The organism is Janthinobacterium sp., from assembly GCF_031995485.1.
Lineage (GTDB): Bacteria > Pseudomonadota > Gammaproteobacteria > Burkholderiales > Burkholderiaceae_D > Janthinobacterium.
The window spans coordinates 238,546-295,236 of record NZ_DAMAGB010000001.1 but is presented as its reverse complement, the minus strand read 5'-3'; the positions used below and the strand labels follow the sequence as shown (position 1 = coordinate 295,236).

Below are 56,691 nucleotides of genomic sequence, written 5' to 3'. Positions count from 1 at the left end.
GGAGGACACGCCCTTGTGTATATTATAAGTTGCTACGCGGATTTTCATGCATCGATTCTACTCCCAGACGGGCGCTTTTCGCTGCTTTCAATGGTGCGCGTGCGCACCCATCCGCGAAGTTGAATTAAGCCAGCATGCGTCCCACGCCGGCGGTGACGCTGACCAGCAGCGCCGTGATGGCGGCCGCCCAGACGATCTTGACCAGCAGCGGCGCACCACGCCAGGCCACCGTGCGCTTGCCCGGCGCGAACGCGCCCGGATGCAGCAGCCAGCCGAGTATCACCAGCGGCATGCCGATCGGCGGCGTGCGGCCAGGCGGCGTGAAGCGGAACAGCGCCAGGATCACCAGCACGCACAATGCCACGCCCAGCGCGCCCAGCAGCTTTTGCTGCAGCGTCAAATGATTCCAGTTCAACATCAGTTACTTTCTCGTGGCGCCAGGCCGGGATTGAGCCCCGTGATGGCCGGCAATTGCAGAATCGCTTCCGCATTGGAAGAAGAAAAACACTGGTCGGCGGCGGCCAGGTACGGCAGCCAGACATAGCGCAGGTGTTCGCGCGGATTGACGGTGACGACGCAGTTGCGCGGCACGCGCACGCTGAACACGTGTTCCGTATTGTGCAGTACGCCCGGTGCATAGCGGTGGCGCCAGACCGGATAGATCTCGTACACATTCGACAGTTGCCAGTCCTGCAGCGCAATCAGCTGGCCATCGGCGACGATGCCGGTTTCCTCGAACAGCTCGCGCGTGGCCGCCTGCAGCAGCGGCTCGTCAAGCGCATCGATCGAGCCGGTCACCGACTGCCAGAAACCGGGCTGCCCCGCCCGCTCGATCAGCAACACATCGAGGTCGGCCGTATGAATGACGACCAGCACGGAAACGGGAATTTTATAAGTCATGGCAATTATGAAAAAAAGGGGTCAGACCCTTTTGGGTCTGACCCCAGCATTTCTCGGGTTTGACTTTTACCTTTGAATTGAGTTGGTCGTTGCATTCTGCATTTTTAACCCAAAGCAACAACTGGGGTCAGACCCGAAGGGTCCGACCCCATCAAATCAACCAGCGACTTTAGGATCGGCGCTGCGCAGACGGATATGCAGTTCACGCAGTTGCTTCTCGTCCACTTCCGATGGCGCGTGGGTCAGCAGGTCTTGCGCGCGCTGGGTTTTCGGGAAGGCGATCACGTCGCGGATCGATTCGGAACCGGTCATCATGGTCACGATACGGTCCAGGCCGAATGCCAGGCCGCCATGCGGTGGCGCGCCGTATTGCAGCGCGTCGAGCAGGAAGCCGAATTTCAGCTGCGCTTCTTCGGCATCGATCTTCAGTGCGCGGAACACTTTCGACTGCACTTCTTCGCGGTGGATACGGATCGAACCGCCGCCCAGTTCCCAGCCGTTCAGGACCATGTCGTAGGCCTTGGCGATGCAGGCGCCCGGATCGCTTTCCAGCATGTCTTCATGGCCGTCTTTCGGCGCCGTGAACGGATGGTGGGTAGCGGTCCAGCGGTCCGCTTCTTCGTCGTGTTCGAACATCGGGAAGTCGACCACCCACAATGGCTTCCACACGTCGTCGAACAGGCCGGCTTTCTTGCCGAATTCGCTGTGGCCGATTTTCACGCGCAGCGCGCCGATGGCGTCGTTGACAACCTTGGCCTTGTCGGCGCCGAAGAAGATCAGGTCGCCGTCTTGTGCGCCGGTCTGCTCGATGATCGTGGCCAGCACGTCGGCCGGCAGGAACTTGACGATCGGCGACTGCAGGCCTTCAGGACCCTTGGCTTTCTCGTTGACCTTGATGTAGGCCAGGCCCTTGGCGCCGTAGATGGCGACGAACTGGGTGTAGGCATCGATTTCCGAACGCGGCATGCTGCCGCCGCCCGGAATGCGCAGGCCGACCACGCGGCCGCCCTTCATGTTGGCGGCGCCGTTGAAGACCTTGAACTCGACCGTTTTCATCACTTCGGTCAGGTCGGTAAAGGCCAGCTTGACGCGCATGTCCGGCTTGTCGGAACCGTACAGGCCCATCGCTTCGGCAAAGTCCATCACCGGGAACGGGTTCGGCAGGTCGATGTCCAGCGTGTTCTTGAACACCACGCGGATCATGTCTTCGAACAGGTCGCGGATTTCCTGTTCCGTCAGGAACGAGGTTTCGCAGTCGATCTGGGTAAATTCAGGCTGGCGGTCGGCGCGCAGGTCTTCGTCGCGGAAGCACTTGGTGATCTGGTAGTAGCGGTCGAAGTTGGCGACCATCAGCAGCTGCTTGAACAGCTGCGGCGACTGCGGCAGCGCGAAGAAGCTGCCGGCGTTCACGCGCGACGGCACCAGGTAGTCGCGTGCGCCTTCCGGGGTCGACTTGGTCAGCATCGGCGTTTCGATATCGATGAAGCCCAGGTTGTCGAGGTACTTGCGCACTTCCATCGTCACCTTGTAGCGCAGGCGCAGGTTGTTTTGCATCTGCGGGCGGCGCAGGTCCAGCACGCGGTGCGTCAAACGCGTCGTTTCCGACAGGTTGTCGTCGTCCAGCTGGAACGGTACCGGCACGGATGGGTTCAGCACTTCCAGCGCCGAGCACACCACTTCGATCTTGCCCGATTTCAGGTTGTTGTTGACGGTGCCTTCGATACGGTTGGTCACCACGCCGGTCACGCGCAGGCAGAATTCATTGCGCACGGCTTCGGCGGCCTTGAACATGTCGGCCTGTTCCGGGTTGCAGACGATCTGCACCAGGCCTTCGCGGTCGCGCAGGTCGATGAAGATCAGGCTGCCGTGGTCGCGGCGGCGGTGTACCCAGCCACACAGGCTGACGGTTTGGCCCAGCATGGCTTCGGTAACGAGGCCGCAATATTCAGTACGCATAGACATAAAAATTCTCAGTTCAGGTTAGTGAGTGTTCGATCCGGCCACGCCCCACGTGGAGCGCCTGCCTTTATTCTTTGGCTGCAGTTAACGGGGCAGCTGCGGCAACAACGTCGGCCGGTGCCACCACGCCCATCGAGACGATGTACTTGAGCGCCGCGTCGACGCTCATGTCGAGCTCGACCACATCGCTGCGTTTCATCATCAGGAAAAAACCCGATGTCGGGTTCGGCGTTGTCGGTACATACACGCTGACATAGTCGCCCACCAGGTGGTTGGCCGCATCGCCGCCCGGCACGCCCGTCAGGAAAGCGATGGTCCACGAGTTCTGGTGCGGATACGGCACCAGCACGGCCTTGCGAAACGCATTGCCCGACGAAGAAAACAGCGTGTCCGACACCTGCTTGACGCTCGAATACAGGGAGTTGACGATGGGAATGCGCTGCAGCAGCCGTTCCCACAGCTTCACCACGTAATTGCCGACCAGGTTATTGGTCAGCAAGCCGGTGAGGAACACGATCAGTATCGTCAGTATCGTGCCCAGGCCGGGAATGTCAAAGCCGAACAGCGATTGCGGGCGGAAACGCGCCGGCACCAGCAGCAGCGACTGGTCCAGCGTGCCGATCACCAGATTGAGTACCCAGACCGTAATGGCCAGCGGCACTAGAATCAGTAATCCGGTAATAAAGTATTTACGCATCGGTTTCTCGGTAAGGGCCACAGGCTGCGGCTCGCGCCGCAGTGTTTCAGTCCGCCTTGGGCGCGGCCGGCACCGGCGTGGCCGCTGGCGTGGCGGCAGCCGGTGCGCTGTCGGCCGCAGGCTTGGCGCTCTCGGCCGGCCCGGTCGGAATGGCGGTGGTCGGCGCCGTGCCGCCGCGGAAATCGGTGGCATACCAGCCGGTGCCCTTCAGCTGGAAGCCGGCGGCGGTCAATTGTTTCTTGAAGCTGGGCTTGCCGCAGGACAGGCAAACCGTCAACACGGGATCGGACATCTTTTGCAAGACATCCTTGGCAAAGCCACACTCTTCACAGCGGTAAGCGTAAATCGGCATCAGAACTCCGCAAAAATCATCAAAAACCCTGAATTATAAAGCTTTTCCACGGCCCTTAGCAGAAATAGCCCGGCCGGCCTCAGTCAGCCTTGCGGCGCCATGCCATCCAGCGTTCCTTGCCGGCAAAGACCGGAATCGAATCGTCGACGCTTTCATCGGCCAGGCAGTCGAAATGCGGCGCCAGCAGGGCAAACAGCTGGTCGCGCGCGATGCCGAACGGCGGGCCCTTGGCATTGTCGTCAAAGAAAAAGTAACCGGCCAGCATGGCGCCCGGCGCCAGCAGCTGGGCCCAGCGCGCGGCCACCTGCGGCCACATGGCGCGCGGCATCGCGCACAGGAATGCCCGCTCGTAGATCAGGTCCAGGGCAGCGGCTGGCTGCCAGACAAAGAAATCGGCCTGCTCCACTTTTTCTCCCCGCTGGCCCAGCACGGCCCGGGCGGCGGCCACGGCGCCCGGCGCAAAGTCGATCGCGGTGGCATCCCAGCCATGGTCGAGCATGAAGGCGAGCTCATAGGCCGAGCCGCAGCCCGGAATCAGGCAGCGCAGCGGCGCCGGGCTGCCAGTGACAAAACTGGCCAGGCGCGCCGGCACGCCGCCCTGGTCCCACGGCGTGAATTGCCGGTCGAACCGCTCGTCCCAGAACGCGGGCGAGAGCGGATCGCGGTGTTGAAAGTCAGCCATTACTTCGCTCCCAGGCCACTCAAAACGGCAGTTGATGCCAGCGCATGAAGAGCTGGAAGCCCAAGGCGCCCAGCGCAAAGGCGCCGACGAAGTAGACGATAAAGCTGAGCAAACGATTGGTCTGGCGTTGTTCGGCCAGCAAGGTTTTCAGCAATTCCGTGTCGTTGTCGCGCGGCTGGCCGGCCACGCTCAGCGCCTGGTGCACCAGGCGCGGCAGTTGCGGGAAGATATGCGCATAGCGCGGCGCTTCGGCGCGCAGCCGCTCCATGAAGCCCTGCGGCCCCACCTGGTTGCTCATCCATTTTTCCAGGTAGGGCTTGGCCGTCTGCCACAGGTCCAGTTCCGGGTCCAGCTGGCGGCCCAGGCCTTCGATATTAAGCAATGTCTTTTGCAGCAGCACCAGTTGCGGCTGCACTTCCACGTTGAAGCGGCGCGAGGTCTGGAACAGGCGCAGCAGCACCTGGCCGAACGAGATGTCTTTCAATGGCCGGTCGAAGATCGGCTCGCAGCAGGCGCGCACGGCCGCTTCGAGCTCGTCGACACGGGTTTCCTTGGGCGCCCAGCCGGACTCGATATGGGCCTCGGCCACGCGCTTGTAGTCGCGGCGGAAAAAAGCCAGGAAGTTCTGCGACAGGTAATCCTTGTCGTAGTCGTTCAAAGTACCCACGATGCCGAAGTCCAGCGCGATATAGCGGCCGAACGATTCGGGCGCGATCGACACCAGGATATTACCCGGGTGCATATCGGCATGGAAAAAGCCGTCGCGGAACACCTGCGTGAAGAAAATCTCGACGCCATCGGTGGACAGCTTGCGCAAATCCACGCCGGCCGCCACCAGGCGGTCGATCTGCGAGACGGGAATGCCGTTCATGCGTTCCATCACGATCACGCTGCTGGAGCAGTAATCCCAGTACATTTCCGGCACCAGCAGCAGGTTCGAATCGGCAAAGTTGCGGCGCAGCTGGCTGGCGTTGGCGGCCTCGCGCATCAGGTCAAGCTCGTCGTGCAGGTATTTGTCGAACTCGCCTACCACTTCGCGCGGCTTCAAGCGCTTGCTGTCGGCCCACAGGCGGCTGGTCCAGTCGGCGGCGATATGCATCAGCGCCACGTCTTCGTCGATCAGCTTTTTCATGCCAGGACGCAAGACCTTGACGGCCACTTCCTTGCCGTTTTTTAAGGTTGCAAAGTGCACCTGGGCAATCGAGGCCGACGCCACCGGGTCGCGCTCGAAGTGCGCAAACAGCTGGTCCGGGTGCGCCCCCAGCGACCTGGTGATCTGCGCGATCGCCAGGTCCGAGTCGAACGGCGGCACGCGGTCCTGCAGGTGGGCCAGCTCTTCGGCGATATCGGGCGGCATCAGGTCGCGCCGGGTCGACAGCACCTGGCCGAATTTGACAAAGATCGGCCCCAGCTCTTCCAGCGCCAGGCGCAGGCGCAGGCCGCGCGGCGAGGACAGGTCGCGCCAGAAGATGACCGTGTCGATCAGCTTGGCGGTGCGCGGCACTTTTAGCCCCGAAATGGCAATTTCATCAAGACCGTATTTGATCGATACCCGGATGATTTTCAACAGGCGCAAAAATTTCAAGATCATGTAGCAACATCCGGTAAGGGTGGCAAAGGCTGGACGGCGGCATGCGCCTTTTCCAGCTTGGCAAGGCGCTTGGCCAGGCGTTCGACGTCGTCGCGCATGCGCGTGACGCCAGCGGAATAGTCAACCAAGCTGGCGGGACGGATCAGCAGTGGCTGTTCTTCAAGGAAATACTCGGCCACGTTTTCGGCCAGCTTCTGCTGTCCCGTGCGGACAAAATCCACCGCCTCGCGCGCGCCGGCCACCATGCGCGTGGCCAGAATCGGGCCGACGACTTTTTCCAGGTCGTGCTCGGCATCCCAGCGCAAACCCTTGCTCAGCTGGGAAATCGCATTGGCGAACTCGGCGTCGCCTTCGATTTTCACATAGGAAAATGCGCGTTCGCGGTTCTGCAGGATCAAAGGCAAGTCCGACAGCTTGACGCGGATGGTGACGCTGGCCGGTACATCGCCTGGCGCCGTTTCCACCATGCCGATGCCATCGACGCGCAGGCGGATGACCACCGCGCCCGTATCGATGGCGGCGAGCTTGCCGGCGTGCAAGGCCAATTGCTTGCGCGCCCACGGCTCCTGGGCCAGCAAATGGTTGATCGTGGCCACCGCCGCGGCACTGGCGGGGGAAGTCAGGGAAAAATCTGGAATAGGTGCAATCATGTGCTTGCGCGCAAACGCGCCCTTAAAAAGAAAAGACCGCCCGGAAACCATCCGGGCGGTCTTGATCTTAACATTTCAGCAGGCAAACTCCGTCAAGCATCACGCTTAAGGAACCCGCTTAAGGCCTTATTCAGCAAGTATTTACAATTGCTGGATGCCGGCCAGTACCCAGCCGCTGTTGCCAGCCACCGGTTTCGACATGTTCCACACTTCCGAGAACGGCTCGGCGGCGGCGCCCGGCGCCGAACGGATCTGGCCGATGAACTTCACGCTGGCCAGGTAATCGTTGACGCTGGTCTCGATGCCCAGCAGCTCGGCGTCGATGGCGACCACATCGGTAAAGTCCGCTTGCGCGCCCCGTTCCTGGATCTGCATGCGCAGCTCGGCATACACTTCCGGCGTGGTGAATTCACGGATATCGTTGACATCGGCCTTGTCCCAGGCTGCCTGCAGGCGGATGAAGTTGCTTTTCGCATGGCGCAGGAACGCTGCCTGGTCGAAATCGGCCGGCACGCCCCATTGCGCGGGAGCCGGCACCGGTTTGTCCAGGCCGACGCCCGACGACACGGGCTGCAGCGGCGGCAATGGCGGCATGCGCGAACCGATATCGGGCGTATTGCCGGCCGGCGCAGGCGTATTGCCGCCAAAACCGGAAAACGGCGCCGGATTGCCGGTGTTCTCGCGCTTGCCGCGCACCATGCGGTAGATGAAATAGGCTGCGCCGGCCAGCAGGGCCACCATCAATAAGGTGCTGATCATGCTGGCCAGGGCGCCGCCCAGGCCGAAATGCGACAGCAGCGCGCCCAGGCCCAGGCCCAGCAAGGCGCCGCCCAGCAGTCCTTTCCAGCGGCTTGGCGGTTTGGCCGCCGCCGCCGGGGCTGGCGCGGCAGGTGCCGGCTGAGCCTGGCGCTGTTGCGCCGCGCCTGGCGCAGGGGCCGGCGCCGGTGCGGGCGCCTGGCGGCTCACGCTTTGCGACTGGCGGCCGATCGAGCGGCCACCGCCCATGGGACGGGCCAGCGCCTCGCCCAGCATCGATACCGTGGTGGCAGCCAGCATCATGCCGACCATAAATTTTTTCAATTTCATTTCATCTCCAAATTTTACCGACAACAACATTACATCTTGATGCCGGTATGCAAAGCGGCGATGCCTGCCGTCAAATTGTAGTACTGCACGCGCTCCAGGCCCGCCGTTTCCATCATGGTCTTCAGGGTTTCCTGGTCCGGGTGCATGCGGATCGATTCGGCCAGGTAGCGATAGCTTTCCGCGTCGCCGGCGATCTTCTGGCCGAACCACGGCAGCACCGAGAACGAATACAGGTCGTACGGTTTCTGCAGCGGCGCCGCCACTTTCGAAAATTCCAGCACCAAGAGCTTGCCGCCCGGCTTCAGCACGCGGCGCATTTCCGCCAGCGCCACGTCCTTGTGCGTCATGTTGCGCAGGCCAAAGGCCACGCTGACGCGGTCGAAATAGTTATCGGGGAACGGCAGTTTTTCCGCGTCACACAGCATGGTGGGGGTCAGCAGGCCACGATTCAAGAGGCGGTCGCGGCCCACGCGCAGCATCGACTCGTTGATATCGGTCAGCCACACTTCGCCCGTTGGGCCCGCCTGTTTGGCGAAGGCCTTCGACAGGTCGCCCGTGCCGCCGGCGATATCGAGCACCTTGAAGCCGGGGCGCACGCCCGCGTTAGCAATCGTAAACGTCTTCCACAAGCGATGCAGGCCGCCCGACATCAGGTCGTTCATCACGTCATATTTGGCAGCGACGGAATGAAACACCTTGGCGACTTCGCGCACTTTATCTTCTTCTGCGACGGTTTTGTATCCGAAATGAGTGGTATTGGTCATGGTAGGCAGCCCTGTTGATCTGACTGCATTATACAAGCGGCCAGCCCTTTGCCGTACACGCGAGCCGCTCCAGCATCAAGACCGGCGCATTTGCATTACTTCGCGGCCGGCCAGTGGCGCCAGGCGAGGCCGGGGGTGCCGCTCGCCGGTGAAGAAGGCGACTGCGGCGCCAGGTACGCCTCCATGTCGCGTCCGCGCAGCGCCTGCTCCAGGAACGCCGTCACCACATGCTGGTTGATATTGTTGATGCGCGCGCTGTCCCATGCGGCTTCCGCATAGGCCGAAAAATCCTCGCGGTTGGCATACGCGGCCGGCGGCGCCGGATTGGGCGCGATATTGTGGCGCGCGTTCTGGTAGGCCAGCAGGTAGCGCGGCGCATTGACGGTGTCCTGCGCCAGGCGCAGCACGCCGTCCTGATAGCCGGCGATCGTGTCCTGCTCGCCGGCGACAAACAGCAGCGGCACATGCACGCCAGCCAGGGCAGCGCTGGACCACAGCCCGCGCGCGCCGCCCCATGGCGCGAACGCCACCACGGCGCGCAGGCGCGGATCGACCGCATGCGGCACAAACGGCGTGGCGTCGGTCACGCCCAGCGGCTTGAGGGCCAATGGATCGGGCGCCGCACCAGCGGCCACCAGCGCGCCATAGCCGCCCATCGAATAGCCGACCAGTGCCGTGCGATCCGCATCGGCCACGCCGGCCAGATAGTGGCCGCTGCCAGGGCGGCTCCAGGCGGCGACCGTGTCGAGCACGAACTGGTCGTCGAGCGGCCGGTTCAACAAGGTGCTGGCAAAGCCGGCCCGGTCGGCGCGCGTCGACTCCGGGTGATCGATGGCCACCACCACATAGCCTTTCGAGGCCAGGTTCTCGGTCAGGTAGCTCATCTGCAGGCGCGAGCCGGGATAGCCATGCGAGACGATCACCAGCGGATAGGTTTTGCCCTGCAGCGGCGCCGCATCGCGCGCGGCCCTGCCCGCAAACGTGAACGGCGTATTGGGCCGCGCCGGATTATTGGCGCCCGCGCCCAGCACGTCGGTGTAGAGCGTCAGCTCCGGTTGCCCTTCTTTCAGCTGCGCCGGATACCACACTTCCAGCGTCAGCGAACGGTCCAGGCGCGGCGCCGGATTGCTGGCGGTGGCGCGCAGGATATCGAACTGGTCGCGGTGCACGATGCGCTCGGTGCGCACGCCGACCTGGTACGCGCCGCGCGCCGCCAGCACAGGCGCATCGGGACGCGCATCGCCGATGACCCATGCGGCGGCGGCCGGTAACGCCGTCGTCAGCAGCGCCAGCACAAACACCAGCTTACGCATGCGCCCTCCCCGGCTTCGCCAGCCCCAGATGTTCGCGCAGGGTGGTGCCCGCATACTTGGTGCGGAACAGGCCGCGCCGCTGCAGTTCCGGCACCACGCCCTGCAGGAAATCGTCGAGGCCTCCGGGCAGGTGCGGCGCCATGAAATTGAAGCCGTCTGCGCCGCCCTCCTCGAACCATTGCTGCATCTGGTCGGCCACCGTCTGCGCGGTGCCGATCACGGTGAAGTGGCCGCGCCCGCCGGCGATCCGCTGGTACAGCTGGCGGATGGTCAGGTTTTCGCCCTGCGCCAGGTTGGTCAGCAACTGCTGGCGGCTGCGCTGGCCGTCGTCGGTCAGCGGCAGCTCGGGCAGCGGGCCATCGACGTCATGGCCGGACAGGTCGAAATTGCCGATCATGCGGCCCAGCAGCGCCAGCCCCACTTCGGGCTGCACCAGCTCCTGCAGCACGCCGAACTTGTCCTGCGCTTCGGCTTCGCTTCTGCCCACCACGGCAAACAGGCCCGGCATGATTTTCAGCGAGTCGGGATGGCGGCCGGCCGCTGCCACGCGCTGCTTCAGGTCGCGATAGAACGCCTGCGCGGACGGCAGCGCCGGATGGGCCGTGAAGACCACCTCGGCGGTGGCGGCGGCCAGCGCGCGGCCCGCCTCGGAACTGCCGGCCTGCACCACCACCGGGTGGCCCTGCGCGCTGCGCGCCACATTCAATGGTCCCGCCACCGAAAAATGCTCGCCATCGTGATCGAGCCGGCGCATGCTGCCGGGCCGGTACAGCTGCGCGCCCGCCTTGTCGTTGACGGCCGCGTCGTCGTCCCAGCCATTCCACAGTCTTGTTACCACGTCGTGGAATTCGCGTGCCCGCGCATAGCGCTCGGCGTGGCCCACATGCGCGTCGCGGCCGAAGTTCTGCGCCTCGATCGCGTTGTCCGAGGTGACCAGGTTCCAGCCTGCCCGCCCGTGCGAAATCGCATCGAGCGAGGCGAACTTGCGCGCCACATGATACGGCTCGTTATAGGTGGTGGTGGCCGTGCCGATCAGCCCGATGCGCTCGGTGACGGCGGCCAGCGCCGACAGTAAAGTGAGGGGTTCGAGCGCCGGCACGCCATTGGTCAGCGCCACGCTGTCGGCAAAGAAGACGGTATCGAGACAGGCCTGCTCGGCGGCCAGCACCTGGCGCTTGAAGACCTGGAACACATTGCCATCGAGGTCCGTGTCGGGATGGCGCCAGGCCGCCACATGGTGGCCGTGGCGCATCAGGAAGGCGCCGATGCTGAGCTGGCGTTTGGGGGTAGCAGCCATCTTAAAACTCCTTGCGCGCGGTGATGCCGACATAGCGGCTGTCGTCGCGCGGCACGCCGCGCGTCACGTAACCGGTGGAGGCCACCAGGTTGGTCGCATACGATTTGTTGGCCAGGTTTTTCGCCACCAGCGCCACGCGCCAGCCGCCGTCCGTCGACGACAAAGTGACGCCCGCATTGAGCAGCCCATACGCGCCCTGGATCGCATCGGGCGACTGGAACAGATCGTACTGCGTGCGGCTCTGGTAGCTGTAGTCGGCCGACAGGTCCAGCAGCAAGCCGTTGTTCAAGGGGATGCCGTAACTGGCGCGCACGAAGCTTTTCCATTTCGGCGAAAACGGCAGCGTCTTGCCATTGAGGTTGCACGACGCGGCCGCCGCTGCCGGGCAATTGAACTGGTCGATCTGCGCATCGGTATAGGCCAGCGCCGCGTTCAGGCTCAGTTGCGGGGTCGGTCGCGCCGTCACGTCCAGTTCCAGCCCGCGCGTGGACACCTCGCCGGCGTTGATCAGGCGCGTGACGACGGCGCCCGCCACCGTGTCATAGAAGTTGGCCTGGTAATCCTTGTAGGCGGTGTGAAAGGCAGCCACATTGACCGTCAGCCGGCGCTGCAGCCAGCTGGACTTCAACCCCAGCTCGAACGCATCCGAGGTTTCCGGTTTCAGGGCCAGCGTATCGCGCGCCAGCATATTGAAAAACACATTGTAGGCCGGGCCCTTGTAGCCGCGCGAATAGGTGGCGTAGGTGTTGATGCCGGGCGCCAGGTCGTACTGCAGGCCGACGCGGCCCGAGTAGCCGTCCTTGCTGACGGACCCATCGCTTTGCACGGCCGGCTGCACGCCTGCAAAGGCCGTGGATTGCGTCGAGGTGCGCGCATGGTCGTAGGACAGCTCATCGCGGTTCCAGCGCGCGCCGACGATGCCGCGCAGCTCGGGCGTGAAATTGAGCGTCGCTTCGCCGAACACCGCATAGCTGTCGTTCTTGACGCCATAGTCGGCGCGGCCGCTGTTGACCGCACTGGTGGTAACGATGCGCTGGTAGATTTCGCGGTCCTTGCCGTGCAGGTAGAAGGCGCCGGCCACATAGTCGACAAAGCCGTCTTTCGGCGAGGCCACGCGCAGCTCCTGCGAGAGCTGCGAAAACGCCACCGTGCCGATATCGCGCGTGGCCGGATACGCGGCCGTGATGCGCGCCGTTTCCGCGCTGTTGCCGATCGCCGAAGTGCTGGTGTACTGCGCGTTGTCCCATTCGCGTGCGGCGCTGATCGAAGTCAATGTATGGCCATTGACACGCCAGTCCACCTGGGCCGACACGCCGCGGTTGGTGTCGCGGATATCGCTGGGCAGGTCGGCGTTGACGCTGCGGTTGTCGGGCCGCGCAATGACCGGCGCTATCGCCTGCGAAAACGCGGCGCTGGTCGATTTGTAGGCCGTGAAACTGGGCGAGCCGGTGCCGCGCAGGTAATCCGCAATCAGGGTGATGTCGAGATCCTCGCGCGGCGTGATATCGACGCGCGCGCGCAGGCCCTTGCGCTCGTAGCCATTCACTTTGCCGCCGCCGGCATGCACATTATTGACGTTGCCGTCGTAGTCCGCATACAGGGCGTTGAGCGACGCCGCAATCACGTTCGGCACCAGCGCGCCGGACACGCCCGCGCGCACCCGTTTCTCATTGCCTTCGTAATAGCCGCCGTCGACAAAACCGGCCAGCTGCTGGCCCGGCTTGCGGCTGACCACATTCAATACGCCCGACGACGCGTTCTTGCCAAACAGCGTGCCTTGCGGGCCGCGCAACACTTCCACGCGGTCGATGTCGAGCAGGTCCAGCGTGGCCTGGCCGGGGCGCGCCAGCACCACGCCGTCGATCACGGTGGAGACCGTCGGCTCGACACCGGGCGAGGTGGAAATGGTGCCGATGCCGCGCACGAAAATGGTCGAGTCCTTGTTGCCGCCCTGCTGGCGAAACGTGGCGCTGGGAATCTCCTGCACGATGGATTCAATGCTGTTGCGATTCGCCTGTTCCAGCCGCTCGCCGTCGATCACGGTAATGGCCAGCGGCACCGACTGCAGGCTGGCGTTGCGGCGCGTGGCGCTGACCGTCACGCTCGGCACTTCATTGCCCGCTTGCGCGCCACCGATGGTGGAGGCCTCGGCAACGGCGGCGTCCTCACCCTGGCCATGCAGGTCGGAGGCATGCACGCCGCCGGCCAGCAACACGCTGCTGAGCAGCAGTCCCTGTTTCAATGCCGCCTGGCTGGCGGTGCGCTTGCTCGATCTCTGTTGCATGGAAAATACCCCTGTAGTGTGCGGCAGTTCTGCCTGGCGCTGCTGCGAACAACGCTTATGCGAAAAACGCAGCTGTGCGGTCATGAAATCAACTTTGTCCTGCCCGGCAACTCTGCTAGACTTTTTATGGTACCGGTACCGTTTGAAGTGTCTTTGATGGCCAGAACGAAGTCAAAGAATTAAAAAAACCTTGGTTATGTCTTTTAGGAATAAGCGCATGGCAGAAGAAAATGCAGCAGCGGGCACGCGCAAGCGGCGCGGATCGGGCCGCGCCACCATCCACGACGTGGCGCGCCTGGCACAGGTGGGCTCGATCACCGTGTCGCGCTACCTGAAGCAGCCGTCGCAGGTGTCAACGGAACTGGGGGCGCGCATCGCCGCCGCCGTGGCGCAGCTGCACTATGTGCCGAACCTGGTGGCCGGCGGCCTGGCCTCGACGCACAGCCGCATCGTCGGCATGGTGATTCCGAATATCTCGGGCCCGATCTTTGCCAATACCATCCAGAGCTTCAGCGATGTCCTGAGCGCGCACGGCTACCAGCTGCTGCTGGCGTCGAGCTACTTTTCGCAGGAACAGGAAGAAAGCGCCGTGCGCGCGTTCCTCGGCTGGTCGCCGGCCGCGCTGGTGGTCACCGGGCCATTCCACAGCAAGGGCACGGAAAAGATGCTGGCCGAGGCGCAGATCCCGGTAGTGGAAACCTGGGATTACCGTCCCCGCCGCAAGGCGATCCAGGTGGGCTTTTCGAATCTCGATGTGGGGGTGCAGCAGGCGCGCCATCTGATCGACAAGGGCTACCGCCGCATCGCCTTTGTGCAGAACAGCGTGGCCGGCGACTTGAGCGCGCTGGACCGGCGCGACGGCTATGCTGCAGCAATGACCGAGGCAGGTCTCAAGCCCTGGACTTTTATCCCGACCGAGGCGGCGCCGTTCGACGCGGGCCGCCAGGCCTTCGAGGCGCTGGCGCTGCGCAAGAAGCCGGCGGAAGCCATCATCTTTGCCAACGATAACCTGGCCGCCGGCGCACTGCTGGCCGGCCAGCGCGCCGGCATTGCCATGCCGCAGCAATGCGCGCTGATGGGCTTTGGCGACTATGCGATTTCGCCGCTGCTGCTGCCCAGCCTGACCACGATACGCCCTCCCGCGCGCGAGATCGGCGAGATCGCCGCGCTGCGCATCCTTGAAGCGCTGGGCGCCGTCCCCCTTGAGGGCAAGAGCGCCAACGCGCGCCTGAACCGCCTGGCGTGCGAAGTCATCGCGCGCGAAAGCGCCTGAATCAACTGAGAAGGAACACCATGAATATCATCAAGACTGTGGGATTGACGCTGGCCTTCACGGCCGGCGCGCTGGCACAGGCGGCCGAGCCGATCAGCATCGGCTTTCAAAAAGGCAGCGGCCTGCTGGCCGTATTGAAAGCCCAGGGCACGCTGGAAAAAACCCTGGGCGCGCAGCAAAGGCAAGTGCGCTGGATCGAGTTTCCGGCCGGGCCGCAAATGCTCGAAGCGCTCAATACGGGCAGCATCGACTTTGGCAGCACGGGCGCGCCGCCGCCGGTGTTCGGCCAGGCGGCCGGTGTCGACCTGCTGTACGTGGGCGCGGAACCGGCGCCCGTGTCCAGCGAAGCGATCTTTGTGGCGAAGGACTCGCCGCTGAAAAACGTGAAGGAACTCAAGGGCAAACGGGTGGCGTTCCAGAAGGGGTCCGGCTCACACTTTTTGCTTGTCGTGGCGCTGCAGAAAGTCGGGCTGAGCATGCGCGATATCGTGCCGATCTACCTGGGTCCGGCCGAAGCGCGCGCCGCCTTTGTCAGCGGCAAGATCGATGCATGGGTGGTGTGGGACCCGTACTTTGCCTCGGCCCAGCAGGCTTACCAGGTGCGCGTGCTGGCCGACTACCAGGGCCTGCCGCAAGCCAATGGTTTCTACCTGGCCTCGCGCAAGTTCGCGCAGCAGTCGCCGCAGATTTTATCAACCATGCTGGACCAGATCCGCGCCACCGGCAACTGGGCCGCAGCCCACCCGAAAGACATCGCCGCGCTGATCGGCCCGCTGACGGGACTGCCTCCGGAAATCGTCGCCACCTGGCAGGCCCGCACGCGCTATGGCGCCGTGCCCGTGACGGCCGATATCGTCGCCAGCCAGCAGCGCGTGGCCGATCTGTTTTACCAGCAGAAGCTGATACCGAAGCCGGTGACGGTGGCTGGCAGCGTGTGGCGTTGGCAGCCCAAAAATCCGTAGGTCGGAGTAGCGCGGCGAAGCCACGCGTAATCCGACAACATTGTTGGCGTTACCGGTGTTGTCGGATTACGCCCTGCGGGCTAATCCGACCTACGGTTGATGCTGGCATCAATGTTTATGGCCGCAACTGGGGCCATGCACATGGCCCGACGACTGTTTGACGGTCATGTCGGCCTTGGCATCGCGCCCGCTGTCGCCGGGAAAACCGGCCGCCGTCAGGTTGTCCAGATACTGCTGCCAAAGGACAGCCTGCTCGGCGCCCAGCTTGTACAGATAGGTCCACGTATACAGGCCGGAATTGTGGCCGTCGCTGAAGGTGGGCTGCACGGCGTAGTTGCCGACCGGGTCCAGGCTGGTCAGGCCCACCAGGCGTTTGCCCAGCTGCAGCGTTTCCTGGCCCTTGCCGTGGCCCTGCACTTCGGCCGATGGCGAATACACGCGCAGGTATTCGAACGGCAGCGAAAAGGCCGCGCCGTCGTCAAACGTAATTTCCAGCACGCGCGACTGGTTGCGCACGGTAATGCCGGTGGGTTGTGGGGTCGTTGTGCTCATGATAAATTCTTTATGCGGTCAAACGTTGGATGATGGCGGCATGCAGCGCCGGCAATAGCGCGCGGCGCGCCGCCAGCACCTCGGGCGGCGTGGCGCGCTGCACCACGGCCCAGCTCGGATTCGGGAAATGCGCGTCGTCCAGGTAGCGCGGAATCACATGCCAGTGCACGTGCGGCGTCATGTTGCCGAAGCTGGCCAGGTTGACCTTTTCCGGCTGCATCACTTCACGCACAGCCAGCTCGACCTGCCATACCACTTCCATGACATAGTTGCGCTCGCCTGGCGTCAGGTCTGTCATTTCCTTGACATGCCGGTTCCAGATCACGCGGCAAAAGCCGGGGTAGGCAGGATCGTCGACGGCGACCACCGACAGGCGGTCGCTGCGCCACAGCAAGGCGCCGACACCCTGCTGGCTGGCGAAGCCGTCGAGCAAACTGCACAGGTCGCAAGGGGCGGACATTACACCAGCACCCGCTCGATGCCGCCATCGTTGGCGCGTTTCACATAGTCCGGCATCCAGTTCTCTCCCAGCAGGTGTTTGGCGATCTCGACGACGATATAGTCGGCGGTGGTGCCCGAATCGTCATTGTAGCGCGACAGGCCTTGCAGGCAGGACGGGCAGCTGGTGAGGATTTTCACGTCGCCCGTAAAGCCGTCGCCGCGCAGCTTGTCGGCGCCCTTGACCATCTCTTCTTCCTTGCGGAAACGCACTTGCGTGGAGATATCGGGGCGCGTGACGGCCAGCGAACCGGATTCGCCGCAGCAACGGTCGTTCTTTTCGATCTTCACGTTGTCCACCGTGCTGATCAGGGAGTTGATGGTCTTGCCCGACTCCTGCAGCTTCATCGGATTGTGGCAAGGCTCGTGGTACATATAGCGCGTGCCGTTCACGCCTTCGAGCTTGACCTGTTTTTCCAGCAGGTATTCATGGATATCCATGATGCGGCAGCCCGGGAAAATCTTCTCGAACTGATACGTGGCCAGCTGGTCGTAGCAGGTGCCGCACGACACCAGCACCGTCTTGATGTCGAGGTAGTTGAGCGTATTGGCCATGCGGTGGAACAAGACGCGGTTGTCCGTCATCATCTTTTCGGCCTTGTCGAATTCGCCGGCGCCGCGTTGCGGATAGCCGCAGCACAGGTAGCCAGGCGGCAAGACCGTCTGCACGCCCACTTCCCACAGCATCGCCTGCGTGGCCAGGCCCACTTGCGAGAACAGGCGCTCCGAACCGCAACCGGGGAAGTAGAACACGGCTTCCGTATCGGCCGTGGTGGTCTTCGGATTGCGGATGATCGGAATGACTTTGTCGTCTTCGATATCGAGCAGCGCGCGCGCGGTTTTCTTCGGCAGGTTGCCCGGCATCTTTTTATTGATGAAGTGAATCACCTGCGCCTTGACGGGCGGCTTGCCGGTAGTCGGTGGCGGCGCCTTGGTCTGCTTTTTGGCAAATTTCTTCAGCAGGTCGTGGCCCAGGCGCTGCGCCTTGTAGCCCCAGCCGATCATGACCTTGCGGGTGGCGTTGATCGTCACCGGATCGGTGGCGTTCAGGAACAGCATGGTGGCCTTGGTGCCCGGATTGAAACTTTTCTTTTCCATTTTGCGCAGCAGGTTGCGCATGTTCATCGACACGTCGCCGAAGTCGATATTCACCGGGCACGGCGTGACGCACTTGTGGCACACGGTGCAATGGTCGGCCACGTCTTCGAACTCTTCCCAATGCTTGATGGAAATGCCGCGGCGCGTCTGTTCTTCGTACAGGAATGCTTCGATCAGCGACGAGGTCGCGAGGATCTTGTCGCGCGGCGAGTACAGCATATTGGCGCGCGGCACGTGGGTCGAGCAGACGGGTTTGCACTTGCCGCAGCGCAGGCAGTCCTTGACGCTGTCGGCAATCGCGCCGATATCGCTTTGCTGCATGATCAGCGACTCGTGGCCCATCAGGCCGAACGATGGCGTGTAGGCATTGCGCAGGTCGGCGCCCATGCCTGGCAGGTTCAGCAATTTACCCTTGTTGAAACGGCCTTCCGGATCGATGCGCAGCTTGTAGCTGCGGAAGTCGCCGATCTCTTCTTCCGTCAAGAATTCCAGCTTGGTAATGCCGATACCGTGCTCGCCGGAAATCACGCCATTGAGCGAGCGGGCCAGGATCATGATGCGGCCCACGGCTTCGTGGGCGTCCTGCAGCATTGCGTAGTTGTCCGAGTTGACGGGCAAGTTGGTATGCACATTGCCGTCGCCGGCATGCATGTGCAGCGCGACAAACACGCGGCTACGCAGGATGCGCGCATGGATCGCGGTCGCTTCGTCGAGGATCAGCTTGAAGGCGGCGCCGTTGAAGATCTGGCGCAGCTGGGCGCGGATTTCCTGCTTCCAGGTAATGCGCACGGTGCGGTCCTGCACCACGTCGAACAGGGTGGCGTCGGGCTGGGTTTCCAGGCGCGCGTCGAACACGGGCAGCAGGCGGTCCATGCCCAGTTCGGCCAGCTCATGCTTGACGTCGGCCAGCGGACGGTCCAGCTGGGCCAACAAATACGTCCAGCGGGCCGTGACCTGCGCCAGCAAGTGCTGCGCCTGCTCGGCGCGGTCGCCCAGCATTTCGGCGTCATCGACGCGGTCGTCGGATGCATCGTCGCTCTTGCCGATCGGCAGGTTGCCCTTGCCGAAGAAGTCGCTCAGGGCCTCGGCCAGCTGCAGCTTGTTCTTGATCGACAGCTCGATATTGATGCGCTCGATACCATCCGTGTATTCGCCCATGCGATTGAGCGGAATCACCACGTCTTCATTGATCTTGAACGCATTGGTATGCTTGGCGATCGCCGCCGTGCGGGCACGATCGAGCCAGAATTTCTTGCGCGCTTCCGGGCTGACGGCGACAAAGCCTTCGCCGACGCGGGTGTTGGCAATGCGCACCACTTCCGAAGCCGCTTGCGCGACCGCATTTTCATCGTCGCCGACGATGTCGCCGAACAGCGCCATCTTCGGCAGCACGCCGCGTTTCGACTTGGTGGCGTAGCCGACCGCGCGCAGGTAGCGCTCGTCCAGGTGCTCCAGACCCGCCAGGCGAATCGTCGTGTACTGCTCGCCCTTGGCCGGCAAGCCGTCCAGGTAATCCTTGATTTCCACGATCGACGGAATCGCATCGCGCGCCTGGCCGAAGAACTCCAGGCAGACGGTGCGGGCGAATTTCGGCATCTTGTGCAAGATCCAGCGCGCCGACGTGATCAGGCCGTCACAACCTTCTTTCTGGATGCCCGGCAAGCCGGCCAGGAATTTGTCGGTCACGTCCTTGCCCAGGCCTTCCTTGCGGAATTTACGGCCAGGAATTTCCAAGATTTCCGTCTTGAATGGCGCGTTCGGCTTGGTGGCGTCGCGCGTGCTCGGGTGACGCCATTCCAGCTGGAAACGCGCTAGTGCGATATCGTGGATCTTGCCCAGGTTATGGTCGAGGCGCGTGACGTCGAGCCAGTCGCCGTTCGGGTCGACCATGCGCCACGAGGCCAGGTTGTCCAGCGCCGTGCCCCACAGCACGGCCTTCTTGCCGCCCGCGTTCATGGCGACGTTGCCGCCGATACACGATGCATGGGCCGAGGTCGGATCGACCGCAAACACGAAACCGGCCTTCTCGGCCGCTTCCGATACCTTGTTGGTAATCACGCCGGCGCCCGAATAGATGGTCGCGTATTCGTGCGTCAAGCCCGGCAGCACCGTCATTTCGACGGCGCCCAGGTCGATCAGTTTTTCCGTGTTGATCACGGCCGACATCGGCGTCAATGGAATCGCGCCGCCCGTGTAGCCGGTGCCGCCGCCGCGCGGAATGATGGTCAGTCCCAGCTCGATACAGCCTTTCACCAGGCCGGCCATTTCCTCTTCCGTGTCGGGCGTCAGCACCACGAACGGATACTCGACGCGCCAGTCGGTGGCGTCGGTCACGTGCGACACGCGCGTCATGCCGTCGAAGCGCACATTGTGCTTCTCGGTATAGCGGCCCAGCACTTTCACCGTGCGCTTGCGCAGGTCATAGGTCTTGCGGAATTCTTCGCCAAAATCGGCCACGGCCTTGCTGGCTGCGGTCAAAAGCAGCTCGACATTATGGCTGCGCGCCTTGGCCACTTCCGGCGACTCGCCGCTGGCGGCCATGTCGCCGCCGGCCGCGTCGATCGACAGGCGGCGCTTGTCGACTTCGGCCAGGCGGTGATGCAGGGCATCGATCAGGCCCTGGCGGCGTTTCGGGTTGTCGAGCAGGTCGTCCTGCAGATACGGGTTGCGGCGCACCACCCAGATATCGCCGAGCACTTCGTACAGCATGCGCGCCGAACGGCCGGTCTGGCGCGCACCGCGCAGCTCGTCGAGCAGGCGCCACGAGTCCTCCCCCAGCAGCCGGATCACGATCTCGCGATCGGAAAACGACGTGTAGTTATACGGGATTTCACGCAGGCGGCTGGCTGCGGGACCATTGGGCGTTTCTGCCAATAAAGCTTGGATATGTGCGGGAGCGTTCATGGATTGGAGGCGATGTGGACTGGACCCTAAACACCCATTTTATCTTATTGCGCCGCACCATGCGGGAACAGCCTTAGCCCGCCTAAGGTTTAAGCAGTCCATCCGCCACAAAAGCAAATATGGCAAAGACGTGATTTGAATGAATAAAAGTTCAAATGAGAATCATATTTCATCGGAATATGCCAACTTTTCGCACCCGCCCCCAATTATCGGACTGCCCAAATATGGGGCAATAGCGGGGCAAACCCGCGTTGCAAAACGCCCCATCATCGACCACTCAGGACAGCATCTGTCCAATCCGGTGCCAGACGCCATCGGGCACATACAGCAACAACATTGTCATGGTCAGGTAGCGCGCGCACTTGCCGACCGCCATGTAGGCGACGCTGGGCCAGAACGGCAATTTCAGCCAGCCCGCCAGCGTGCACAGCGGATCGCCGACGCCGGGCAGCCAGGCCAGCAGCATGGTCTTGGCGCCATAGCGGGCCAGCCAGCGGAACCAGCGCGTGTCGCGCTCCTTGGCAAACGCCTGCTTGGCCCGGTAGCCCATCCAGTAGTCGACGGCACCGCCCAGGGTATTGCCAACGGTGGCCACTGCAATGGCGGGCCAGAACAGCGCGGGATTGGCCTTGATCACGGCAAACACGGCCGGCTCGGAGCCGAGCGGCAGCAAGGTGGCGGAAATAAAGCTGATCAGAAAGACCGATGTCAGCCCGACCTCCGGCGCTGCTATCAGTTGCAGCAGCCAGGTGATTGCGGATTCGATCATTGAACACTTCGCGATGCGGTAAGGCTCTCCATTATAATGAAGAGCAGCTTGCGCGCCGCACGAACCGCGCGAACGGGCAAGGGCTCACCGGCCCGCAGTTCCACAGAGCATTATGTTGCCCCGCTATCCGCCCCGGACAACCGATGCCGACGTATCCGCTCCAGTCCACACCTGGCCCAGAATCACTCGCTAGCAGACCATGAACATCGACTATCTCAAGAAAATCCTGACCGCCCGCGTCTATGACGTTGCCTCCGAAACGCCGCTGGAACTGGCGCCGAACCTGTCGCAGCGCATCGGCAACCAGATTTACTTCAAGCGCGAAGACATGCAAAGCGTGTTCAGCTTCAAGGTGCGCGGCGCCTACAACAAGATGGCCCACCTGAGCGACGCGCAATTGAAGCGCGGCGTCATCTGCGCCTCGGCAGGTAACCATGCCCAGGGCGTAGCGCTGTCGGCCGCGCGCCTCGGCTGCCGCGCGCTGATCGTCATGCCCACCACCACCCCGCCCTTGAAAATCGAAGCGGTGCGCGCGCGTGGCGGCAGCAGCGTGGAAATCGTGCTGCACGGCGACTCGTACACCGACGCCTACAACCACGCGCTGACCCTGGAACACGAACAAAAACTCACGTTTGTGCACCCGTTCGACGACCCGGACGTGATCGCCGGCCAGGGCACGATCGGCATGGAAATTTTGCGCCAGCACTCGGGCCCCATCCACGCCATCTTTATCGCCATTGGCGGCGGCGGCCTGATCGCCGGCGTGGCGGCGTATGTCAAACAGATCCGTCCCGATATCAAAATCATCGGCGTGCAGACCGTCGATTCGGACGCGATGGCCCGTTCGCTGAAAGCAAAAGAACGCGTCACCCTGCCCGACGTCGGCCTGTTCTCGGACGGCACGGCGGTGCGCCTGGTGGGCGAGGAAACCTTCCGCCTGGCCCAGCAGTATGTGGACGAAGTGATCATTGTCGACACCGACGCCATCTGCGCCGCCATCAAGGATGTGTTTACGGACACGCGCTCGATCCTGGAGCCGGCCGGCGCGCTGGCCATTGCCGGCGCCAAGGCGTATGTGGAACGGGCCAGCCTCACCAAACACCCGATCGTCAACCAGACGCTGGTGACGATCGCCTGCGGCGCCAACATGAATTTCGACCGCCTGCGCTTTGTGGCCGAGCGGGCCGAACTGGGCGAATTTCGCGAAGCCGTGTTTGCCGTCACCATGCGCGAACAGCGCGGCAGCTTCAAGCGTTTCTGTTCGCTGATCGGCGCGCGCAATGTCACGGAATTCAATTACCGCATCAGCGACGAGAAGGAGGCGCATGTGTTTGTCGGCATGCAGATCGCCGACCGCCATGAATCGGGCGCGCTGGCCAAGCGTTTCGAGGAGCACGATTTCCGCACGCTGGACCTGACCCATGACGAACTGGCCAAGTCGCATATCCGCCACCTGGTGGGCGGCAAGAGCCGGCTGGCGCAGGACGAGCTGCTGTACCGCTTCGAGTTCCCCGAGCGTCCGGGCGCACTGATGCGCTTTCTCGACAGCATGGCGCCGAACTGGAACATTTCGCTGTGCCATTACCGCAGCCAGGGCGGCGACGTGGGACGCATCCTGATCGGCCTGCAGGTGCCACCGGACGAGATGGGCGAGTTTGCGCGCTTTCTCGATACGCTGGGGTACCGGTATTGGGATGAGACCAGCAATCCGGTATACAAGCTGTTTTTGGGGTAAATAGCGAATAACCCAAGTGCAGATGCCGGGGTCGTATCCTAAGGGTACGACCCCAGTCCTTGCCGTTGGGTTGAAATAAGCTACCATTCACCCTTCACAGAAATTTGCAGCCACGCCACCATGACTACCACCAACGATCTTGCCGAACTGTCCCCCCTGGGCAAAAGCTCGGCCTACCGCAGCGATTACGCTCCGGAGCTGCTGTTCCCGATCCCACGCCAGGGCAAGCGCGACGAGCTGGAGCTGCGCGGCACCCTGCCCTTCTTCGGCCTCGATATCTGGAACGCCTACGAACTGTCGTGGCTGAACCTGCGCGGCAAGCCGCAAGTGGCGGTGGCCAAGGTCAGCGCGCCGGCCGACTCGCCCAATATCATCGAGTCGAAGTCGTTCAAGCTGTACCTGAACTCGTTCAACCAGACGCGGCTGGACAGCCCGGAAGCGCTGCTGGCCTTGCTGAAACAGGATCTGTCGAACGGTTTCGGCGCGCCGGTGCAGGTCGAGCTGACCTTGCAGGAAAATTTCGGCAAATTGAAAATGGGTGAATTCGACGGCGTGCTGCTCGACCGCCTGGACCTGGAAATCACGCAATACACGCCGTCGCCGCAGCTGTTGACGGCCGCGTTCGACGAAGCGCCCGTGGAAGAAAAACTGGTGTCGCACCTGCTCAAATCGAACTGCCTGGTGACGGGGCAGCCGGACTGGGGCAGCGTGCAGATCGAGTATGCGGGACCGCAGATCGACCAGGAAAGCCTGCTGCGCTATCTGATCGGCTTCCGCGAGCACAATGAATTCCATGAACAGTGTGTCGAGCGCATCTTTGTCGATATCTTGCGCCATTGCAAGCCGCAAAAGCTGTCCGTGTATGCGCGCTATACGCGCCGTGGCGGCCTGGACATCAATCCGTGGCGCAGCAACTTCAGCACCGGGCAGATGCCGGGCAATTTGCGCAACGCCCGCCAATAAGCACTGGTCAGCGCTGCCGGAAGGGCGCAGAATGATGCTTTCAGGCATGCTAACTGTGTTTTAAAACAACGCCAGTACCGAGCTTGCAAGCAACAGAAAACGCTGAAAAGTCGGAAAATCGGCATTCAGCGACGGAAAAACCGGCTGGAGTTTCGTTTTTAATCAAGAAATAGCTAATTCACCTTGATGTTATTTTTTTGTTAAAATGATGACTACTCTTGCCGGAGCGCCCACTGCGCCGGCAGCAAGCATATACTGTTGAGAATTGGCGTTACAGGCCGCACAAACAGGCCTATAATTCGGCTCGCAAGCCTTCTGCGCATTGCACCATTTCATTGAGTGTCATGACTAATCTTAGCAAAATACTATCCCTCGAAAACGTCCTGCTGGACCTGGAAGTCTCCAGCAAAAAGCGCGCTTTCGAGCAAGCCGGCCTGATCTTCGAAAACAATTACGGCATCGCCCGCTCTACCGTGTCGGACAATCTGTTCGCGCGCGAACGCCTGGGTTCGACCGGCCTCGGTCATGGCGTGGCCGTGCCGCATGGCCGCATCAAGGGCACCAAGACGCTGAAGGCGCCACTGGGCGCCTTCGTGCGCCTGGTCGAACCGATTCCGTTCGAGTCGCCCGATGGCAAGCCCGTCAGCCTGCTGTTTTTTCTGCTGATCCCCGACCACGTTACCCAGCAGCATCTGGAAATCCTGTCGGAAATTGCCGAGATGTTTTCCGACGACGCCTTCCGCACGGCGCTGGCCACCGATCCGGAACCGAAATCCGTGCATTCGCGCATCGTCAATTGGCAACCTAGTCTGCAAGCGGCGGGTTAAACTTCAGGTCTTCCTCCACTCCTGAAGAAAACTGCCATGTTGCAAACGCCGCTGACGATACAACGCCTGTACGACGACAATCGTGAAAGTCTGCAACTGGGCTGGTTTGCCGGCTTTCCCGGCGGCGAGCGCCTGATCTCGGGCGATGTTTCCTCGGCCGCCGACCAGGTCGGCCATTTGAACCTGATCCACCCAGGCCGCATCCAGGTGTTTGGCCACCAGGAAATCAATTACTACCAGCGCCTGAAGGTCAATACGCGCACCCACGTGATCGGCGAGCTGATCGCCGGCGGCCCGCCCGCGCTGATCATCGCCCAAGGCCTGGAAACGCCACCCGACATCCTCGCCATCTGCGACGAGCAGAATATCCCGCTGTTTTCCACGCCGCTGCCGGCCGCGCAAGTGATCGACTTCCTGCGCGTCTACCTGTCAAAAAAGCTGGCGCAGCGCATCATCATGCATGGCGTTTTCATGGACGTGCTGGGCGTGGGCGTGCTGATCACGGGCGACTCGGGCCTGGGCAAGAGCGAGCTGGGACTGGAACTGATTTCGCGCAGCCACGGCCTGGTGGCCGACGATGCCGTCGAGTTTTCACGCATCGCGCCGAACATGATCGAAGGACGCTGCCCGCCGCTGCTGCAGAACCTGCTCGAAGTGCGTGGCCTGGGCCTGCTCGACATCAAGGCCATCTTTGGCGAAACGGCTGTGCGCCGCAAGATGCGGCTGAAACTGATCGTGCACCTGGTGCGCCGCAATGCGCTGGAAGAAGAAGTCGAGCGCCTGCCGTTCCTGTTCCCAACCGAAGACGTGCTGGGCCTGCCGATCCGCAAGGTCGTCATCCCCGTCGCCGCCGGCCGCAATATCGCCGTGCTGCTGGAAGCGGCCGTGCGCAATACCATCTTGCAATTGCGCGGCATCGATACCTTGCAGGAGTTCATGGAGCGGCAACGATTGGCCATGAGTGGCGATTGATATTGCCAAGGAGTTCGCCCTTGCAAGGGCGAACCGTTCCGCAGGCACGAAGCTGCGCTTCGTCAATTCCCTGCTTCACCAACGATTGGCAATGAGCGGCGATTAGCGCGTAGGTCGGATTAGCGGGCCTTGGCCCGCGTAATCCGACAACATTGTTGGCACCGGCACGTGGGTTTGTCCAATCCGCACCACACAAGTAATTGCAATAATTTGTAAGCCGGGTTGCCACGGGGCGCGCATGCGGTCTTTATTGTATGATTGCCGCATGCATATCGTCCTTATCACCGGCATCTCCGGCTCCGGCAAATCCGTCGCACTCAATGTGCTCGAAGACACCGGCTATTACTGCGTCGACAACCTGCCGCCGGCCCTGTTGCCGAACCTGGTGCAAACCCTGCGCGAAGAGGGCGCCACCCATTTGGCCGTGGCCGTCGATGCGCGCAGCGCCGAGTCGCTGGTCAGCCTGCCGCACAATGTGGCGCTGCTGCGCGACCAGGGACATGACGTCAAGGTGATGTTTCTGACTGCCACCACGCATTCGCTGGTGGCACGCTTTTCGGAAACGCGGCGCAGCCATCCGCTGTCGCATGAATTGCGCCCCGACGCCAATCCGGCCAGCCGCCGCACCCTGATCGAGTGCATCCTGGAAGAGCGCGAACGCCTGTCGGCGATCGAGCAGCTCGGCCATGTGATCGATACGTCCGAGCTGAGCGCCAACAAGCTGCGTGCCTGGGTCAAGGATATCGTTGCTTCCGAACGCGCGCCGCTGACCTTGTTCTTCGAATCGTTTGCCTTCAAGCTGGGCGTGCCGCTGGACGCCGACTTCGTGTTCGATGTGCGGGCCTTGCCGAATCCCTATTACGACCTAGCGCTGCGTCCGCTCGATGGCCGCGACGCGCCGGTGATCGCGTTTCTCGACGCACAGCCGAGTGCGCTGGAGATGTTTGCCGACATCCGCAATTTTGTGGAAAAATGGTTGCCGTCGTTCAAATCCGACAACCGCAGCTATCTGACGGTGGCGCTCGGCTGCACGGGCGGCCAGCACCGCTCGGTGTACATGGCGGAACATCTGGCGCAGTATTTTGCGGACAAGGAACGGGTCGTCCTGCGGCACCGCGAGCGTCACTGAGCAGTGAACGAGGAAAAAATGGCCGCAAAAAAGGGCGCGAGTAAAATACAGCGCGCCCTTAGTTGATCACAACAATCTGGAAACGGCAGGCCGGCTAGACAGCGGCGGCGGCTTCTTCAGAGTTGTCGGTGTTGTCAGGCAGATGCTTGATCGCCTCTTTACCGTGCCCTTGCACTTTGGTTTTGTACTTCATCACTTGCCGGTCCAGCTTGTCGATCAGGCTGTCGATCGCGGCATACAGGTCTTGCGCCAGGCTTTCCACATAGACGGTCTTGCCGCTCAGTCGCAGATTCACTTCGGCCTTCTGGCGTTTTTCTTTCTCTTTGAGGTTGTCGACGGTCAGAATCACGGCAATATCGATGACGTGATCGAAATGGCGTTTCACGCGTTCCAGTTTGGTTTGTACGTATTCACGGATGGCTGGTGTCACTTCGAGATGATGTCCGCTGATGGTGAGATTCATACACACTCCTAAAGATGATCGGGTTCGTGCGGTGTCCGTGACATCCGGACCGTAGAGGAACCGAAAAAACTACAAAGACTTACGCAGGCTCACTGGCGGAATTTTCAACGCTTCCCGGTATTTGGCAACAGTACGTCGCGCAATCACCATGCCTTGTTCCCCCAGCATGTCCGCAATCTTACTGTCGGATAAAGGATTTTTAGGGTTCTCTGCTCCTGTCAATTGCACGATCAATGCCCGTATCGCCGTCGAGGACGCTTCCCCTCCTGCTTCGGTGGCGACATGGCTGCCAAAGAAATACTTCAACTCAAACATTCCATGCGGGGTCAGCATGTACTTTTGGGTTGTTACCCGCGAGATAGTACTCTCGTGTAAACCCAGTGTATCAGCTATTTCACGAAGCACAAGTGGCCGCATGGCAACTGCGCCATGCGAGAAAAAATCCTTTTGTCGTTCTACTATCGCCTGCGCCACGCGCAGGATGGTATCGAAGCGCTGGCGCATGTTCTTGATCAGCCATTTGGCTTCCTGCAGCTGCGCGCCCATGCCGCCCTCGCCTTTGCCCTGCTTGAGCAGGTTGGCGTACATGGCGTTCACGCGCAGGCGTGGCATCACGTCATTGTTCAGCGATACCTGCCAGCCATTGCGGGCGCGCTTGACCACCACGTCCGGCACCACGTAGTCGGACACGTCGGACGCGAACACGGCGCCCGGATGGGGATTGCACAGGCGAATCACGGTCTGTGCTTCGCGCAGGTCTTCATCGTCGCAATCGAGGGCTTTTTTCAGCTTGTTGAAGTCGCGCTGGGCAAACCAGGTCAGGTGTTTTTCCACGATGGTCAGGGCCATGCGGCGCGTCACCAGCGCCACCTGTGGCAGGCGCTTGATCTGCAGCGCCAGGCATTCGGAGGCGTTGCGCGCGCCCACGCCGGCCGGGTCGAAACTTTGCAGCAGCGACAGCGCCGTGCGCAGCTCGTCGGCGTCCACTTCCAGCTCTTCCGGCAGGCGCGCCTGGATCTCCTCGAGTGGCTCTTCCAGATAGCCATTGTCGTCCAGCGCATCGATGATCAGTTCGACCAGCGCGCGGTCGCGCAGCTCCAGCACGGTCACGCGCATCTGCTCCATCAGGTGCTCGCGCAAGGTGCAGTGATGGGCCTCCAGTTGTGGCCTGGAATCTTCGTCATCGGGCGCCTTGCCGCGACTCGCTTCGTTCCAGTCGCTGTCGCCGCCTTCGGGCGCGGCCGTGCTTTCGCCGCCATCGCCATCAAAGGTTTCCGCTTCGGCGGCTGGCGCCGGCGCGTCCTGGCCCGGTGGCGCCGGCGGTGCTTCGCCGGGCGCCGCGGTCGAGCTCAGCGCACCATCGGACAGCAGGCGCAAGGAGCGGTCGAGCGGATCGTCGAGCCGTTCCAGCAAGGGATTATCGGTCAGCAATTGCTCGAGCTCCTGGTGCAATTCCAGGGTGGACAGTTGCAACAGGCGTATCGATTGCTGTAGTTGCGGCGTCAGTGCCAGATGCTGCGAGGTGCGCAGCTGCAGTGATTGTTTCATCGGCTTACATGCGGAAGTGTTCGCCCAGATACACGCGGCGCACCGACTCGTTGGCGATGATGTCGTCGGGCCGCCCGGACGCCAGCACCGAGCCCTGGTTGATGATGTAGGCGCGGTCGCAGATGCCCAGCGTTTCGCGCACATTATGGTCGGTGATCAGCACGCCGATATTGCGTTCCTTCAAAAACCGCACGATGCGCTGGATCTCGATCACGGCGATCGGATCGACGCCGGCGAACGGTTCATCGAGCAGCACGAAGCGGGGATCGGTGGCCAGCGCGCGGGCAATTTCCACGCGCCGCCGTTCACCGCCCGACAGCGACAGGGCCTGGTTTTCGCGCAGCTTTTCGATCTGCAAGTCGGCCAGCAGCTTGTCGAGGCGCTCCTCGATCTCGGGCTTTTTCAGCGGACGGCCGTCGACGGTCTGGATTTCCAGCACGGCGCGAATATTGTCTTCCACCGTCAGCTTGCGAAATACCGACGCTTCCTGCGGCAGGTAGGACAGGCCCATCTGCGCGCGGCGGTGGATCGGCAGGCTGGAGATATCGACGCCGCTGATGTCGATGGTGCCGCCGTCCGACGGCACCAGGCCGACGATCATGTAGAACGAGGTGGTCTTGCCGGCGCCGTTCGGACCCAAGAGGCCCACCACTTCGCCGCATTCGACTTGCAGCGACACGTCATGCACGACCTGCCGCTTGCCATAGGTCTTTTGCAGTCCCCGCACGATCAGGGTGCTGCCACAGCGTAAATTGTTGTCCATTATTTCTTTCCTGGCGTGGGCACCGGCGCAGGCGCGGCGGGCGCCTTCTCCGCCGGCGTCTTGTTCTTCGGCTGGATCACCATGCGCACGCTGCCGGCGCCCGGGGCGCTGGTACCGCTGTTGCTGTTTTCCATGTTGAACAACTCGTTGCGGCTGTCATACGAGATAAAGGCGCCGTTGGCCACGTCGGTCGGCTTGGTGCCTTCCAGGCGCGTGAGCTTGGCGCGGGTAAACAGTTTCACCACTTCCGTCTTGTTGTTGTATTCCACGCGCTCGGCTTCGCCTTCGATCCACAGGTCGCCGGCGCCATCGCGTTTCTGGCGGAAAGTGGCCAGCTTGCCCGCATCGGCCCAGAACGTGATGAACTGGTAGCCCTGCGGATCTTCCGTGATCAGGGCGCGGCCGGCCTTCATGGTCAGCGTACCTTTTACCAGCACCACGTCGCCGGTCAGCGTGCGCGTCTGCTTGATGTCATCGACCTGGCCGCGCTGGGCGGTGATCACGGCTTCTTTTTCGGAGTCGGCCTTTTCGGCCCGGGCCGTGCCCATCACGGCCAGCGAGAACAGGCTCAACAGCAAGATTTTTTTCATTTTATATTAGTCCTTTTGCATATCTTTTATTGGGCCGGCGCAGCAGCGGGCGCCTGCACCGGCGTGCGCGGCGGAATCACGATGCGCACCGAATTGGGCACGTCCACCACGCTGGTGGCGTTGTTGGCGTTCAGGCCCACGCCGGTCACATGCGAGCGGCCCGACACCAGGTCGACCGGCACGGCCGACTCCATCCGCTCTTCGTCGGGGTAAATCGTCAGCGCCTCGGTTTTCAGCGTCAGGTTCTGCGTTTTCGGCCCGGCTATGCGGTCGATCACCACATTGCGCGACAACTGCAGGCGCGTGTTGTTCTGGTCGATATGCGCCAGTTCCGCGTTCATGTTCAGCGGCGGCACGCCCGGGCTGATCTTGCGCACGAAAGGCTGGTCGATATTGGACGAATCGTCAGCCGGGAAATGCGTGAGCTTGGCGCCGGACACGATATAGCTCGGTTTGCCCTGCAAATCCATGCGCACCATGCTGAAATTGGTGACGAAATAATCGGGCTCGTCGAGCTTCTTGCTGCCATTGACGTCCTGGCTGCTCTTGTTCATCACTTCGAGCAGCCAGAAGCTGCCCAGTGCGAACACGACGGCGCCCAGCACGGTAAAAATCATGCGCCAGCGATGGGCGCCTTCTGGCTTCCGCATAGTGTTTCACTCTCAAAAAGTTGTGCCTCCCTGCCGGTCCGGCAGGCCTGCGGGCATCAGATCACCTTGGCCTGTGTCAGGTCATGGATATGCAGCGCGCCGACCAGCTTGCCGTCAGCGTCGACCACCAGCATCTGATTGATGCGGTGCTGCTCCATCACGGCCACGGCATCGACGGCCAGACGGTCGGGCGCGATGCTGCGCGGCTGCGCATGCATCACGTCGCGGATCGCCACTTGCGTGAAATCCTGCACGCGTTCGAACATGCGGCGCAGGTCGCCATCGGTAAACACGCCCACCGGGCGGTCCTGCGCATCGACCACGGCCGTCATGCCCATGCCCTTCCTTGTCATTTCTTCCAGCGCCTGCAGCAGCGATGCGTCCACCGGCACTTTCGGCACCCGCTCGCCGCTGCGCATCACGTCATGCACGTGCGTCAGCAGGCGGCGGCCCAGGGCGCCACCCGGATGCGAACGGGCAAAATCTTCTTCCTTGAAGCCCCGCAAGTCCAGCAGCGCCACCGCCAGCGCGTCGCCCAGCGCCAGCGTCACGGTGGTGCTGGCGGTCGGCGCCAGGTTCAGCGGACAGGCTTCTTTTTCCACCGAGATATCGAGATGCACGTCGGCCAGCTGTGCCAGGCTCGACTGCGGCTTGCCCGTCATCGAGATCAGCACGCCGCCCATGCGCTTGACGACCGGCATGATGGCCATCAGTTCGGCCGATTCGCCGGAATACGAGATGGCAATAAACGCATCCTCGGACGTAACCATGCCCAGGTCGCCATGGGCCGCTTCGGCCGGATGCACGAACATCGCCGGCGTGCCGGTGGACGAGAGCGTCGCGGCGATCTTGCGCGCGATATGGCCGGACTTGCCGATGCCGGATACCACCACGCGGCCCTTGCATTCGAGCAGCAGCGCGACGGCGCGGCCGACACTGTCGTCCGTGGCCAGGCGCGCATGCAGCGCGATGATGGCATCGGCCTCGATTTGCAAGGTGGTGCGGGCCAGCGCCACGGCCCGCTCGCTTGTGGCTTTCATGTCACTTCGATCAAAAGCTTTCTGCATTGTTTTTTCATGGGTTACACTCATCCCCAAAGTATAAACGAATTAGGAAAGCAAAAAACTTGCCAGTCACAACAAACAACGATTTCCACTGACCTCCCCGGGCAACCCATGTTTTCCTCGCTAGAACTGACCTTGATGTTACTCGGCAGCGCCGTGCTTGGCGTGGTCGCTTTCAGAATGTTGCATTTGCCGCCCATGCTCGGCTACCTGGCAGTCGGCATCGTCATCGGCCCCCACGCGCTGGGCCTGGCGGCCGAGAATGAAGCGAGCCATACGCTGGCCGAATTCGGCGTCGTGTTCCTGATGTTTTCCATCGGGCTCGAATTCTCCCTCCCCAAGTTTCTCGCCATGCGGCGCATCGTGTTCGGACTCGGCATGGCGCAGGTGGTGACCACCATCGTCGCCACCGTCGTGTTCGGCTGGTTCGTCGGGCGCTATCTGTCGGCCTACTTCCACCTGAGCTGGCAGGCCGCGTTTGCGCTGGGCGGCGCGCTGGCCATGTCGTCGACGGCCATTGTGTCAAAAATGCTGACGGAACGGCTCGAACTCGAAAGCGAACACGGCCGCAAGATCATCGGCATTTTGCTGTTCCAGGACCTGGCCGTGGTGCCGCTGCTGATCCTGATACCCGCGCTGACCAAGGACTCGGAGAACCTGGCCGAAACGCTGGCCTGGGCCGGCGCCAAGGCGGTGGTGGTATTGATCCTGCTGCTGTTCCTCGGGCAAAAGATGGTGCGCGGCTGGCTGACCATCGTGGCCAAGCGCCGCTCGCAGGAGCTGTTCATGCTCAACCTCTTGCTCATCACGCTGGGCGCGGCCTGGATCACCGAACGCGCGGGCTTGTCGCTGGCGCTGGGCGCGTTTGTTGCCGGCATGCTGATATCGGAGACCGAATTCAAGCACCAGGTGGAAGAGGATATCAAACCGTTCCGCGACGTGCTGCTGGGCCTGTTTTTCATCACGGTCGGCATGCTGCTCAATATCCGCGTGGTGTTTGAAAACTGGTGGCTGGTGTTATTGCTGCTGTGCGCACCGGTGCTGCTCAAATTTGCCCTGATCGCCGGCCTGGCCCGGCTGTTCGGTTCGACCAATGGCGTGGCGCTGCGCACGGGGCTGGGGCTGGCGCAGGCCGGCGAATTCGGCTTCGTGCTGCTCAACCTGGCTGGCGGCATCAGGCTGATGGATCCGTTCGTGGTGCAGGTGGTGCTGGCGGCGATGGTGCTGTCAATGCTGGTCGCGCCGCTGATCATTGCGAAATCGGACGCGATCGTCATGAAGCTGGCCGCCAACGACTGGATGATGCAGTCGCTGGCGCTGACGAAAATTGCCACGCGCACCATGGCCGCGCAGAAACACGTGCTGATCGCCGGTTTCGGGCGCAGCGGGCAGAGCCTGGCCACGCTGCTGGCCGAAGAAAAGATCGAATACCATGCGCTCGACCTCGATCCGGAGCGGGTGCAGGAAGCGCAGCTGGCCGGCGCCCATGTGTCGTATGGCGATGCAGGACGGCGCGAAAGCCTGGTGGCGGCCGGCATTTACCGCGCCAGCGCCATCGTGATTACCTACGCCAATACGCCGTCGGCGCTGCGGTTATTGCACCTGGTGAATGAACTGGCGCCGACACTGCCCGTGATCGTGCGCAGCTATGACGACAGCGACCTGGACCTGCTGCGCGACGCAGGCGCCACCGAAGTGGTGCCGGAACTGATGGAAGGCAGCCTGATGCTGGCCTCGCATGCGCTGATCATGATGGGCGTGCCGCTGCGCCGCGTGGTGCACCGGGTGCAGGCGGCGCGCGAGGAGCGTTATGCCTCGCTGCGCGGCTATTTCCATGGCGCCAGCGATGCGGGCGACGACGCCGATCTCGACCGCCTGCATTCGGTGACGGTTGGCGATGGCGCGCGGTGTGTCGGTTTGCCCTTGAGTACGGTGGACGTGGCCGGCTGCGGCGCTTCCGTGACCACCATCCGCCGCGGCCGGGGCCGGCTTGACGTCACGCCGGAGCTGCAACTGGCCAGCGGCGACGTGGTGGTGCTGCGCGGCACCGCCGACGCCGTGGCAAAAGCGGAAAGCTTGCTGCTGAAATAATCAGCAGTCAGCGATCAGGCCACGCTGGCCGCGGCGCTGACCACCTGGTTGCGGCCATTCGCCTTGGCCTGGTACAGGGCCTGGTCGGCATGCGCCACCAGCTGCTGGGCCACCGTTTCAATCGGCAATTCGGACGCATGGGCCGGCAGGCTGGCCACGCCGATCGAGACACTCACGTGCGTTTGCGCGCTGCTGGGCAGGTCGAACGGCATGCCGGCAATGCTGGCGCGGATGCGCTCGGCAACGAAGGTGGCGCTGTCGAGATTGGCATCGATCAGCAGCACCACGAATTCCTCGCCGCCAAAGCGCCCCAGCGCGTCCGAACGGCGCAGCTCGTGGCGGATGCGCACCGCCACCTCGCGCAGCACCTCGTCACCGCCCTGGTGGCCATGCGTGTCATTGACCAGCTTGAAGTGATCGATATCGATGTACATGCACGAGATGCAATAGTGCTGGCGCTTCGCGCGGGCAATTTCTTCCAGCAGGCGCCGGTCGATATAGCGGCGGTTGTAGACGCCGGTCAGCGCATCGGTGAGGCCGATATATTTGAGCATTTCATTGCTGATCACGTTTTCCAGGCAGATGGCGATAATCGACGCCATGTGCTGGATAAAATCCGTGCCCAGCGCCGGCGTAAAGCGCAGCGCGTCATTGCTGGCCAGGTTCAGGCTGCCGATCAGGCGCTTGTTGCGCAGCAAGGGCACCAGCGCCACGCTGCGCAGGCCCGCATCGGCGCCGGGAAAGCGCGCGCCGTGCACCGCCGCATCGAACGCGCCCAGCAGCGGCGCCGGCACCGGTGATGCAAAGCCCAGCTCGCCGGCCTGCTGCACGAACAGCATTTGCGGGAAAGCGCTGAAATCGACGCCCAGCTTTTCCATCACCACCAGGATATCGTCGCCCTCGTCGACCAGGCTCAGGGTCACGCCGTCGAGTTCGGAAATCACGGGCAAGGTGCGGAAAATCGTGGCGATCAGTTCGGGAAAGGTGGAGGCACCCACCAGTTCCAGGTCGAATGCCTGGTGGCGGCCCATGATGGCGTGGTTGCGCTCGACCTGCTCCAGCAGGAAGGCCAGGCGCGCGCGCAAGGCCTGGTTTTCCGCCTCCAGGCGGGTGACCAGTTGGCCCTGCCCGTTGGCGTCGCTGGCTTGCTGGCCTGACACTGGCGATATCGGTTGACTCATATAAACCTTGAACCCTTCTGTGCGGCCATGTCGCTTAAAACGCCAGTTCGAAACCGACTTCCTGGCCGACCACGATGCGCTCATCGCCGCCCTGGGTGACGATGGCGTTCATGCCGAAACAGATCGCGCCGTCCAGTTCGGGCTTGGCCCGGTAGCCATGCATGACATCGAGCGGATCCGGTCCCGGCACGCCGGTAGCCTGGTCGACCGACGGAATCGGGCAGCGGGCGCACGGCTTGACCGGTTTTAATGTCGTATTGCCAAACTGCAAAAACTCGGCGTAATCTTCTTCAAACGCGCCGATGCCGCCGATCACCAGGTTGGGCCGGAAGCGGTTCATCGGCAAGGCGTCGCGGCCGATGGCGCGCAGCCTGTCGTTGACATCGTCCAGCGAGGCGGCGCCCGCCACCAGGATCGGATAGCCATCGGAAAACAGCGTGCTGGCGGCAATGCCGCCGGTCCACTGGGTGCTGGTGGCGCGCACCACGTCCGGATGAAAGCGTACCAGCCGGCACGGCACGCCGATGGCGTTGGAAAACCAGGCGGCCGTCACCTCGTCGCAATCATAGGCGCGCACCGGCTCGTCCCACAACTGGACTTCCAGCATGGGTGCGCTCTGCGGATGCGGCAGGCCCAGTTCGATTTCCAGGCGCAGCATGCCCGGCGCGCGCAATTCCAGCGTGGTGGCCTTGATTTTTGGCACGATCAGCGCCATGCGCGGGTATTCGCGCTGGGTCAGGAAGCGGCCGGCGCTGTCGACCACCATCCATTCACGATCGTAGACTTGCTCGCTCATCAGGCCGCTTGAAGTGAGCACCGCCTCGCGCAGCGCAATGCCGGCGCACGACTTGATGGGATAAAAGGTGATTTCGGACAGGATAGCCATGCGCCACGGGCAGCGCCGCGGCTGCCGTCAGTTTATTGTTCAAAGGCGAAGTATGGCAGCAAAGCGGGCCAGCGTAAATCTGCCTGATGAGGCAAACCCGGCGCTGGCCGCCAGCCAGATCAATAGGTGTAGAAAATACGCTGGATTTCCTGCGTACTGTTGGTTTTGGTCAAGGCCAGCATCAGCAGGATGCGGGCTTTTTGCGGGTTCAGGGTGTCCGACACGACGCTGTCGAGTTCATCGTCATTGGCTTCGCCATTGCGCGCCACGATGCCCTGGCCGACGCGGCTCGAACGCACGATCAGCACGCCCTTCTGGCGCGCTTCGACCAGTGCCGGCTTCATCTGCGCCGCCACGCTGCCATCGCCGACACCGGCGTGGATGATGCCCTTGGCGCCAGCGGCGATAAAGGCATCCATGCCGACGCGGTTCATGTTGGCGTAGCCGTAGACGATGTCCACTTGCGGCAGGGAATCGAGCTTGCTGATGTCAAATTCCGACTCCAGCGTGTGCTTGCGCGTGGACTGGCGGTAGAAAAACGGCTTGCTGCCCTGGATATAGCCGAGCATGCCCAGTTCGGTCGACTTGAAGGTGTCGGTGGTCGAGGTATTGGTCTTGGTCACTTCGCGCGCCGCGTTGATCTGGTCGTTCAGGGCCACCAGCACGCCTTTGCCGACGGCTTCCTTGCTGCCGGCCAGCAGCACCGCGTTGTACAGGTTGATCGGGCCGTCGGCCGAGATCGCCGTCGACGGACGCATGGCGCCCACCACCACCACCGGCTTGTGGCTCTTGACGGTCAGGTTCAGGAAATACGCAGTCTCTTCGATGGTGTCGGTGCCGTGCGTGACGACCACGCCATCGACATCCTGCGAGGCCAGCAGCACATTGATGCGCTTGGCCAGGGTCAGCCAGTGTTCATTGCCCATGCTTTCGCTGGCGATCTGGAATACCTGCTCGCCTTTCACGTTGGCCACTTTCTTCAGTTCCGGCACGGCCGCGATCAGGCGCTCGACGCCCACGGTGGCCGAGGTGTAGCCAACAGTGGTGGTGCTGTCGGCGCCGCTGCCGGCGATGGTGCCGCCGGTGGCCAGGATCACCACATTCGGCAATTTGACGGCTGCCTGCTGCGCGCGCGCGGGAGCTGCGGCGACAAAGCTCATCATCAGCGTGGCCAGCATCAGCTGTGCACAGGATTGGAATTTGCGTGAAAACATGGTGCTCCTGTTGGTAGTATGTAAAAAATAACAAAGTCGTGCACAAATTATATGCCATCGGTGCAGCCTGCCAGCGACGATTTCGCCAACGAGAAGCATGTGCCCAAGCGTGCGCGCCAGGCCATGCGCTACAGTAGCCTCATTTCGACCACTGTGATCCTGCCATGCCTGTGCCCACTTCCCGCTTGCGTTGCATCCTGCTGCCCTGCCTGCTGGCGCTGACCGCCTGCTCCACGCAAGTCGAGCTGCGCATGGCCGCGCAGCAGGAACAATGGGCAGGCGAGGCGGCCCGGCAGGGACGCTGGCCGCAGGCGCTGCGCACGTATGAAGACGCCATCGACAATGTCGAACTGGGCCATGGCGACGCCAGCTGGCAGGCACGGCTGCACCAGCAAGCCGCGCTCGCTGCCGGTGCCGCCTGCCGGCCAGATGCAGTGGAGCATCATGCGCGCAACGCCGCCGCGCTGTGGCAGCGCGCCGGGCGAGCTGCCCCGCCGGCACCACCTGTCACTGAACCATTTTGCGGAGTACGACCATGACCAGGACTGTCACCCTGTTCCTGCTGGCAGCAGGCACCATCGCGCTGGCACCGGCGCTGGCCGCCGAACCGGCGCTGCCGCTGTGGGAAGCCGGCGTCTTTGGCGGCACCGCCGCCACGCCCGCCTATCCGGGGTCCAGCGAGCGCTCGACGCGCACCCTGGCCCTGCCCTATCTGATCTACCGGGGAAAAGTGCTGCGCGCCGACCGCTCGGGCGTGGGCGCACGGCTGGTCAACACCGATAAAACCGAATTTGACGTGGGCTTTGCCCTGTCGCTGCCGGCCAGGTCCGACGATGTGCCGGCCCGGCGCGGCATGCCGGACCTGGGCACGCTGGTGGAGTTTGGCCCGCGCCTGAAAATCAAGCTGGCCGAACCATCGCCGAACAGCCGGGTGCGGCTGGAGCTGCCGCTGCGCGCCGTGATCGAGGCGCGCGGCGGCCTGCACCGCCAGGGCGCCACGTTCGAGCCGCGACTGGCGTATACGCTGGCCGGCCCGCAGGGGCGCTGGCATATCGATACGGCCCTCTCCGCCGTGCTGGGCAACAAAGGCATCAATGACTATTTTTATGGCGTGCCGCAGCAATTTGCCACGTTGGGGCGGCCCGCCTATGCGGCCAAAAGCGGGCTGATGCTCACGCGCCTGGGCCTGGGCGGCTCGTATCTGCTGCACCGCGACTGGCGCGCGTTTGCCTTTCTGCGCTACGACAACTACGCAGGCGCCGCCAACCGCGACAGCCCGCTGCTGCGCCAGCACAGCGGCACCTCGGCCGGCATCGGGCTGATGTGGACATGGCAGCGTTCGAGCCGGCCTGCCTGGGACGGACAAGAATAGCGAGAAGGCCCGGTTTCAGCCGTGCCGGCTAACGGTAGCCGGCAAAAACCGTACTGGCCGGCCGGGTTTCAGGAAGGATATATACGATGCCATCCGATTGCCGGAAGGAAGGACTGACGACATTCTGGTAGAACCCGGGCGGCACATTGATGCAGCCATACGAGATGCGGTTGTCGCTGGTGGTGGCGCTGGCCAGGCGCTGCAGCCGGTGCTCGCGCGGATTGCTGGTGACCACCGGATGCAGCGAAATGGCGGCATCGTAATCGACCCACAGGATTTCGCCGCCATGCAGATTGTGCCCCAGCGAGGCGACAAAGCGGCCGGCCGGCGTGGTGCGCTCGTCGGGCTTGATGTCGGCCAGCTTGCGCGTGCCGATGCCGGGCGCCGAGTCGTCGCCCGAGGACTGGCCCAGCAGGGCCGCCGAGGCGCCGCGCAGGCTGCCATCGGCGTCGAATACATAGACCATGGCGCCGCGCTTGTCGACAATCACGAAAGGCAGTCGCCCATTGTCGCTTGAGGCGACGATCCAGTCGGCCAGGCTGCTGGTCTCGGCAGACGCCGCTTCCAGCTTGAAGTCGGCCCGCCCGCTCCCTGCCAGCGCGCAAGGCGCCGCAGCCAGGGCGCACAGGGCGAGCAGCCACTTCCCCGCCATCAATTGCGATCCTGCTTGCGCGGATAGACTGCCGGCACGTATGGCCGCGGTGCCGCTTCCACCGGCGCGGCCGGTGGCGCAGGAATGTCCAGGGCCGGCGCTGGCGGCACCACTGGCGGCGCTACCGGAAAAGCAAACGGCGCACCAGGCGGTGGCGATGGCGGCAGCACCAGCAAGGCCACCACCGGTGGCGGCGCCGGTTGGAAGCTGCCGGTTGGCACCACGACTGGCGGCACGTCCCGCACGGGCTGGGCCGGTACGGGCGGAATCACGACCACAGGCGGCACCACCACGACCGGTGGAACGATCACCGGCGGCACGACGACGACCGGCGGTACCACGACAGGAGGCTCGACGACAACCGGCGGCACGACCACGACTGGCGGAACGACCACAGGAGGCTCGACCACGACCGGTGGAACAACAACGACTGGTGGCACCACGACGGGAGGTTCAATCACGACCGGCGGTACGACCACGACTGGGGGCACCACGACAGGAGGCTCGACCACCACCGGTGGCACGACAACAACTGGTGGAACAACCACTGGCGGCACGACCACGACTGGTGGAACAACCACTGGCGGATCGATCACCACCGGTGGCACGACAACAACCGGCGGCACCACGACTGGAGGTTCGACCACGACCGGTGGAACGACTACTGGCGGATCGATCACCACGGGTGGTACGACAACAATCGGCGGCACCACGACTGGCGGATCAATCACCACCGGCGGCACCACCACGGGAGGCTCGACCACCACCGGCGGATCGACGATCACCGGCGGCACAACCACCGCTGGGGTCACGGCCAGCGCGCCATTGACATACGTAATCGCATAGTTCGATGGCGCAAAACTGCCGCCCGCCGCATTGCCGGGCGTAATCGCGTAGGGGCCGGGCGCGGCGGCGTCCGCAGCGGCGCCGGGGCTGCTGCCGGTAATGCTGCCGATGCTCTCGCCATTCTGCAGCGCGCTCGAGGTAAAGCCGCTCAGGTCCGGCGTCTCGCCATAGGCCTTGGTGATGCTGTTGGCGGTGATGGTCAATGGGGCCGGCGTGACCACCAGCGCACCGTTGACATAGGTAATCGCGTAGTTCGACGCCGTGAATGTGCCGCCGGCAGCATCGCTTGGAATAATCGCGTACGGTCCCGGCACCGGCGCGTTGGCGCGCGTGCCGTCACTGACTTGCGTCACGCTGCCGATGGACTCGCCATTTTGCAGCGCGGTCGAGGTGAATGCGGACAAGGTCGGCGTCTGGCCATAGACCTTGCTGGCATCCATCGCCGTGATGGTCAGCGGCGCCGGCGTGACCGCCAGCGCACCGTTGACATAGGTGATCGTGTAGTTCGACGGCGTAAAGGTGCCGCCGCCGGCCGCGCTCGGCACGATGGCATACGGGCCGGCAACCGGCGCCGTCGCTGCCGCACCGATGCTCGTTTCCGTCACATTGCCCACCGTTTCGCCATTTTTCGTGCCGGCATACGTGAATGCCGACAGCACCGGCGTCTGGCCATAGACCTTGCTGGCGTTGGCGGCCGTGACGATCAGCGCGGCTGGCGTGATGCTGGCGGCCGTGGAGGCGCTGGCGTTGACCGTATAGTTGCTGGCGTCGGCGCCCGTCAGGCCCAGGCCGTTAGCCAGTACCGCCTTGTTGTTGCCGACATTCGCGTCAAGAAAGGTGGCAGAACCACCGGTATAGCTGACGGTGGCGGTATCGGCCGCCAGTACGCCGCTGAGGCTGCGGCTGGTGAGCTCGGCGTCGCGGTTGCCGTCATACACCTTGTTGCCGGCGCTCACAGTGCCCAGTAGCGCCAGCGCGGTGATATTGGCCGAGCTGCTGCCGCTGCCGTCACCAAACAGCGCGAAGCGCGCCACGTCGGCGCCGCCCAGGTTGTAGCCGCTGTAGTTCACGGCCTTGCCGGTGCCCACGTTCTTGTCGCTGAAGCTGGCAAGGCCGGGCACCAGCGTCACGTCGCCGCCGGCGCGCGGGTCGCTGACGAAGCCCAGGCTGGCGTTATTGGTGGCGTCGTAGACTTTATTGTCGGCACGGGCAAATACCCATGCCCGTGCATCGAGCGCGCCAACCACTTTGGTGCCATAGGCCGCGATCTCGGCCGCGGTGTTGGCATAGCCGTTCGGATTGAACAGGATCACCGTATTGGCGCCGCTGACCGCACCGATGCCGGCAAACACCACCGTGCCACCCGATACGCCGGGGCCGGTGCCGTCATTGTCGGCGCGCAGGGTGACCTGGCCGCCATCGGCGCTGACCGCGCTGTTGATGGTGACGCTGTTGTTGGCGATCATGCTCAGCGAGCCACCGCCATTGGCGCTCAGGGCGCCATTGATATCGATGTTATTGCCCGCGCGCATGGCGGTCGAGCCACCGCCGTCGGTCGTCAGCGCGCCATCGATGACGATATTGCGCCCCGCGTCCACGCTGACCAGCGAGCCGCTGCCGCTGGCCGTGATGGCCGCCGCGGCATTGAGTACCACATCGTTCAGCGCGATCAGGCGCAAGCCCGAACCGGCCGTGCTGGCGGTGATCGCCGCATTGACCAGCACGTCATGGCCAGCGTTCAGTTCCAGCGTCTGCGGCGTGGTCCAGGTCAGCGCGCTGCCGACCGTAATGTCGTTGGTGGCCGTGATCACGCGGTTGCTGCTGGCCAGGCTCAAGGTCACCTGCGACGGCGTTTCATCGCCGCCCGCCAGCGCGATCGTGTAGTTGACGGGGTCGAGCAGCCAGGTGCCCGTCTTGCCATGGGGTGCCAGCGTGTCGACGTACGAGCCGGCGCCGCGCACCACGGTCTTGCCCGAGGTTTCGATCAGGCCGCCGTTGCCGGACAGCGCGCCGCCCTTGGCCGTCAGCGTGCCGCCAAAAGTGGTGGCGCCGTCGGACCAGGCGACGATCTGGCCGCCGTTGCCGGTGCTCAACGCATCGGCGTGAATTACCGCGCCGCGCTCGATCGTGGTGGTCGTGGCATGCGCTTCCACGCCCTTGCCCTGGTAATTGCCACCGATCAGCACCGTGCCGCCGCCGGTGTCGCCCGATGCATCGATCGCCGCCTGGCCCGTCAATACAATCTGCTGGCCCAGCACCGTCACCTTGCCGCCCTGCTCGCCCGTATTGCGGCCCGATGCATCGAGCGTGCCGGCCTGCGTGACGCTGCCGCCGGCGGTGTCGCCGACCAGGCGGATCACGCCGCCCTGGTTTTCCAGAGTATGGGCGCGAATCACGCCGGTATTGTTGACGGCACTGCCCAGCATGCTGCCAGCGCCCTGCGCGGTCAGCAGCACCTGGCCGCCGTCAGCCTGGACCAGGCCGCCGTTCTGCGCCAAGGCGCCCAGCGCGCCGCGATCGACCGTCACATTGAGCAGCTGGCCGCCCAGCACATCGAGCGTGACGGCGCTGCCGGCGGCCAGCGCCACCATGCCGCGGTTGGCCACGATGCTGCCCTGGTTATCGACCTTGCCGCCCACCAGCGCCACATAGCCGCCGTTGGCCGTGATGGCGCCCTGGTTGACGACGCTTGCATTGCCGGCGCCGCTGAATTGATAGCGCCCGGCCATGAAGTCGCTGTCGCTCAGGCCCAGGGTCGAGCCGACCAGGCCGCCCACGTTAACGGACGCGCCCTTGCCGAACAGGATGCCGTTCGGATTGATCAGGAACACCTTGCCGTTGGCGCTCAGGTTGCCGAGGATGCTGGACGGATCGGCGCCGATGACGCGGTTCAGCGCCACCGAATTGCTGTTCGGCTGCACGAACTGCACGCTTTCGCCGGCGGCGATATTGAAACTTTGCCAGTTGATCGCCACGCTCTGCGTCGCCTGGTTGATTACCATATTGCCCGGTTTGCTGTTGTTGATGGTGGCGCTGCCGGCCGTGACCACGCCGGTCGGCGGCAAGGCGTAGACGTTCGCGCCGAGCGCCAGCATCAGCGACACCGACAGCGTTTTCAGGGCAAACAAGGCGCCGCTGGCAGTACTGCCGCGCACCGACGACGAGGATTTGCCGGCGCTGCTGGCGTTTTCGGATACGGCGGCGTAGGCGCCGGTTTTTTCATTCCATATCGAGCGGTAAATGTGGTTCATGGTGTCTCTCTGTTCTGTATTAAGCGTGATGAAGCGGGGTCTGCAGGAGTTGCCGTTGGCTTAGAAATACTTGACCGCCTGGATCCAGAAACGCCCGCCCTTGTCCGGGGCCGAAGTGGCCACGGCATTGCCGAGTTTGTGTGCGTAATAGCCGCGCACCACGAAATCGTTGTTGCTGGCCCAGCTCAGGCCCACGCCGGCGCCGCTCAGCGTGCGCTTGTTGTCGCCGGCGGCCCACTGGTGCTTGTTCAGCGTGACGGTGCCCGTATCGACAAAGCCGATCAGCTGCACCTGGCCGGGCATGCCGGACGGCAGCGGCGGCAACAGCAAGCGCGCTTCCAGGTTCAGCACATAGCCCTGGTCGGCATACGCCTCGCCTTCCGGATAGGCACGCACGCCATTGACGCCGCCCAGCTCCATGCGCTCGGACACGTCGAGGTTTTTCGATGCCAGCTGGCCATTGATCGCCGCATACAGCGACACCGTGTCGCTCACGCTTTGCAGGCGCGTCGCGCCGAAGCCGAGCTTGTGGTAGCCGCCATTGCTGCGCGCCGTCAGGGCGTCGAACGCGCGCACGTCGGCCGTCTCGATATCGAGGTCGCCGCTGGCCACGAACACCGAGTAGCCGCTGATGCCGCCCCCGCCGATGCTGTCGCGGTGGTCGCCGACCAGGCCGATGGTGGCCACGCGCACCTTCTTGTCGTTGACGATGGACGCCACCCGCACTTCGTCGCGGAAAGTCTTGTCGTCATACGACAGCTGTGCGTACAGATTGCTGTCGCGCGAGCGGATCAGCGGATAGCTGCCGTAGACGCCGGCGATTTTCGCCGTGCCGCGCGCGTCGAGGCTGTCGAATTCCTTGCCCAGCTTGTAGTCGAGACGGCTGTACGCGGCGCCGACCGTGGCGCGCCCCACCTGCAGCTGGTACGAGGCGCGCGCATATTTCAGGCCATCGCCCGAGGTCAGCACGCGCAGGCTCGCCACGTCGCCGAGGCCGAATGGCTGGTTCAGGTTGACCGTGCCGCCGATGCGGTTGACACCTGTATACCGGCTGCCTGCGTTGTCGGCGTCGATGCTGCCGGTAACGCGCTGGCCGGGCAGCACATCGACCAGCAGGTCGGTGGTGCCCGGCACCGCACCGGGCGCCAGCGTGGATTTGACATTCACGCCAGGCAGGTCCGACAGCAGCAGCAAGCGGTTTTCCAGCGGCGCGCGCGTGACCGTGTCGCCCGCGTCGAGGCCAGCAAGATATGCGCCCACGCGGCCGTCCGACATAGTGGTCTGGTTCTTCAGGCCGATCTGGCCGTAGCGCCCTTCCAGCACGGCGATGGTGACGATGCCGTCGCGGATGTCCTGCGCCGGCAGATAGGCCTGGGCCACCACATAGCCGTCGCGGCGGTACTGCTGTTCGATGATGGAGGCCATCGCATTGAGCTGCGCCACGGTCAAGCTGCTGCCCGGCTGAAACCCCGTCAGGGCCAGCAGCGCCGCTTCCGTATAAGCACGCGCGCCGGTGACGCGCAGACTGTTGACCTGCATGCTGGCGCTCGACGCCGGCACGGCGGCTGCCGGCTCGGCGACCTGCTCGACCTGCAGGCGCGGCTGGACAGGCTGCGGCGCCGGCGATGGCGGAATCTGATGCATCTGGCTGCCGGCGCTGGGGACCTGCTGCGCCAGTGCAATGCTCTGGGTGAGCGCCAACATGGCGAACGGTAAAAATTTAATATGTGACATGCTGGCCTCGACTTTATTTGGATGTGTTGGAAAATCGTTTGAATTTCCACTACCCAATATTGCCTGTCAGCACTCCTTACATCTGCCGGTTACCGAACATAGGGATTTGTGTTGGTTTCTGGAAAAATACTGCAAAAAAAGCGATGATGCAGAAAAAAGCCCCGCGATGGCGGGGCTGGAAGGGGTGATGATCAGGACTCGCCGAGCGCGGTGCGTATCGCCTGCTCCAGGTGCTCGAGGCCGAACGACACATCGACCGGCTCGTCATTGAGGAAAAAACTCGGCGTGCCACGCAGGCCCAACTGCACCGCGGCCGCATGGTGCTCGCGCACGCGCTGCAGGTACAGATGGTCGGTCATGTCGGCATGATAGCGCGTCATGTCGAGCTCGATCTCTTCGGCGTAACGCGTCAGCGCCGCTTCCTTCAGATGCTGCGGCTGGCGAAACAGCGCTGCATGCATGGCCCAGAATTTTCCCTGCGCGGCGGCCGCCTCGGACGCTTCCGCCGCCAGTTCCGCATGCGGATGGGCGGCGCTGTCGGGAAAGTGGCGGAACACGAAGCGCAGCCGGTCGCCATAGGCCTCGACCAGATGGCGCGTCAGGGGTTCCGCCTGCGCGCAGCGCGGGCATTCGAAGTCGCCGTATTCAACCAGCGTCAGGCGCGCTTCCAGATTGCCGGTGGCGTGTTCGGCGGACGACAGTCCGGCTATGTCGGTATCGGTACGGATGTCAGCAGTAGTCATCGGGTTTCTCCTGGCCACGCAAGGCAGCCTGTCAGGGTGGGGACGTTTTTCCACTATAAACCTATCGGCGGCCATGTGCCCGCTCCGTACAATCGCCCCTTCTCCTGGCAAACCATGCCATCCAGATACAACAACGCCTGCCGGCGCAAGGCGCGGGCAGGCATCGGAAAGCAGCTGGCGGCGCCGGGCAAGTGCCCGGCACGGCCTTAGACGTTGAACAGGAAGTTCAGCACATCGCCATCCTTGACAACATATTCCTTGCCCTCGGCGCGCATCTTGCCCGCTTCCTTGGCGCCCGCTTCACCCTTGTAGGTGATGAAATCGTCATAGGCGATGGTTTGCGCGCGGATAAAGCCGCGTTCGAAGTCGGTGTGGATCACGCCGGCCGCTTGCGGGCCGGTGGCGCCGACGGGAATGGTCCAGGCGCGTACTTCCTTGACGCCGGCGGTGAAGTAGGTTTGCAAGCCCAGCAGCTTGTAGGCGGCGCGGATCAGGCGGTCCAGGCCTGGCTCTTCCATGCCCATGTCGGCCAGGAAAGCGCCCTTGTCGGCGTCGTCCAGGTCGGCGATTTCCGCTTCCAGCGAGGCGCAGATGGCGACGATCGGGGCGTTCTGCGATTTCGCGTATTCGGTGAGCTGGTCCAGCAGCGGGTTGTCGGTAAAGCCGCTGTCCGAGACGTTGGCGACGAACATGGCCGGCTTGGCCGTGATCAGGCACAGCGGCTTGATCAGCAGCATTTCGTCGGCGTCCAGGCCCATCGCGCGCACCGGCTTGGCGTCGTTCAGGTACGGCATCATGCGTTCCATGATGGCCAGCAGCTTGGCGGCGTCCTTGTCGCCCGAGCGGGCTTTCTTGTTTTCGCGGTGGATGGCTTTTTCCACGGTGCCCATGTCGGCCAGCGCCAGTTCGGTCTGGATGACTTCGATATCGTCGAGCGGGTTGATCTTGCCGGCCACGTGGATGACGTTGTCATCTTCGAAGCAGCGCACGACGTTGACGATGGCGTCCGTTTCGCGGATGTGCGACAGGAACTGGTTGCCCAGGCCCTCGCCTTTCGACGCGCCCGCCACCAGGCCGGCGATGTCGACGAATTCGACGATGGCGTTGACCATGCGTTCCGGCTTGACGATGGCGGCCAGCGCATCCATGCGCGGATCCGGCACTTCGACCACGCCGACGTTCGGCTCGATGGTGCAGAAAGGATAGTTTTCAGCCGGAATGCCGGCCTTCGTCAGCGCATTGAACAGGGTGGACTTGCCGACGTTCGGCAAGCCGACGATACCGCATTGGAGACTCATGAAAAACCTTTAATTATCAAAGCACAGTAAACAAGGCACAGCCGTCGATCGGCGTGCTGGCGGTGCTGTTAGGAAAAATGGTGGTCGTGCGACGATTCCGGTGCTCTGGACAACGACATTCAGGACGTCATTGTACCCCTGCCCGGTGCGCGGCAACAGCTTTGCTGCACCGGCTTGCCGCACCGCCCGGGCCTGCCGGCATCGTTTTGCAACATCAGGCGAAGTCAGACAGTATGCAGCTTCATGGTGGCGGCCTCGAACTTGCCGTCGACGATCTGCGGCATCACCAGCAGCGACTTGTCGATCGCCTGCTCGATCAGCTCCTGGTCTTCGCGGCGCGGACGGTGCAGCACGAAGTCGGCCACCTGCTGCTGCAGGCTCAGGCTGCGCGGATGGCCGATACCGAGGCGCAAGCGCCAGTAGTCCTGGGTGCCCAGCGCCGCCGTGATGTCCTTCAAGCCATTGTGGCCGCCGGCCGAGCCGCCTTTTTTGAGGCGCGCGATGCCGGGCATCAGGTCGAGCTCGTCGTGTACCACCAGCACTTCGTCGGCGGCGATCTTGAAAAAGCGCGCCAGCGCGCCGACCGACTGGCCGGAGCGGTTCATGAAGGTCAAAGGCTCCAGCAGCCACACGTCCTGGCCGTTGATCGAGGTCTTGGCCAGCATGGCGTTATAGCGCGAATCGCGCTGCAGGCGGGTGCCGGGCAGGCTGTTGGCCAGGTTGTCGACCAGCCAGAAACCGGCATTGTGGCGCGTTTGTTCGTACTCGGGTCCCGGGTTGCCGAGGCCGACGATCAGGCGGATGGGCATGGCGATGTCTGCAGTAAAAAGAATGATTATCGGTGAAAACAGGCAGAAAAAAACCCGCCGGAGCGAGCCAGGCGGGTTTTTCCTTGCAACTGCCGCCTTGCGGCGGCAACACAATTACTTCTTGTCGGCTTCAGCAGCAGCAGCGGCAGCAGCTTCTTCAGCTTCGGCAGCAACTGCGCCAGCTGGAATCGAAGCGGTAGCGATGGTCTGGTCAGCGCCGTGGCCGACTACGGTCACGCCAGCTGGCAGGACCAGGTCGCTCACGTGCAGCGAGTGGCCGACGTCGATGTTCGACAGGTCAACCGAGATGAACTCTGGCAGTTGGCCTGGCAGGCACGACACTTCGATTTCGTTGGCAACGTGGCTGATGGTCGCGCCATGCAGTTTGACTGCTGGGGAAACGTCAGCGTTTTCGAAGTGCAGCGCCACTTTCACGTGGATAGCTTGCTTGGAGTCAACGCGCTGGAAGTCAGCGTGCAGAACCAGTTGTTTGTATGCGTGAACCTGGAAGTCGCGCAGCAGCACTTGCTGGGAAACGCCATCGATTTCCAGATCGAGGATCGACGAGTGGAACACTTCTTTTTTCAGCGCGTGGTACAGCGCGTTGTGGTCCAGCGAGATCAGGATCGGGGCTTCGGTGCCGCCGTAGACGATACCAGGGGTCTGGCCGGAAATGCGCAGGCGGCGGCTCGCTCCGGAACCTTGCAATTCGCGTTTGAATGCGATAACTTTCATGTGAAACTCCAAATAAAACAAGACTCACGTCTTGTGTGATGAAGATTCCCGCGACCAGGAATCTTCGAGAAATGGGTGCGGATGCACCCCGAAAACCACTAAAGCAGCGGCGCGGCCGGTCAGAAACCAGTCGCGCCGCCGATGTTACGTTTGTTTTTACGTCTGTTGCTGTTGCTCGAATCAGTCGATAAACAGCGAAATCACCGAATCGCCCTTGATGATGCGCTTGAACGTCTCGGCCAGCAGCGGCGCGCACGTCAGTTGACGAATCTTGCCGCAGGCCAGGGCCGCTTCGGACAGGGGAATCGTGTCGGTGACCACCAGCTCATCGAGCGACGAAGCCGAAATGCGGTCGATCGCCGGGCCGGACAGCACCGCGTGCGTGCAATACGCCACCACTTTCTTGGCGCCGCGCTCCTTGAGCACTTCGGCGGCCTTGGTCAGCGTGCCTGCGGTGTCGACCATGTCATCCATGATCACGCAGTTGCGGCCTTCGACTTCACCGATGATGTTCATCACTTCGGACACGTTCGCCTTCGGACGGCGCTTGTCGATGATGGCCAGGTCGCAGCCCAGGCGTTTTGCCAGGGCGCGCGCACGTACCACACCGCCGACGTCCGGCGAGACCACCAGCAGGTCCTGGTAGTTTTTCTTCTGCAGGTCGCCCAGCAGGATCGGCGACGCGTAGATATTGTCAACCGGGATATCGAAGAAGCCCTGGATCTGGTCGGCGTGCAGGTCCATGATCAGGACGCGCTCGACACCGGCTTTTTCCAGCATGTTGGCGACGACCTTGGCCGAAATCGCCACACGCGCGGAGCGTGGACGGCGGTCCTGGCGGGCATAGCCAAAATAGGGAATCGCTGCGGTGATACGACCGGCCGATGCGCGTTTCAGGGCATCGACCATCAGGATGATTTCCATCAGGCTGTCGTTGGTCGGAGCGCAGGTGGATTGCAAAACAAAAACATCCTTGCCGCGCACGTTTTCGTTAATCTCGACCATTACTTCGCCGTCGGAGAATTTCGAAACGTTTGCCTTACCGAGAGGGATGCCGAGATTTTTTGCGACCCCCTCTGCTAACGCTGGATTCGCGTTGCCGGTAAAAACCATCAGGTTTTCGTAAGCCATGGGAGTCCCAAGAGGTGATATAGAAGTCTTGAAAAGCACTAACCGGGCATAGGCCCGGTCAGTCTGTGTTGTGCATGTACCGCGTAACGGCACATTTTTGTCTCCCGTACTGGACGCCAACTTCGCATCGACAGACTACGGTGAAACGGGTGGCAGGGGAAGAAGGATTCGAACCTTCGCATGCTGGAATCAAAATCCAGTGCCTTAACCAACTTGGCGACTCCCCTACGCAACTGACTGCTTGCTGTCATGTTGGCCGGTATTATACCGACTATTTGAAGCAATGCAAAATCTTTTTTTGCTGCTTACAACATCGTGATCAGTGGATGCTGGCTCAGCGCTTTTGCTTTCCAGGCCGACCAGACGGAAGGCACATTGCTGAGCACTTCATCTGCTTCTTCCTCAGTGGAAAACGCACCAAACACACATGCACCGGAACCAGTCATCCTGGCCTCACCGTAAGCACTCAGCCATTCTACCGCATCTGCTACCGGCTTGAAAAGACTGGATGCTACTTGTTGCAAGTCATTCTTTCCAAACCCGCTCGCGCTGTTTCCTTCTGCGAGGTGCCTGGAAAAGTCCGCTATTGTGACGGCTTCGGTATCCCTCGTCAAGCCTTCCGCGCAAAAAATTGCGGCGGTCGGCACCTGCACGCCGGGCTCGATCACCACATACCAGCAATCGGGCGTGGCCACCGGCCGCATGGCCTCGCCCACGCCTTCGGCAAACGCGTTTTCGCCAAAGATGAAAAACGGGATGTCGGCGCCCAGCGGCAGGCCCAGCGCCATCAGTTCCTCGCGCGTCAAACCGCCCTGCCACAGCGTGTTCAACGCCATCAGCGCGGTGGCCGCATCGGACGAGCCGCCACCGAGCCCGCCGCCCATCGGCAGCACCTTGTCGATGGCGATATCGACGCCGCGCGGCAGGTTGCCCGTGCGGCGCAGCACTTCGGCCTGCAGCAGTGTGGCCGCGCGGATGATCAGGTCCTGCTGTTCCGGCACGCCGGGCAAGTCGGTCGTGCGGCGGATCTGCTCATCGTCGCGCAGCGTGAAATGCAGCGTGTCGCCATGGTCGACCAGCTGGAACACGGTTTGCAGCAGATGGTAGCCATCCGCGCGGCGGCCGTTCACATGCAGGAAAAGATTGAGCTTGGCGGGCGCCGGGCAATTGTTGAGTGTCGTCAGTGTCATGGTGCGGAAACGGCAGTTGCGGGATCGAGCACGATGCGCAGCGAGACGGCGTCGGCCTGGGCGCTGGCATGGCGTTCGGCATCGATACGGCGTGGCTGCGGCGGCGCGCCAGGAGAAGCCGCATCTTGCCACGAGACATAGCGCAAGCGCCAGCCGTCTCTGGTGGTCACGCTGTCGTTCTGCGGCGAGGCCGCAAAGCGCTGGCCGTCGGCAGCCGTCGCGTAGCCCTGCAGCCAGTCGCGCAGGCCCGACACGGGCAGCGACCAGCCCAGCAGGCGCGCACTGAGCGTATCGACATCGGGCGCGCTGCGCGGCGGCTTGCCGCTTTGCGTCAGCACCGCTTCCTGCGGCGTGACGGCAATCGTTGCCAGCGTGCTGCCGACCGGCGAAAACAGCGTCACGTCGGTGCGTCCGGCTTGTTGCTGCCAGGTGAAATTGACGGTGGCCGATTCGGGCTTGTCATTTTTCTGGTACACCACGTTCAGGCGTCCGGCCAGGTCGACCTGTTCGCGGTAGGGAGCGACGGCTTGCGACGAAGGCGGCTGGCCTGAGGTGAACGGGAGCGTGGTGCAGGCGGAGAGAGCCAGGCAGAGGGTGGCGAGGGGGATAAGTTTTTTTGTCATGGAAAATATAGAAATCGCAGCGTAAGGCTGGGGTCAGACGGGGACGCCGAGTCCCGGCGGGTCTGCCCCCTGATTTTTGCTGATAGCCAGTTAATTACAGACTGACATTCAAGCGCGCCAGGGTGCTTTTCAGCGCATCGTTTTTCGGGTCCTTGCCTTGCGCTTCGCGCCACAGTTTCTGCGCTTCGTCCTTGTCGCCCTTCTGCCACAGCACTTCGCCCAGGTGCACGGCGATTTCCGGGTCGGGGCGCACGGCATAGGCGCGGCGCAGGGCGTCTTCGGCGGCGGGCAGGTTACCCATGCGGAATTGCACCCAGCCCATGCTGTCCATGATGAACGGGTCGCCCGGCGCCATCTGCAGCGCGCGCTCGATCAGCGCCAGCGCCTCGGGCAGGCGGATATTGCGCTCGGCCAGCGAATAGCCGAGCGCGTTGTAGGCGTGCTGGTTGTCGGGCGCGATCTGCATCACGCGGCGCAGGCTCGCTTCCATCAGGTCCAGCTTGTCCAGGCGTTCGGCCAGCAAGGCGTAGTCGTACAGCAATTCGGGATTGTCCGGAAAGCGCACCAGCGCGTTTTGCAACACCGTGTAGGCGCTTTGCACATAGCCGCCGTCGCGCAGCAGTTGCGCGTCGACCAGCAGCAGCTGGCCCTGGGCCGCCGGATCGTCCACCTTGGTGTCGGCCAGGGTCTTGCGCGCGCCATCGAGGTCGCCGCTGCGCGCCATCAGCTGGGCGCGGCGCAGGCGGGCGTCCAGGTAGCCGCCCGAGGTGCTGCTGTCAACCTTGTCCAGCCAGGCGATCGCACCCGGGATATCGTTGCGCGCTTCGGCGATCTGCGACAGCATCATCAGCGCCTTGAACGGATCGCGGTCCTCGCCGGGGCTTTTTTCCAGCACGGCCAGGAAACGCTTGAAATACTGTTCGGCGCCCTTGGCGTCTTCCAGCTGCAGCGAGACGATGCCCAGCGCATACAGTGCGCCCACGTTGTCGGGCTGGGTCTTGAGCAGCGCCAGGAACTGCGTGCGGGCAGGCTCGAGCTGCTTCTGCTCGACCAGCATGCGCGCATAAGCGGCGCGCACTTCGACCGCATCCGGATTCTTCTCGAGGAAGGCAGCCAGCACCTGGCCGGCCGCCTGCGGCTCGCCGGTCACCTGCGCCAGCGTCAGCACGGACAGCTCGGAGCCCGGCTTGATCGCCAGCGCCTTGTTCGCTTCGGCAATCGCGCGTTCGCGTTCGCCGATCGACAGCGCGCCCTGGGCCAGCACCAGGTGCGCCTCGAACATGTCCAGATACGGTTCCATCAGGCGCGCCAGCATGGCATACGCGAACAGCTTGTCGTTGGCACGGGCCAGGATCTGCTGGGTCTGGAACAGGGCCACGCCGCGCGAGCCGGGCGGCGCCGCTGCGATGCGCTGGGCAAAGATCGGTTCGGCTTCTTCGATCTTGTCGCTCAGCACCACGAAACCGAGGAAGAACTGGGTTGCCTCGTCCGAGTCGGGCGCCAGCTCGCGCCACAGGCGGATCGCGGCCAGCGCTTCGCCGCCCTGCTTGGCGGCCAGCGCCATTTCGGACGCGCGGCGCGCCAGGCGCGGATCGCGCGTCTGCTGGGCCGCCATCATCATGGTCACGTACGGCCCCTGCCACTGGCCGTTCTTGAATTCCAGTTCGGCGCGCGTCAGCTTGTACAGCAGTTCGCTGTTCAGGTCGACGTTGGGCAAGGCATTCGGCTTGCCATCAGGGGCGTCCGCAGGGGTGTCCGGACTGGCCGCAACAGGGCTTGCCGGGGCATCCGCAGGGACGGCAGGCGTTTGTGCCATGGCATGCGTAGCCATCAGGGCGGACAAGGTTACAATGGCGAAAGCGTTTTTCAAAGGCTGATCCTGGCTGAACGGCAAAGTTTGATTCTACGCCCAACCCGTGCTTTGCGTGCTTCACGCATGTAACGAAATATATTCAAGCAGCAAGCGGGCATGGCGCCGTCCAGCCAGTTCATCCATTTTCGTCCGTTTTCATCAGCGAGCCCTATGCCAGAATTGCCAGAAGTCGAAGTCACGCGGCGCGGTGTTGCGCCCCATATCGAAGGGCGCGCCGTGCGCGCGGTGGTGCTGCGCCGCGACGGCCTGCGCTGGCCCTTCCCGGCCGCCCTCGGCGAACAGCTGTCGGGCCAGACCATCGGCCTGACGGGCCGGCGCGGCAAATACCTGCTGATCCATTTCCAGCATGGCACGCTGATCATTCACCTGGGCATGTCGGGCCATCTGCGCGTATTGCCGCCAGGCACCGAAGCGCTCAAGCACGACCATTTCGACCTGGTGGTGGACGGCATTGATGGCGAGCAGGTGCTGCGCCTGACCGATCCGCGCCGCTTCGGCGCCGTGCTGTGGCACGACCTGGCCGACGGCCCGCTCGACACCCACGCGCTGCTGCGCGGACTGGGCGTCGAACCGCTGGAAGACGCGTTTACGGGCCAGTTGCTGTTTGAAAAGACGCGCAACCGCAACACCAATATCAAGCAGGTGTTGCTGGCCGGCGATATCGTGGTCGGCGTGGGCAATATCTACTGTTCCGAAAGCCTGTTTCGCGCCGGCATCAACCCGAAGACGCCGGCCAAACGCATCGGCCTGGCGCGCTACGAGAGGCTGGCGCAGGCAATCCGCGACGTGCTGGCCGAAGCCATCATCCAGGGCGGCAGCAGCTTGCGCGATTTCCTGAACGTGAACGGCCAGTCCGGCTACTTCCAGCAGACCTATTTCACCTACAACCGGACCGGCCAGCCCTGCCGCGTGTGCGGCGCGCCGATCCGCCAGATCGTGCAGGGACAGCGCTCCACGTTTTACTGCGTGAACTGTCAAAAATAAGGGATATGCGCATGGTGAGGGACCTGGAACAATACAGCGCCTGGCGCCAGGATGTGCTGGCCGCCCTGCGCGCCTGGCAGCAGGCGGCGCAGCAAGCCGGCCTGGTCGATGGCGCCTCGGCGCTGCGCCTGGCGCGCTGCCTGTCGCGGCTGGCGGACGACCGCCTGTCGGTCGCCTTTGTGGCGGAATTTTCGCGCGGCAAATCCGAACTGATCAACGCCATTTTCTTTGCCGATTACGGCCAGCGCATCCTGCCCTCGGGCGCCGGCCGCACCACCATGTGCCCGACCGAATTGCTGTACGACGCGGCGTGGGAACCATCGATCCGCCTGCTGCCGATCGAAACGCGCGCGCAGAACCTGTCGACCAGCGACTACCGCGACCTGCCCGGCGCCTGGACCGTGCTGCCGCTGAAGCTCGACGCGGGCGACGCCATGCAGGACGCCATCCGCCAGGTGAGCCTGACGCGCAAGGTCAGCGTGGAGGAAGCCGCCCGCTACGGCCTGTACGACGCGGACGATGCCGACGCGCAGGCCATGCTCGACGACGACGGCCAGGTGGAAATTTCGATGTGGCGCCACGCCATCATCAACTTTCCCCATCCGCTGCTCAAACAAGGCCTGGTGATCCTCGATACGCCCGGCCTGAATGCGATCGGCACCGAGCCGGAGCTGACCCTGAACCTGATCCCGAACGCGCATGCGGTGCTGTTCATCCTGGCGGCCGACACGGGCGTCACGCGCAGCGATATCGACGTGTGGCGCAACCATATCGGTGCCGGTGCGGGCCGCCTGGTGGTGCTCAACAAGATCGACAGCATGTGGGACGAGCTGCGCGGCGAAGACGAGGTGGCGCAGGCGATCGCGCGCCAGCAGGCCAGCGTGGCGCATCTGCTGGCACTGGACGCGGGCCAGGTGTTTCCCGTCTCGGCGCAAAAGGCGCTGGTGGGCAAGATCAACCACGATGGCGCGCTGCTGGAGAAAAGTCGGCTGCTGCCGCTGGAGGCCGCCCTGTTCAATGAACTGATCCCGGCGCGCAAGAATATCATCCGGCATCAGCTGGGCTTCGACCTCGATGCGATTCACTCGGCGCAGCAGGTGCAGGCCGGCGCGCGTGCACGCGCCATCGCCGAGCAGCTGCACGAGCTGCACAGCCTGCGCGGCAAGAACCAGAGCGTGATCGCGCACATGATGCGCCGCATCGATATCGAGAAAAAGGAATTCGACAGCAGCCTGTTCAAGCTGCAGGCGACGCGCGCCGTATTTACGCGCCTCTCGACGGAGCTCTATACGAGCCTGGGCATGGAAATCGTGCGCGACGATATCGACGCGGTGCGCGTGGCAATGCAGCGCAGCCGCTTTTTCACGGGCCTGCGCGAAGCCATGCGCCAGTATTTCGAACGCATCGGCCAGAACCTCGACCGCTCCGAGCGCAAAACAAACGAGATCACCGAAATGATGAAAGTGATGTACCGCCGCTTCGCCACCGAACACGGCCTGGCGCTGGCCTTGCCGATGCCGTTTTCGCTGGCTCGCTACCGCCAGCAGATCGACGATATCGAGGCCGTGTATCACAAGCAGTTCGGCACCGCGACCCTGCTTACCACCAGCCGCGTGGTGTTGATGGAAAAATTTTTCGACACCATCGCCTCGCGCGTGCGGCGCAGTTTTACCGACGCCAATGACGACGCCAGCGCCTGGCTGAAAGTCATCATGGCGCCGCTCGAAGCGCAGATCGTCGAAT

General features: G+C 63.1%; 50 protein-coding genes and 1 tRNA gene (1 of these 51 only partly in view). 12 read left to right on the top strand and 39 right to left on the bottom strand.

Annotated features, from left to right (window positions below):
• The 14 genes from RTQ46_RS01375 to RTQ46_RS01310 form a co-directional block, all read right to left on the bottom strand.
• Positions 1-48, bottom strand: the 5' portion of a protein-coding gene (locus RTQ46_RS01375; protein ID WP_312434100.1) for an endonuclease/exonuclease/phosphatase family protein. It extends 774 nt beyond the left edge of the window; only the first 48 of its 822 coding nucleotides appear in the window; it begins with the start codon at positions 46-48; its stop codon lies beyond the left edge, outside the window.
• A gap of 76 nt (positions 49-124) precedes the next feature.
• A complete protein-coding gene (locus RTQ46_RS01370; RefSeq protein ID WP_312434098.1) occupies positions 125-418 on the bottom strand; it encodes a hypothetical protein in 294 nt (97 codons plus the stop codon).
• The gene (nudB, locus tag RTQ46_RS01365; RefSeq protein ID WP_312434097.1) at positions 418-900 is read right to left on the bottom strand and encodes a dihydroneopterin triphosphate diphosphatase; all 483 of its coding nucleotides are present in this window, start codon (positions 898-900) and stop codon (positions 418-420) included. The genes RTQ46_RS01370 and nudB overlap by 1 nt, the downstream gene beginning before the upstream one ends.
• Before the next feature lie 156 nt (positions 901-1,056).
• Complete coding sequence (aspS, locus tag RTQ46_RS01360; RefSeq protein ID WP_312434095.1) at positions 1,057-2,862, bottom strand: aspartate--tRNA ligase; 1,806 nt, start codon at positions 2,860-2,862, stop codon at positions 1,057-1,059.
• Between the two features lie 64 nt (positions 2,863-2,926).
• A complete protein-coding gene (locus tag RTQ46_RS01355) occupies positions 2,927-3,556 on the bottom strand; it encodes a DUF502 domain-containing protein (protein WP_312434093.1) in 630 nt (209 codons plus the stop codon).
• A 46-nt stretch (positions 3,557-3,602) separates the two neighbouring features.
• Complete coding sequence (locus RTQ46_RS01350; RefSeq protein WP_312434092.1) at positions 3,603-3,908, bottom strand: FmdB family zinc ribbon protein; 306 nt, start codon at positions 3,906-3,908, stop codon at positions 3,603-3,605.
• A gap of 79 nt (positions 3,909-3,987) precedes the next feature.
• Complete coding sequence (locus tag RTQ46_RS01345; RefSeq protein WP_312434091.1) at positions 3,988-4,590, bottom strand: methyltransferase; 603 nt, start codon at positions 4,588-4,590, stop codon at positions 3,988-3,990.
• Between the two features lie 19 nt (positions 4,591-4,609).
• Complete coding sequence (ubiB, locus tag RTQ46_RS01340; protein WP_312434089.1) at positions 4,610-6,181, bottom strand: ubiquinone biosynthesis regulatory protein kinase UbiB; 1,572 nt, start codon at positions 6,179-6,181, stop codon at positions 4,610-4,612.
• Complete coding sequence (locus RTQ46_RS01335) at positions 6,178-6,831, bottom strand: SCP2 sterol-binding domain-containing protein (RefSeq protein ID WP_312434088.1); 654 nt, start codon at positions 6,829-6,831, stop codon at positions 6,178-6,180. The genes ubiB and RTQ46_RS01335 overlap by 4 nt, the downstream gene beginning before the upstream one ends.
• A 141-nt stretch (positions 6,832-6,972) precedes the next feature.
• A complete protein-coding gene (locus RTQ46_RS01330) occupies positions 6,973-7,917 on the bottom strand; it encodes a Tim44-like domain-containing protein (protein ID WP_312434087.1) in 945 nt (314 codons plus the stop codon).
• Between the two features lie 29 nt (positions 7,918-7,946).
• On the bottom strand, positions 7,947-8,681 hold the full coding sequence (ubiE, locus tag RTQ46_RS01325) for a bifunctional demethylmenaquinone methyltransferase/2-methoxy-6-polyprenyl-1,4-benzoquinol methylase UbiE (protein WP_065310081.1): 735 nt from the start codon (positions 8,679-8,681) through the stop codon (positions 7,947-7,949).
• Positions 8,682-8,776: 95 nt separating this feature from the next.
• A complete protein-coding gene (locus RTQ46_RS01320) occupies positions 8,777-9,994 on the bottom strand; it encodes an alpha/beta fold hydrolase (protein ID WP_312434085.1) in 1,218 nt (405 codons plus the stop codon).
• Positions 9,987-11,291 carry an LLM class flavin-dependent oxidoreductase gene (locus RTQ46_RS01315; RefSeq protein ID WP_312434084.1) on the bottom strand — a complete coding sequence of 435 codons (1,305 nt, stop codon included), beginning with the start codon at positions 11,289-11,291 and terminating at the stop codon, positions 9,987-9,989. The genes RTQ46_RS01320 and RTQ46_RS01315 overlap by 8 nt, the downstream gene beginning before the upstream one ends.
• Position 11,292: 1 nt before the next feature.
• Complete coding sequence (locus RTQ46_RS01310) at positions 11,293-13,575, bottom strand: TonB-dependent receptor (protein WP_312434082.1); 2,283 nt, start codon at positions 13,573-13,575, stop codon at positions 11,293-11,295.
• Positions 13,576-13,792: 217 nt separating this feature from the next.
• On the opposite strand from RTQ46_RS01310, the gene RTQ46_RS01305 reads away from it, so the two are divergent.
• Together RTQ46_RS01305 and RTQ46_RS01300 are read left to right on the top strand one after the other, a co-directional pair.
• Positions 13,793-14,848, top strand: a complete 1,056-nt coding sequence (locus RTQ46_RS01305) for a LacI family DNA-binding transcriptional regulator (protein WP_312434081.1) — start codon at positions 13,793-13,795, stop codon at positions 14,846-14,848.
• Between the two features lie 20 nt (positions 14,849-14,868).
• Positions 14,869-15,810 (top strand): aliphatic sulfonate ABC transporter substrate-binding protein, encoded by a 942-nt coding sequence (locus RTQ46_RS01300; protein ID WP_312434079.1) that lies wholly within the window; start codon positions 14,869-14,871, stop codon positions 15,808-15,810.
• A gap of 108 nt (positions 15,811-15,918) precedes the next feature.
• On the opposite strand, the gene RTQ46_RS01295 is transcribed toward RTQ46_RS01300, so the two are convergent.
• The 4 genes from RTQ46_RS01295 to RTQ46_RS01280 all read right to left on the bottom strand — a co-directional run bounded on the left by RTQ46_RS01295 (position 15,919) and on the right by RTQ46_RS01280 (position 21,631).
• Positions 15,919-16,362 carry a DUF971 domain-containing protein gene (locus tag RTQ46_RS01295; RefSeq protein ID WP_312434078.1) on the bottom strand — a complete coding sequence of 148 codons (444 nt, stop codon included), beginning with the start codon at positions 16,360-16,362 and terminating at the stop codon, positions 15,919-15,921.
• Between the two features lie 10 nt (positions 16,363-16,372).
• A complete protein-coding gene (locus RTQ46_RS01290; RefSeq protein WP_312434077.1) occupies positions 16,373-16,822 on the bottom strand; it encodes an HIT family protein in 450 nt (149 codons plus the stop codon).
• Positions 16,822-20,862: a DUF3683 domain-containing protein gene (locus RTQ46_RS01285; protein ID WP_312434075.1), complete on the bottom strand. Its 4,041-nt coding sequence runs from the start codon at positions 20,860-20,862 to the stop codon at positions 16,822-16,824. The genes RTQ46_RS01290 and RTQ46_RS01285 overlap by 1 nt, the downstream gene beginning before the upstream one ends.
• Positions 20,863-21,139: 277 nt before the next feature.
• On the bottom strand, positions 21,140-21,631 hold the full coding sequence (locus tag RTQ46_RS01280; protein ID WP_312434073.1) for a YqaA family protein: 492 nt from the start codon (positions 21,629-21,631) through the stop codon (positions 21,140-21,142).
• 199 nt (positions 21,632-21,830) lie between these two features.
• Between RTQ46_RS01280 and ilvA the strand changes: the two genes are divergently transcribed.
• From ilvA to rapZ, 5 genes are all read left to right on the top strand, one after another.
• The gene (ilvA, locus tag RTQ46_RS01275) at positions 21,831-23,366 is read left to right on the top strand and encodes a threonine ammonia-lyase, biosynthetic (protein ID WP_312434072.1); all 1,536 of its coding nucleotides are present in this window, start codon (positions 21,831-21,833) and stop codon (positions 23,364-23,366) included.
• Positions 23,367-23,486: 120 nt separating this feature from the next.
• Positions 23,487-24,329, top strand: coding sequence for an NADPH-dependent 7-cyano-7-deazaguanine reductase QueF (queF, locus tag RTQ46_RS01270; RefSeq protein ID WP_312434071.1), 843 nt, complete (start codon positions 23,487-23,489; stop codon positions 24,327-24,329).
• A gap of 344 nt (positions 24,330-24,673) precedes the next feature.
• Positions 24,674-25,156 (top strand): PTS sugar transporter subunit IIA, encoded by a 483-nt coding sequence (locus RTQ46_RS01265; protein WP_312434070.1) that lies wholly within the window; start codon positions 24,674-24,676, stop codon positions 25,154-25,156.
• Positions 25,157-25,192: 36 nt separating this feature from the next.
• Positions 25,193-26,128 carry an HPr(Ser) kinase/phosphatase gene (hprK, locus tag RTQ46_RS01260; protein WP_183680697.1) on the top strand — a complete coding sequence of 312 codons (936 nt, stop codon included), beginning with the start codon at positions 25,193-25,195 and terminating at the stop codon, positions 26,126-26,128.
• A gap of 265 nt (positions 26,129-26,393) precedes the next feature.
• Entirely contained in the window at positions 26,394-27,257 is an 864-nt protein-coding gene (rapZ, locus tag RTQ46_RS01255; protein WP_312434068.1) for an RNase adapter RapZ, read from the top strand.
• Between the two features lie 94 nt (positions 27,258-27,351).
• Here the strand turns inward: rapZ and hpf are convergent, their stop codons facing one another.
• From hpf to RTQ46_RS01225, 6 genes are all read right to left on the bottom strand, one after another.
• Positions 27,352-27,720 carry a ribosome hibernation-promoting factor, HPF/YfiA family gene (hpf, locus tag RTQ46_RS01250; RefSeq protein WP_312434067.1) on the bottom strand — a complete coding sequence of 123 codons (369 nt, stop codon included), beginning with the start codon at positions 27,718-27,720 and terminating at the stop codon, positions 27,352-27,354.
• 69 nt (positions 27,721-27,789) lie between these two features.
• The gene (locus RTQ46_RS01245) at positions 27,790-29,268 is read right to left on the bottom strand and encodes an RNA polymerase factor sigma-54 (protein WP_312434066.1); all 1,479 of its coding nucleotides are present in this window, start codon (positions 29,266-29,268) and stop codon (positions 27,790-27,792) included.
• A 4-nt stretch (positions 29,269-29,272) separates the two neighbouring features.
• Positions 29,273-30,031 carry an LPS export ABC transporter ATP-binding protein gene (gene lptB, locus RTQ46_RS01240; protein ID WP_312434065.1) on the bottom strand — a complete coding sequence of 253 codons (759 nt, stop codon included), beginning with the start codon at positions 30,029-30,031 and terminating at the stop codon, positions 29,273-29,275.
• Positions 30,031-30,621, bottom strand: a complete 591-nt coding sequence (gene lptA / locus RTQ46_RS01235) for a lipopolysaccharide transport periplasmic protein LptA (protein WP_312434064.1) — start codon at positions 30,619-30,621, stop codon at positions 30,031-30,033. The genes lptB and lptA overlap by 1 nt, the downstream gene beginning before the upstream one ends.
• Positions 30,622-30,647: 26 nt before the next feature.
• Positions 30,648-31,271, bottom strand: a complete 624-nt coding sequence (lptC, locus tag RTQ46_RS01230) for an LPS export ABC transporter periplasmic protein LptC (RefSeq protein ID WP_312434062.1) — start codon at positions 31,269-31,271, stop codon at positions 30,648-30,650.
• Positions 31,272-31,327: 56 nt separating this feature from the next.
• The gene (locus RTQ46_RS01225) at positions 31,328-32,338 is read right to left on the bottom strand and encodes a KpsF/GutQ family sugar-phosphate isomerase (protein ID WP_312434061.1); all 1,011 of its coding nucleotides are present in this window, start codon (positions 32,336-32,338) and stop codon (positions 31,328-31,330) included.
• A 108-nt stretch (positions 32,339-32,446) separates the two neighbouring features.
• Between RTQ46_RS01225 and RTQ46_RS01220 the strand changes: the two genes are divergently transcribed.
• Positions 32,447-34,426, top strand: a complete 1,980-nt coding sequence (locus tag RTQ46_RS01220) for a cation:proton antiporter (RefSeq protein ID WP_312434060.1) — start codon at positions 32,447-32,449, stop codon at positions 34,424-34,426.
• 14 nt (positions 34,427-34,440) lie between these two features.
• On the opposite strand, the gene RTQ46_RS01215 is transcribed toward RTQ46_RS01220, so the two are convergent.
• The 3 genes from RTQ46_RS01215 to RTQ46_RS01205 all read right to left on the bottom strand — a co-directional run bounded on the left by RTQ46_RS01215 (position 34,441) and on the right by RTQ46_RS01205 (position 37,707).
• On the bottom strand, positions 34,441-35,607 hold the full coding sequence (locus tag RTQ46_RS01215; RefSeq protein WP_312434059.1) for a DUF484 family protein: 1,167 nt from the start codon (positions 35,605-35,607) through the stop codon (positions 34,441-34,443).
• Positions 35,608-35,641: 34 nt separating this feature from the next.
• Positions 35,642-36,493 carry an MOSC N-terminal beta barrel domain-containing protein gene (locus RTQ46_RS01210; RefSeq protein WP_312434057.1) on the bottom strand — a complete coding sequence of 284 codons (852 nt, stop codon included), beginning with the start codon at positions 36,491-36,493 and terminating at the stop codon, positions 35,642-35,644.
• Positions 36,494-36,612: 119 nt separating this feature from the next.
• Entirely contained in the window at positions 36,613-37,707 is a 1,095-nt protein-coding gene (locus RTQ46_RS01205; RefSeq protein ID WP_312434056.1) for a type II asparaginase, read from the bottom strand.
• Between the two features lie 164 nt (positions 37,708-37,871).
• Here RTQ46_RS01205 and RTQ46_RS01200 point away from each other — a divergent pair, with 164 nt between their 5' ends.
• Together RTQ46_RS01200 and RTQ46_RS01195 are read left to right on the top strand one after the other, a co-directional pair.
• Positions 37,872-38,246: a hypothetical protein gene (locus tag RTQ46_RS01200; RefSeq protein WP_312434055.1), complete on the top strand. Its 375-nt coding sequence runs from the start codon at positions 37,872-37,874 to the stop codon at positions 38,244-38,246.
• A complete protein-coding gene (locus RTQ46_RS01195; RefSeq protein ID WP_312434054.1) occupies positions 38,243-39,079 on the top strand; it encodes a MipA/OmpV family protein in 837 nt (278 codons plus the stop codon). Before RTQ46_RS01200 ends, RTQ46_RS01195 begins: the two co-directional genes overlap by 4 nt.
• Before the next feature lie 28 nt (positions 39,080-39,107).
• On the opposite strand, the gene RTQ46_RS01190 is transcribed toward RTQ46_RS01195, so the two are convergent.
• From RTQ46_RS01190 to RTQ46_RS01135, 12 genes are all read right to left on the bottom strand, one after another.
• Positions 39,108-39,731 (bottom strand): hypothetical protein, encoded by a 624-nt coding sequence (locus RTQ46_RS01190; RefSeq protein ID WP_312434053.1) that lies wholly within the window; start codon positions 39,729-39,731, stop codon positions 39,108-39,110.
• Entirely contained in the window at positions 39,731-43,828 is a 4,098-nt protein-coding gene (locus RTQ46_RS01185; protein WP_312434051.1) for an MBG domain-containing protein, read from the bottom strand. Before RTQ46_RS01185 ends, RTQ46_RS01190 begins: the two co-directional genes overlap by 1 nt.
• A 60-nt stretch (positions 43,829-43,888) precedes the next feature.
• Positions 43,889-45,562 (bottom strand): ShlB/FhaC/HecB family hemolysin secretion/activation protein, encoded by a 1,674-nt coding sequence (locus tag RTQ46_RS01180; RefSeq protein WP_312434050.1) that lies wholly within the window; start codon positions 45,560-45,562, stop codon positions 43,889-43,891.
• A 191-nt stretch (positions 45,563-45,753) separates the two neighbouring features.
• The gene (locus RTQ46_RS01175) at positions 45,754-46,305 is read right to left on the bottom strand and encodes a DsbA family protein (protein ID WP_312434049.1); all 552 of its coding nucleotides are present in this window, start codon (positions 46,303-46,305) and stop codon (positions 45,754-45,756) included.
• A 206-nt stretch (positions 46,306-46,511) separates the two neighbouring features.
• On the bottom strand, positions 46,512-47,603 hold the full coding sequence (ychF, locus tag RTQ46_RS01170; protein ID WP_312434048.1) for a redox-regulated ATPase YchF: 1,092 nt from the start codon (positions 47,601-47,603) through the stop codon (positions 46,512-46,514).
• 224 nt (positions 47,604-47,827) lie between these two features.
• Positions 47,828-48,412, bottom strand: coding sequence for an aminoacyl-tRNA hydrolase (gene pth / locus RTQ46_RS01165; protein WP_312434047.1), 585 nt, complete (start codon positions 48,410-48,412; stop codon positions 47,828-47,830).
• Positions 48,413-48,526: 114 nt separating this feature from the next.
• On the bottom strand, positions 48,527-49,147 hold the full coding sequence (locus RTQ46_RS01160; protein ID WP_312434046.1) for a 50S ribosomal protein L25/general stress protein Ctc: 621 nt from the start codon (positions 49,145-49,147) through the stop codon (positions 48,527-48,529).
• Positions 49,148-49,327: 180 nt separating this feature from the next.
• The gene (locus RTQ46_RS01155) at positions 49,328-50,278 is read right to left on the bottom strand and encodes a ribose-phosphate pyrophosphokinase (protein ID WP_065310113.1); all 951 of its coding nucleotides are present in this window, start codon (positions 50,276-50,278) and stop codon (positions 49,328-49,330) included.
• Between the two features lie 150 nt (positions 50,279-50,428).
• Positions 50,429-50,505 (bottom strand) — tRNA-Gln (locus RTQ46_RS01150).
• 78 nt (positions 50,506-50,583) lie between these two features.
• Positions 50,584-51,468 carry a 4-(cytidine 5'-diphospho)-2-C-methyl-D-erythritol kinase gene (gene ispE / locus RTQ46_RS01145; protein ID WP_312434045.1) on the bottom strand — a complete coding sequence of 295 codons (885 nt, stop codon included), beginning with the start codon at positions 51,466-51,468 and terminating at the stop codon, positions 50,584-50,586.
• A complete protein-coding gene (locus RTQ46_RS01140) occupies positions 51,465-52,091 on the bottom strand; it encodes an outer membrane lipoprotein LolB (protein ID WP_312434043.1) in 627 nt (208 codons plus the stop codon). The genes ispE and RTQ46_RS01140 overlap by 4 nt, the downstream gene beginning before the upstream one ends.
• A gap of 94 nt (positions 52,092-52,185) precedes the next feature.
• The gene (locus tag RTQ46_RS01135) at positions 52,186-53,907 is read right to left on the bottom strand and encodes a tetratricopeptide repeat protein (RefSeq protein ID WP_312434042.1); all 1,722 of its coding nucleotides are present in this window, start codon (positions 53,905-53,907) and stop codon (positions 52,186-52,188) included.
• Between the two features lie 207 nt (positions 53,908-54,114).
• On the opposite strand from RTQ46_RS01135, the gene mutM reads away from it, so the two are divergent.
• Together mutM and RTQ46_RS01125 are read left to right on the top strand one after the other, a co-directional pair.
• On the top strand, positions 54,115-54,948 hold the full coding sequence (mutM, locus tag RTQ46_RS01130) for a bifunctional DNA-formamidopyrimidine glycosylase/DNA-(apurinic or apyrimidinic site) lyase (RefSeq protein ID WP_312434040.1): 834 nt from the start codon (positions 54,115-54,117) through the stop codon (positions 54,946-54,948).
• An 11-nt stretch (positions 54,949-54,959) separates the two neighbouring features.
• Positions 54,960-56,691 (top strand): dynamin family protein (locus tag RTQ46_RS01125; RefSeq protein WP_312434038.1); only part of this gene is annotated, 1,732 nt, incomplete at its 3' end.

What these genes read in the sequence shown, in the direction of transcription:
- RTQ46_RS01370 (WP_312434098.1), bottom strand. Translation starts at nt 418, where the DNA reads ATGTTGAACTGGAATCATTTGACGCTGCAGCAAAAGCTGCTGGGCGCG.
- nudB (WP_312434097.1), bottom strand. Translation starts at nt 900, where the DNA reads ATGACTTATAAAATTCCCGTTTCCGTGCTGGTCGTCATTCATACGGCC.
- aspS (WP_312434095.1), bottom strand. Translation starts at nt 2,862, where the DNA reads ATGTCTATGCGTACTGAATATTGCGGCCTCGTTACCGAAGCCATGCTG.
- RTQ46_RS01355 (WP_312434093.1), bottom strand. Translation starts at nt 3,556, where the DNA reads ATGCGTAAATACTTTATTACCGGATTACTGATTCTAGTGCCGCTGGCC.
- RTQ46_RS01350 (WP_312434092.1), bottom strand. Translation starts at nt 3,908, where the DNA reads ATGCCGATTTACGCTTACCGCTGTGAAGAGTGTGGCTTTGCCAAGGAT.
- RTQ46_RS01345 (WP_312434091.1), bottom strand. Translation starts at nt 4,590, where the DNA reads ATGGCTGACTTTCAACACCGCGATCCGCTCTCGCCCGCGTTCTGGGAC.
- ubiB (WP_312434089.1), bottom strand. Translation starts at nt 6,181, where the DNA reads ATGATCTTGAAATTTTTGCGCCTGTTGAAAATCATCCGGGTATCGATC.
- RTQ46_RS01335 (WP_312434088.1), bottom strand. Translation starts at nt 6,831, where the DNA reads ATGATTGCACCTATTCCAGATTTTTCCCTGACTTCCCCCGCCAGTGCC.
- RTQ46_RS01330 (WP_312434087.1), bottom strand. Translation starts at nt 7,917, where the DNA reads ATGAAATTGAAAAAATTTATGGTCGGCATGATGCTGGCTGCCACCACG.
- ubiE (WP_065310081.1), bottom strand. Translation starts at nt 8,681, where the DNA reads ATGACCAATACCACTCATTTCGGATACAAAACCGTCGCAGAAGAAGAT.
- RTQ46_RS01320 (WP_312434085.1), bottom strand. Translation starts at nt 9,994, where the DNA reads ATGCGTAAGCTGGTGTTTGTGCTGGCGCTGCTGACGACGGCGTTACCG.
- RTQ46_RS01315 (WP_312434084.1), bottom strand. Translation starts at nt 11,291, where the DNA reads ATGGCTGCTACCCCCAAACGCCAGCTCAGCATCGGCGCCTTCCTGATG.
- RTQ46_RS01310 (WP_312434082.1), bottom strand. Translation starts at nt 13,575, where the DNA reads ATGCAACAGAGATCGAGCAAGCGCACCGCCAGCCAGGCGGCATTGAAA.
- RTQ46_RS01305 (WP_312434081.1), top strand. Translation starts at nt 13,793, where the DNA reads ATGGCAGAAGAAAATGCAGCAGCGGGCACGCGCAAGCGGCGCGGATCG.
- RTQ46_RS01300 (WP_312434079.1), top strand. Translation starts at nt 14,869, where the DNA reads ATGAATATCATCAAGACTGTGGGATTGACGCTGGCCTTCACGGCCGGC.
- RTQ46_RS01295 (WP_312434078.1), bottom strand. Translation starts at nt 16,362, where the DNA reads ATGAGCACAACGACCCCACAACCCACCGGCATTACCGTGCGCAACCAG.
- RTQ46_RS01290 (WP_312434077.1), bottom strand. Translation starts at nt 16,822, where the DNA reads ATGTCCGCCCCTTGCGACCTGTGCAGTTTGCTCGACGGCTTCGCCAGC.
- RTQ46_RS01285 (WP_312434075.1), bottom strand. Translation starts at nt 20,862, where the DNA reads ATGAACGCTCCCGCACATATCCAAGCTTTATTGGCAGAAACGCCCAAT.
- RTQ46_RS01280 (WP_312434073.1), bottom strand. Translation starts at nt 21,631, where the DNA reads ATGATCGAATCCGCAATCACCTGGCTGCTGCAACTGATAGCAGCGCCG.
- ilvA (WP_312434072.1), top strand. Translation starts at nt 21,831, where the DNA reads ATGAACATCGACTATCTCAAGAAAATCCTGACCGCCCGCGTCTATGAC.
- queF (WP_312434071.1), top strand. Translation starts at nt 23,487, where the DNA reads ATGACTACCACCAACGATCTTGCCGAACTGTCCCCCCTGGGCAAAAGC.
- RTQ46_RS01265 (WP_312434070.1), top strand. Translation starts at nt 24,674, where the DNA reads ATGACTAATCTTAGCAAAATACTATCCCTCGAAAACGTCCTGCTGGAC.
- hprK (WP_183680697.1), top strand. Translation starts at nt 25,193, where the DNA reads ATGTTGCAAACGCCGCTGACGATACAACGCCTGTACGACGACAATCGT.
- rapZ (WP_312434068.1), top strand. Translation starts at nt 26,394, where the DNA reads ATGCATATCGTCCTTATCACCGGCATCTCCGGCTCCGGCAAATCCGTC.
- hpf (WP_312434067.1), bottom strand. Translation starts at nt 27,720, where the DNA reads ATGAATCTCACCATCAGCGGACATCATCTCGAAGTGACACCAGCCATC.
- RTQ46_RS01245 (WP_312434066.1), bottom strand. Translation starts at nt 29,268, where the DNA reads ATGAAACAATCACTGCAGCTGCGCACCTCGCAGCATCTGGCACTGACG.
- lptB (WP_312434065.1), bottom strand. Translation starts at nt 30,031, where the DNA reads ATGGACAACAATTTACGCTGTGGCAGCACCCTGATCGTGCGGGGACTG.
- lptA (WP_312434064.1), bottom strand. Translation starts at nt 30,621, where the DNA reads ATGAAAAAAATCTTGCTGTTGAGCCTGTTCTCGCTGGCCGTGATGGGC.
- lptC (WP_312434062.1), bottom strand. Translation starts at nt 31,271, where the DNA reads ATGCGGAAGCCAGAAGGCGCCCATCGCTGGCGCATGATTTTTACCGTG.
- RTQ46_RS01225 (WP_312434061.1), bottom strand. Translation starts at nt 32,338, where the DNA reads ATGCAGAAAGCTTTTGATCGAAGTGACATGAAAGCCACAAGCGAGCGG.
- RTQ46_RS01220 (WP_312434060.1), top strand. Translation starts at nt 32,447, where the DNA reads ATGTTTTCCTCGCTAGAACTGACCTTGATGTTACTCGGCAGCGCCGTG.
- RTQ46_RS01215 (WP_312434059.1), bottom strand. Translation starts at nt 35,607, where the DNA reads ATGAGTCAACCGATATCGCCAGTGTCAGGCCAGCAAGCCAGCGACGCC.
- RTQ46_RS01210 (WP_312434057.1), bottom strand. Translation starts at nt 36,493, where the DNA reads ATGGCTATCCTGTCCGAAATCACCTTTTATCCCATCAAGTCGTGCGCC.
- RTQ46_RS01205 (WP_312434056.1), bottom strand. Translation starts at nt 37,707, where the DNA reads ATGTTTTCACGCAAATTCCAATCCTGTGCACAGCTGATGCTGGCCACG.
- RTQ46_RS01200 (WP_312434055.1), top strand. Translation starts at nt 37,872, where the DNA reads ATGCCTGTGCCCACTTCCCGCTTGCGTTGCATCCTGCTGCCCTGCCTG.
- RTQ46_RS01195 (WP_312434054.1), top strand. Translation starts at nt 38,243, where the DNA reads ATGACCAGGACTGTCACCCTGTTCCTGCTGGCAGCAGGCACCATCGCG.
- RTQ46_RS01190 (WP_312434053.1), bottom strand. Translation starts at nt 39,731, where the DNA reads ATGGCGGGGAAGTGGCTGCTCGCCCTGTGCGCCCTGGCTGCGGCGCCT.
- RTQ46_RS01185 (WP_312434051.1), bottom strand. Translation starts at nt 43,828, where the DNA reads ATGAACCACATTTACCGCTCGATATGGAATGAAAAAACCGGCGCCTAC.
- RTQ46_RS01180 (WP_312434050.1), bottom strand. Translation starts at nt 45,562, where the DNA reads ATGTCACATATTAAATTTTTACCGTTCGCCATGTTGGCGCTCACCCAG.
- RTQ46_RS01175 (WP_312434049.1), bottom strand. Translation starts at nt 46,305, where the DNA reads ATGACTACTGCTGACATCCGTACCGATACCGACATAGCCGGACTGTCG.
- ychF (WP_312434048.1), bottom strand. Translation starts at nt 47,603, where the DNA reads ATGAGTCTCCAATGCGGTATCGTCGGCTTGCCGAACGTCGGCAAGTCC.
- pth (WP_312434047.1), bottom strand. Translation starts at nt 48,412, where the DNA reads ATGCCCATCCGCCTGATCGTCGGCCTCGGCAACCCGGGACCCGAGTAC.
- RTQ46_RS01160 (WP_312434046.1), bottom strand. Translation starts at nt 49,147, where the DNA reads ATGAAAGTTATCGCATTCAAACGCGAATTGCAAGGTTCCGGAGCGAGC.
- RTQ46_RS01155 (WP_065310113.1), bottom strand. Translation starts at nt 50,278, where the DNA reads ATGGCTTACGAAAACCTGATGGTTTTTACCGGCAACGCGAATCCAGCG.
- ispE (WP_312434045.1), bottom strand. Translation starts at nt 51,468, where the DNA reads ATGACACTGACGACACTCAACAATTGCCCGGCGCCCGCCAAGCTCAAT.
- RTQ46_RS01140 (WP_312434043.1), bottom strand. Translation starts at nt 52,091, where the DNA reads ATGACAAAAAAACTTATCCCCCTCGCCACCCTCTGCCTGGCTCTCTCC.
- RTQ46_RS01135 (WP_312434042.1), bottom strand. Translation starts at nt 53,907, where the DNA reads ATGGCACAAACGCCTGCCGTCCCTGCGGATGCCCCGGCAAGCCCTGTT.
- mutM (WP_312434040.1), top strand. Translation starts at nt 54,115, where the DNA reads ATGCCAGAATTGCCAGAAGTCGAAGTCACGCGGCGCGGTGTTGCGCCC.